The sequence below is a fragment of the Pseudomonas sp. FW305-20 genome (genome assembly GCF_058788075.1).
On the sequence record NZ_JBYTAJ010000010.1, the window covers coordinates 115,343 to 173,013 of the forward strand.

The window sequence follows — 57,671 nt, forward strand, 5'->3', positions numbered from 1 at the left end:
GCTGCTCAACGCTCCGCAGCCCGATTGCTTGCGCTTTACCCCAGCCCTGACCGTCAGCAAAGCCAACATCGACGAAATGCTCCTGCGTCTGGCCCGCGCCTTCTCCCGCGTGCGCACTGCGCAACTGCAATGCCGCAAAGGGATTGCCGTCTGATCAGACCTTTCCTACACGAATTCCCGAACCGTCTCGCGGTATAACGCATCGCCCCATGCCTGATTCTTTTGGTGTGGGGCGTTTTTTTGTCTCTGCGTTTTGCCAAATGCCATTCAGTGCTTGAGCGGTCGCGGGAACAAAGGCTTTTTAGAGCGTATCGGCAAGGAGTGTCGGTGCCAGCGAAACAATATTGTTGTGGAACTGGCTTTGAGTTCTATACCACTGGGTGGTATGTTTTGGAAGGGAAGCCGATGTCACCAAGGTTATTCAAAACGAAACGTTTTTCGATGCAAGTTGGGAAGGCCTGGATCGATGATGACGAGCTTCGTGAAGCATTCACCGAAATGCTCAACGGCCAGGGGGACAATCTCGGCGGTGGGGTCTGGAAAAAACGGTTGAATGCCAATCGTCATCGGTCGATTGTTTTGGCCAAAGGTGGCCATTACTGGATCTATCAGTTTCTGTATGCCAAGAAAGACCAGAGCAATATCAGTCCGAGGCAGTTGGCCGACTTGCGCGAGTTAGCCAAGACGTATGGAGGGCTGACCGAGATGGAAATCCAGCGCTTGCTGGATATGAAGGAGTTTGTGGAGATACCTCATGAGTAAAAAATTCAAAAGTGAAATTTCGGAATCGATACACGAGTCAGCCAGTGCCTTGTTTGCCATCGGTGCAATCAGCAAAGCAACCATGCGCAAATTCGATGAGTCATGTCTTGCAACAGTTCCAGATGCGATCCCCGCTGAGCAGATCAAAGCGTTACGCGAACGCAACAACGTAAGCCAGCCAGTATTCGCGCGTTATCTGAACACCAGTGCCTCGACGGTTAAACAATGGGAAGCGGGAGACAAGCACCCCAGCGGCATGGCGCTGAAGTTGCTGAGCATCGTGCAGAAACATGGACTTGAGATACTGGCCTGAAGAACCGCACTGAACCCTGACGAACGGCAAAGGTCGATTAGCTGTAGGCTTACGCGAGCCAACTTTAATCAGGAGCTGACCCCATGGACTTTATTCGCATCATCATCGCCATTCTGCTGCCGCCACTGGGTGTGTTTCTGCAAGTCGGTTTCGCCGGGGCGTTCTGGCTGAATATTCTGCTGACGCTGTGCGGTTACATCCCCGGGATCGTGCATGCGGTGTACATCATCGCCAAGCGCTGAGTTTCGCGGCGCCCGTTAGATCGCTTTCGCGAGCAAGCCCGCTCCCACAATGGATCTGTGGTGTACAGAAATCCCTGTGGGAGCGGCGGTGCGACGATTCGACTTGCTCGCGAAGGGGGCACCGCAATTTCCGCACTCCGTGCAATCTTCAGTCCGCCAACGCCATCACCCGCCGATAAAACAACCACTCCTGCTCCAGCGCATGGGCCTGATTGCCGGCCTTGCGAAAGCCATGGCGTTCGTCGTCGTAGTAGTGCGCTTCAACCAGAATGCCTTTGTCCTGCAACGCCGTGACCATGTCGCGGGTCTGTTGCGGCACCACCACGGCGTCCAGTTCACCCTGAAAGAAAATAACCGGAACACTGATGTTGCCCGCGTGCAGCAACGGCGTTCGAGCAGCGTAGCGTTCGGCATCCTGCACCGGGTCGCCGATCAGCCAATCCAGATAGTCGCCTTCGAACTTGTGAGTCGTCCGGCCCAGCGCCACAGGATCACTGACGCCATACAGGCTGGCGCCGGCGCGGAAGACTGTGTGAAAGGCCAGGGCACACAGCGTGGTGTAGCCGCCGGCACTGCCACCGCGAATAAATGCCTTGTTGCCGTCGATCAGCCCGCGTTCGGCAAGTTGAGTGACGACTGCGCAGGCATCCTCCACGTCCACTTCGCCCCAGCTCAAATGCAGCGCTTGTCGATAAGCCCGACCATAGCCACTGCTGCCCCGGTAGTTGAGGTCGGCCACGGCGAAGCCGCGTTGCGCCCAGTACTGAATCCGCGGATCGAGCATCGGGTAGCAGGCCGACGTCGGGCCGCCGTGGATGAACACCACCAGAGGTGGCTTCGCATCACCGGTCATCGCGGGATAGAAGAAGCCGTGGGCCTCGCCCGAACCGCTCGGGTAGCGCAGAGTTTGCGGCACGCTGATCTGCTCGGCGGGCAACGGTGCAATTCCGCCCGCCAGTGTTTTGACCTGGCGGGTCTTGAGGTCGATGGCAATGACTGCCGACGAACTGACTGGCGAAGCGGCGATGCAGTAAATGAACTGCTCATCCAGTGCGAGTGAGCGGAAGCGACTGTAGTCGCCGGTGAAATCCTCACCGGCATTACCACAAAGCCCCAGTTTGCCAAAGCCGTCCTCAGTCCAGCTCGCCAGATAGCGGCCTTCGCTTAGCGGCAACCAGGTGCAGCCACCCAACTGCCACGGCGCTGGCCCATGATCCGCAGGGGCACTCGGCAGCGGGCTCAGACCGTCTGCCGATTCCACCCAAGGCTGCCAGTAGCCGGCGCGATCAGTCAGGCAAAACAGGCGGCCGTTTGCATCGAACCTCGGTTGTTGCAGCGATTCCTCCGCGTCTTCGCCCGCCACGCAACGCGGCAGAGCAAAGCGGCCATCGTCCTGGCGTTCGGCAACCATCAGGCGAGTCGCGGTCCATGGCTGGTCCGGGCGGCTCCACTCGATCCATGCCAGTCGTTGCGCGTCGGGACTCAACGTCGGCGCGGCATAGAAATCGGCGCCTTCGGCCAGCAGATGACGTGCGCCGTCAGCCACATCGATAGCCACCAGACGATGCCGGTCGCGGTTTTCTTCAACCGCCAATACCTGCCCGTCAGCGAACTGCAGATCGCCATATCGGCACTCGCCTGAGCTCAGTAATTCGGGTGTCTCACCGGTCAGCGACTGTCGATACAGCTGTTGGTCCGCCTCGTTGACGAACACGATCCCGTCATCGGTCAGACAGAACGCGCCGCCGCCGTATTCGTACACGCGACTGCGTACACTGAAACCCGCTGGTGTCAGGCAATTCGCCTGGCCGTCACGCCAATGCCAGATCCGGCAGGCGGCGTCCTCGGGCCGGTACTCGTTCCAGAACAAGCCATGCGGGCCGACCTGCAACTCGGCGAAGTCGATGCCGGCCGCAACAGCCTTGGCAGCGCTGAAGGGCTCAGCTTTTAGCGATGAGTCGTGAATTTCGTTCATTACGAAAGGCCAGTTGTTCAATGGTCTGGGTCGCGTGCTCGGCTTCTTCGCGAGCCTTGAGGATCACGCCGTGATGGTCCGACTTGCTGCACACCGGGTCGGCGTTGCTCGCGTCCCCCGTGAGCATGAAGGCCTGGCAGCGACAGCCGCCGAAGTCTTTTTCTTTCTCGTCGCAGGAACGGCACGGCTCGGGCATCCAGTCGTAACCGCGAAAGCGATTGAAGCCGAACGAGTCGTACCAGATGTGCTGCATGCTGTGGTCGCGCACGTTAGGAAATTGCACCGGCATCTGTCGGGCGCCATGACAGGGCAAGGCGGTTCCGTCCGGTGTGACCGTCAGAAAAATACTGCCCCAGCCATTCATGCAGGCTTTCGGGCGTTCTTCGTAATAGTCAGGCGTGACGAAAATCAATTTGCACGGATGCCCTTCGGCTTCGAGTTTGGCGCGGTATTCGTTGGTGATGCGTTCGGCGCGGACCAGTTGTTCCTTGGTCGGCAACAGACCGACCCGGTTGAGCTGCGCCCAGCCGTAGAACTGGCACGTGGCGAGTTCCACAAAGTCCGCCTCAAGGGCGATGCACAGCTCGATGATCCGGTCGATCTTGTCGATGTTGTGCCGATGGGTCACGAAGTTCAGCACCATCGGATAACCGTGGGCTTTCACCGCGCGAGCCATTTCCAGCTTCTGGGCGAAGGCCTTTTTCGAGCCCGCCAGCAAGTTATTCACCTGCTCGTCGCTGGCCTGAAAGCTGATCTGAATATGGTCCAGGCCGGCCTTTTTGAAGTCGCTGATTTTCTGCTCGGTCAGGCCGATGCCGGAGGTGATCAGGTTGGTGTAGAACCCCAGCTTGCGCGCCTCGACAATCAGCTCGGCGAGGTCCTGACGCACCAGCGGTTCACCGCCGGAAAAGCCCAACTGCGCCGCGCCCATCTCCCGCGCTTCGCGGAACACCTTGATCCACTGTTCGGTGCTCAGTTCCTTGCCTTGCTCGGCGAAATCCAGCGGATTGGAACAGTACGGGCATTGCAGCGGGCAGCGATAGGTCAGCTCGGCCAACAGCCACAGCGGCAGGCCGATTTCCGGTTTGGGCGGTAACTTGTCTGACGCGGATTCAGGCAAGTTCGATCCAGTGCTGAGCACGGGCAACCTCCATGAATTGTTCGATGTCGTCACCGAGCTCGGGCACGCCGGGGAACTGCGCGTCCAGTTCGGCGATGATTGCCGCGACGTCTCGCTCGCCGTCGATCAAACCGCCGATCAGCGCGGCGCTTTCATTGAGTTTGATCATGCCTTCCGGGTAAAGCAGCACATGACCTTTCTGCGCCGGTTCGTACTGGAAGCGGTAGCCGGGACGCCAGGTCGGGGTCTTGCTGCGATCGAAACTCATAAGGTGATTCCTTTATGCCAGACCCGTTGCTCGGTCACGCTGTGATATGGCGGGCGTTTCAGTTCGTAGGCCATGCTCATGGCATCGAGCATGCTCCAAAGAATGTCCAGTTTGAACTGGAGAATTTCCAGCATGCGCTCTTGGCCGGCCCGCGTCGTGTAGTGCTGCAAAGTGATCGCCAAGCCGTGTTCCACGTCGCGGCGCGCCTGACCCAGGCGGGTGCGGAAATACTCGTAGCCAGCCGGGTCAATCCACGGGTAATGCTGCGGCCAGCTGTCCAGGCGCGACTGGTGGATTTGTGGCGCAAACAGTTCAGTCAGCGAGCTGCTGGCGGCTTCCTGCCAACTGGCCCGGCGGGCGAAGTTGACGTAGGCGTCGACGGCAAAACGTACACCGGGCAGTACCAATTCCTGCGAGCGTAGCTGATCGGGGTCGAGGCCGACGGCCTGGCCCAGGCGCAGCCAGGCTTCGATGCCGCCGTCTTCGCCGGGGGCGCCGTCATGGTCGAGCAAACGCTGAATCCACTCACGACGAATCTCGCGGTCCGGGCAGTTGGCGAGGATCGCGGCGTCCTTGAGCGGGATGTTCACTTGGTAATAGAAACGGTTGGCGACCCAGCCCTGGATCTGCTCGCGCGTTGCCCGGCCTTCGTACATCGCCACGTGGTACGGGTGATGGATGTGGTAGTAAGCGCCCTTGGCGCGCAGGGCCGCTTCGAACTCGGCGGGGGACAGTGCGGTGTCAGTCATTTCGGTTCTCCGGGGACGACCGGTGGATTCTTTGGTGTCTGGTCGGACGCCTTCGCGGGCAAGCCCGCTCCCACAGGGTGACGCGATCCACTGTGGGAGCGGGCTTGCCTGCGAAGAGGCCATCCACTACAGCACAATACTCATGCCGTCATAAGCCACTTCAACCTCACGTCGAACCAGTTCCGCCCGCTCCGGCGAATCCTCATCAAGAATGGGGTTGGTGTTGTTGATGTGGATAAGCACTTTGCGCTGGTTAGGCAGCTGTTCCAGCACTTCCAGCATGCCACCGGGGCCGTTCTGCGCCAGGTGGCCCATTTCCCGGCCGGTGCGGGTACCGACACCACGGCGCTGCATTTCGTCGTCATCCCACATCGTGCCATCCACCAGCAGGCAATCGCTGCCGGCCATGATTTCCAGCAGCGGTGCGTCGACCTTGCCCAAGCCCGGCGCGTAGAACAGTTTGCCGCCGGTGTTGAGGTCTTCAACGATCAGGCCGATGTTGTCGCCGGGGTGCGGGTCGAAGCGGTGCGGCGAGTACGGCGGCGCGGCGCTGCGCAGCGGCAACGGGGTGAAGCGCAGGCTGGGGCAGGCCGGGATGGTGAAACTGCGGTCGAGCTCGATCGGGTTCCAAGTCAGCCCGCCGTTCCAGTGGGTCAGCATGGTGAACAGTGGAAAACCGGTGCTCAGGTCTTCGTGGACCATGTCGGTGCACCAGACTTCGTGCGGGCAACCTTCGCGCAGGCTGAGCAGGCCAGTGGTGTGGTCGATCTGGCTGTCCATCAGGATGATCGCGTTGATGCCGGTATCGCGCAGGGCGCGGCCCGGTTGCATCGGGGCAAAGCTCTGGAGCTGGGCGCGGATGTCCGGCGAGGCGTTGCACAACACCCAGTTCACGCCGTTATCGGAAATGGCGATGGACGACTGGGTCCGCGCCTTGGCGTTCAGGCTGCCATCGCGAAAACCGGCGCAGTTCACGCAGTTGCAGTTCCACTGAGGGAAACCACCGCCGGCGGCGGAACCTAGAATCTGGACAAACATGGCCGCTCCATCATTTTGAAAACTGAAAATAAAAACGCCTCGGCGAGCCGAGGCGTTGCACTGCGCTACAAAAAGATTAGCGGCTTGCGAAGTACATGGTGACTTCAAAGCCGATACGCAGGTCGGTGTAAGCAGGTTTGGACCAGGACATAAAAGCGCTCCTTCGGGTGATGGGACAGTTGAGATCTATACATATAGTCCACCTCCAGCCGGAGATGTTCAGATAGTTAGGTGGCTATGTTACTCAAAATTACAGGGCGATTGGCCGCGAATCTTTGAGAAAGCTAATTGCAGCCTCGGTAATGATCATTTTGCCGCTTGCCAAGGTGCAGCCGGGCACGGCCCGCTGGACAGACAGCGCCAACCGCCTTCAGCCTGATTCAGTCGTTGTGCTGCGGCCAGTAACGTTTCGCGGTCGATCATCAGAATCGTCTGAGGTAGAAGCTCCAGATAATCCGACGAGTGGCCGGCCAGTTTGCCCTGCCAGAGCAGTTCGGCGGCCTGCGCATTGGGCAACGCTGCGCGATCGAATTGATCGGCCAGTGCCTGGCGCTGGTCGAGGAAGGTTTCGTCATCGATGGCTTCGATCATCCCCGCCAAACCGCTCAGGAAGTGTTCGATGTGTTCCAGCAGATCCAGAGGGGCAACGCTGGGTGATTGCACGCCGAACAGCAGCCCGGTCTGCCCATGGATCTGCCGCAGGGCGCTGAACACCGCATAACCGAGCTGCAGGTCTACCCGCAGGCGTTGGTAAAACGGCGTCTGGTAGACGTGAGCCAGCAAGCGCCAGGCGGCTTCGTCAGCGATGTTTGCCGTTGCGGTCGGACAGAAGAGCAGCAGCGCATGTTCGCTGGAGCCGGTATCGACCGCGCTCCACAGATGCTGCGCGTTTATCGGCAAGGGCGGCTTCAGTTGATTGTCCGCAGTGCCGGGCACACGACTCAAGGCAAAGCCCATCGCTGCCTGTGTCTGGGCGGACAACCCGGTCGCCAGGCCATCCCAGCGTGCGCTCGACCAAAGCTGCATCAAATCGTCCGAGTCAGCGCTGCGCTCAAGGCAGTGATCAGGCAGCGCTTTAAGCAACTGTCGAATCGGCATCAACGCAATGCTCGGCGGCTCTTCTTGCGAGAAACCGGCATCGGCTGTTGTCAGTTCTTTCAGCGCGTGTTCTAGGACGCTTGGCATCGGCTCCTGTAGCCCGGTCATTTTCAGCAGCCATTCATTGCCCGATGCGTTGAAGGAAAAATCGACACCTGCCTGACGAGCGTCTTCACGCAATGGCTGAAGGCGCTTTTCCAGGTTTGCCTGGAGGCTGCTGCGAGGTGCCGAGTCCAGACGCCAGCGCAGGTAAACGGCACCTTCGGCACTGTTATCCGGCAACGCCTGACTGAACTGCATGGGCGAACGTTCACGGCGACCGCGCGAGCGATCCTGGGCAAAGGTCCGCAAGCCTCGGTGTTTGCTGGTCTGGCCGCGGATCAGTCCGGCACTTGGGGCCGCAGCCTCGGCGCGTAAAAACGGATTTTGGGTTGGCAGTTGCCATTGGCCGGTGAAGTTATTCACAGCGCCGATTTGTTTCAGGACGTCCTTGAGGGCAGCAACACCCGATTCGGATAACTCGGCTTCACGCTGTTCGCTGTCCAGTCGGGCCAGTTGCAGGGCGCCGCTGACTTGCTGCTGGCGCTGCAGCAGAGCGGCGTATTCTTCGCGCAACCCGGCCCAGGGTTGCTGTGAGGCAAAGAACCCAAGCCAATCCAGCAGCTGTTCGCGGATCCCGTCGGGCGTCGCGTTGGCCGGCAATGTGAATTCGACGTGCAACACAGCCTGGCTGGCGAACTGATACAACGGTGCAGCTTTCAGGCTGTCAGCCAGCCCGTGCTCGCGCAATTGCGCTAGCAGGCCACCGGGTTTCGCGGCGTTCAGCCAATGACACAGGAACGCCAGCGCCTCGGACGATGAATCGGGCAATGCTTCGAAGGCAAACAGCAGATCCAGTCGACGCGCTCCAGCCTGTTGATAACTTTTGTCCGAAGAATCCATCAGCGATGGAGGCGCCTGTTGTGGGACCTTTTCTCCTATGGGAATCGCAGTGCTAAAGCGCTGAGCCATCGCCCTCAATTCATCGAGACTCTGTGGCCCGGTCAGGCTCAAAGTCATCTGTCCGGTCTGATAAAACCGCTGATAGAAACCCTGCAAGGCTTGCTGGAACTCAGGTTGCGGCACCGGCAGGCTGTAGCGGTTACCGGCATGAAACGCCCGCAGTGGATGCGCTGCTGAAAGACCATCGAACAGCGCGAATTGCTGCTGAGCGGTCGTATCTCGAGACCAAGCGACAAATTCAGCATGCAGCACTTCCCGTTCCCGCCGCTGATCGTCCGGATTCATACGTGGATGAGCGAGCATGTCCGACAGGCGCTCCAGCCCTCCGCTAAACGACTGCGGCGGTAACTCGAAAAAGTAGTCCGTGGTGCGTTCACTGGTCCGCGCATTCACCTGACCACCATGGCCCTGGACGTAGGCCATCAGTGCCTGGCTCGCAGGAAAGCGCTCTGTACCGAGAAACAGCAGGTGTTCGAGGAAGTGCGCCAGCCCGGGCCATGCCAGCGGCACGTCATGGCTGCCCGCCGCGACGCGCAACGCTGCTGCACTGCGCTTCAAATCGGGAGCATGACGCAGCGTCACCCGCAGACCGTTGGCCAGGGTTTCTGTGTGAGGGCGAGGGTGATTCAGCGCAGGCATGAGCACTTCCAGAACAGAGAAGTGCCAATGCTAGCGGATAACGATGGATCAGCGCTTGTTAAGCTCGCTGTAAAGCTCGGGGCGACGATCGAGGAAGTAGCGATTGGCGGCGCGGGAATCGATCATCAGCTGACGATCCAGTTCACCGACAATCAGCGCTTCATCAAGTCCGGCCTGGGCAATGCGGCTGCCATCCGGCGCGGCGATGCTGCTCTGGCCGCAATACTGGATCTCGCCTTCGTGCCCGCAGTAGTTGGCGTAGGCCACATAACACTGGTTTTCGAAGGCCCGTGCGCGGACGGTGACGTCGGCAATGAAATCGTAGGGAATCATGTTCGCCGTCGGCACCAGAATCAGCTCGGCACCGGCCAAGGCCAGACGCCGGGCGTTTTCCGGGAACTCCAGGTCGTAGCAGATCAAAAAGCCAAGCTTCCAGCCATTGAGTTCAACCAGCGGAAACTCATCCGGCCCGGGGCTGAACATCGAGTGATCGAGGTCGCCGAACAAGTGAGTCTTGCGGTAGTTGCACAACCGCTCGCCATTGGCGCCGATCAACTGCACGGCGTTGTAGATCTGCCCGTCCTCGGTGCGCTCGGGATAACCATACAAAATGGCGATCCCGGCCGTCTTGGCGATGCGCGCGATTTGCTGCGCCGACTCACCGTTGTGCACCTCTGCCAGCACGTTGACGGCATCGAGGCCGATGTTGTAACCGGTCAAAAACATCTCCGGCAGCACCAGCAAGTCTGCGCCCTTGGCCTCCAGCGCCAATTGATGCAGACGTTGCAGGTTGCCTGCGACATCCAGGGGCAGCGGTGGACATTGGTAAAGGGCTACGCGCATTTCGGATTCCTCTTACTCGGGCAGGGCGATCGGACCGATCTCGTTGAACACATCTCCTGGACCCGGGTTCTCGGCGTGAGTTTCACCGCCGAAGTGTTTCATGATGCCCCACACCGCATTAAGCGAGGTCTGTACCGCGCCTTCGACCCAGGCAGGCGTCCACGAAACGTCGTCGCCGGCGATGAAAATCCCGCGCTGCTCGGCCGGCATGTCGTCCTGCATGAAGTGCGCGTACATGCGCTGGTTGTAGCGATAGTGGCCGGGCAGGGCGCCTTTGAAAGCCCCGAGGAAATGCGGGTCGGCTTCCCAGGACACGGTGATCGGATCGCCGATGATCCGCGCGGCGATGTCTACTTTCGGGTAGATCTTTTTCAACGCATCCAGCGCCAGTTTCACGCGTTTTTCCACCGGTTGCGGGAGCATTTTCAGCGCATCGCTCATCCACGAATAGGACAGGCAAATCACCCCCGGCTTGTCGTCGCCGTTGTCGAACAGATAAGTGCCACGGGTCAGACGATCGGTGAGGGTCATGCTCATCAAGTCGCGGCCGGTTTCCGGGTCCTTGTCCTTCCAGAATGGCCGATCGACCATCACGAAGGTTTTCGACGATTGCATGTAGCGAGTGCGGTCCAGCGCCATCCACATCTTTTGCGAGAACAGGGTTTCGTCGCATTCGATCTGGGTGGTCAGCAGCCAGCTCTGGCACGTGGTCAGCACCGCTGCGTATTCGCGGGTGTCGCCCCAGTTGTCGGTGACGGCAAAGCGCCCGTCTGCCGCGTGGGCAATTTTCTTCACGCCGGTACGCGGTGCGCCGTTGTGCAGGGAGCTGAGGCTGGTGCCTTCCGGCCAGTGCATGCAATGTTCCGGCACATGACGCCAGATCCCCAATGGCACTTGTTCCACACCGCCGACCACCAAATGCTGGTGATCGTCGCAGTTGGTCATGACCACGCGGAAGATTTCCAGCATCGAATTCGGGAAGTCCGAGTCCCAGCCGCCGGTACCGAAACCGACCTGACCAAACACTTCGCGGTGATGGAACGAGAGTTTGGCGAAGGCTTTGGAAGTGGCAACGAAGTCGTAGAACGTGCGGTCGTCCCACAGCGGAACGAGAGTGTTCCACAGTTCTTTCAGGCGCGGCACATCACGGTCGCGGATCGCTTGCTGGATGTCAGAGAACTGCGAACCGGCTTCCAGCGCATCGGCCCAGGCGTCGGCGACTTCCTGGAACAGTGCAGGAAGATCCGCCAGTTTCTGTGCGTAATGGGTCTGACCTTCGAGGTCGATCACCGTGCTGCCCGAAGCAGGGGTCAGCGGGTTCGGGAAAGGTTTGGTTTCGAGGCCAAGCTTGTCGACGTAGTGATAAAACGCGGTGGACGACACCGGGAAGCGCATGCCGCCGAGCTCGGCGATGATGCCTTCGGCGCCGTTGAATGCCTGCGAGCGCAGACGGCCGCCCATTTTCGAGGCTTCGTAGACGACGGGTTTCAGGCCCAGTTTCATCAATTCGTAGGCCGCCACCAGACCGGCGATGCCGGCACCGACGATCGCAACCTCGGCGCCATGGTTGTGCACAGGGATGCTACCCAGGCCGGCCGGGTGTTCGATCCAGTCATCGAAACCGAACGGAAAGTCCGGACCGAAAATGGTGACTGGTTTTTTACCGTCTGCAGGATGGCGATTGTTCTTGTTCATGGCTGACCTTGCTGGCGACCGGACGCGGCATGCGCGTCTGAGTATAGGAAAAGATGGCAGCCATTCTAGAGAGCGTAGAACACGTTAATAAGACGCAATGTGTCGTCGTTTTGATAATTGTTTGAGCAGAATGACGACAAGCTGCTGCACATCGTCAATGTAGGAGCCGAGCTTGCTCGCGATGAGGCCCTCCCAGACATCCAAGAGCTATCGGCAAAAACTCAAACCGGCTGCCCCCGATCAATCTTGCTACTCAAGATAATCGACGTAGTCGTCTTCTCCACCCCATCCACGCTGCCTATCTGATCCAGCAACTGATCAAGTTGCTCTGGTGAGTCGGTGCGCAACCACGCCACGTAATCAAATTCGCCACTGACTGCGCACAACTGCTGCACCTGGGCCATTGCGCTGAGGCGTCGCAACACTTCCTTGCCCGAGCGCGGTTGCACCGTGATCCCGACGTACGCCTGCAAGCCGCCATCCACGACACGTTGACCCAAACGCACGCCGTAACCGGTGATTACCTTGGCTTTTTCCAGCCGGGCCAGCCGCGAAGTCACGGTGGTGCGAGCGATGCCCAATTGGCGCGCGAGCATGGCCACGCTCTCGCGGGCATTGATCTGCAAGGCTGCAATCAATTGGCGGTCGATTTCGTCAAGGACGGGCGGGCGAGTGTCAGGCAAGGGGCGTCTCCAGCGGCACAGATCAATGGGTTGGCATGTTACAGGCACATCTCGCACCGCGGATGGTTGATCTCGCCTCAGTACCGTTCAGAGCGCTTCTGCCTCTCGGGTTTTTCTTTGGCTTGAACAAGGCGTAATCGACGGTATGGACACCAACAGTCAGTCGTAGTCGAATGCGAAATCGAGGGATGCGAGGCGATGGAAATGACAAAGAAAATGCCACCCGCTGTACGGGAACGTGCGTTGCAGATTGCCAATCACGAAATGGCGCATTACGTCATGGCCCGAGCCTTGGGGTTTGAAACGGGTGGCGTGACCCTGACAGTGACCATGGACCTGCGGCATCAAGGCGGGGCGTCCATTAGCCTGGTGCGGCCAATTTCATCGATGCAAGCTATGAGGGAACATCTGGAGGCGCGAATGATGGTCCTGTTTGCGGGCGCGATGGGGCAGACGTTAGCTTCACCGCATTCGCCCGACAAACGCGTCGATAAGTCGAAAGCGACAGCCATCCTCAAAGGAGAGCTGGGGGCGGAACAGGATTACGCAAAAATAAGGGAGTTACGGCACTTGCTGCGCAATCTCGCCTACCCCGATACGGATCCGGCCTCGTCTGACCGCATAACGGCTGAACTGAAAGAGATTACTGATCGTGTGTGGCTGAGGACTCAAACGATCGTAGAAGAATTGGCCGATACGATTACCGAATTGGGACGCGTACTTGTCGACGGCATGGTCATCGTTGAACAGTGGGGCAGGGCGGCGGATACGTATGAGGTCGTGTTGACGGGTGCAATGCTTGAGCAGCTGCGATCAGTGCAGGCCATTCCAGCGTTAACGGATGCTTCTTAAGCTGAGAGTGATCTGTGCGTATGAAGATTGGAAGCCCCGAACACGTTATTCCAACAGACACGAAAAAGCCGCGCATTGCGCGGCTTTCAAGATGGTGGGCCCAGTAGGACTCGAACCTACGACCAAGGGATTATGAGTCCCCTGCTCTAACCAACTGAGCTATAGGCCCTCAGTAGGCCGCGGATTATAGCGACGGTTTCTCGGCTGTGCTATCCGAAAAGTCTGAAATGGCTATACGAAGAAACGTCGCGGCAAATTCTTCCGGTGGCAAAGGCAGGCTGACGATGTAGCCCTGGATCTGTTCACAGCCCTCGGCAGCGAGGAATTGCTGCTGTGCGAGGGTTTCGACGCCCTCGGCGATGATGGTGAATTGCATGCTTCGGCCCAGGGCGATGATGGCGCGAACGATGGCTGCGTCGTGGGGGTCATCCGGCAGGCCGCGGACGAAAGACTGGTCGATCTTGAGAATGTCCAGTGGCAGGCGTTTGAGGTAGCTCAGGGACGAGTAACCGGTGCCGAAGTCGTCGATCGCCAGTTGCACGCCCAGGTGTTTGAGTTGATGCAGCACGGCCAACGCCTCTTCAGCCTGGCTCATGATGAAGTTTTCGGTGATTTCCAGTTGCAGGAAATCGGGTTTGAGGCGGTTGTCCTTGAGCAGTTGTTCGATCCGGCCGAGCAGGTTCGGCTGACGCAATTGAGCGCCTGCGAGGTTGACCGACAGTGGGCCGACGGGTTCGTAAACCTGATTCCACTGGAACATCTGCCGGCAGGCGGTTTCGAGAACCCAATCGCCGATTTGCAGGATCATGCCGTTTTCTTCGGCCAGCGGAATGAAGTGCTCCGGCGGCACCTCGCCGAAGGTCGGGTGGCGCCAGCGAATGAGCGCTTCTGCGCCGACCAGGCGATGGTCGACCAGGCTGATCTTCGGTTGATAATGGAGGTGCAGTTCGTTGCGCTCGATAGCACGTCGCAGTTCATGTTCAAGTGCCACTCGCTCGCTGGCTTGAGCGGTGAGGTCGCGGGTATAGCTTTCGACCCGGTTGCGACCCTTGGCCTTTGAGCGGTACATCGCCGCATCGGCGTTCTTGACCAGCGTGGCGACGTCGCAGCCATCCTTGGGATACAGGCTGGTGCCGATACTGGCGCTGATAAAAAACTCATGTTCGCCAGCCTGGAACGGTGCGCCGAAGCAATTGAGCAATTTGGTCGCGATGTTGTCGGCGTCACTGGATTGCTGCAGCCCGGGCAGCAGGATGATGAATTCGTCGCCACCCAGGCGCGCCACGGTGTCGATGTCGCGCAACTGCTCCTTGAGGCGCACGGCAATGCCCTTGAGCAGCAGGTCACCGACCGGGTGACCCAGGCTGTCGTTGATGTGTTTGAAACGGTCCAGGTCCAGGAACAGCACCGCCCCCTGGCCGCCGTTTTCCTGTTGGTTGTTGAGCGCAGTCAGCAATCGGCTCTCGAACAGCGTGCGATTTGGCAGCCCGGTCAGCGGGTCGTGGTGTGCCTGGTAATCGAGCTTGGCCTGGGCGTGTTTGAGGCTGGAAATGTCCGCGAACACCGCGACAAAGTGGGTGACGAATCTGTCCCGGTTGCGCACTGCACTGATGGTCAGCCAGCTCGGATAGAGCTCGCCATTCTTGCGCCGATTGGAAATTTCGCCCTGCCAATGACCTTCGGCTGTCAGCTGATGCCACATGGCGGCATAAAACGCGCTGTCGTGCAGGCCCGAGGCGAGCAGGCGAGGGGTGTGGCCCAATGCTTCGCTCTCGCTGTAGCCGGTGATTTCGGTAAACGCACGGTTAACCGCGCTGATGTGTTGTTGAGTGTCGGTGATCAAAACACCTTCAGCGGTACTCTCGAATACCGTGGCAGCCTGTTGCAGCTTTTCCTGCATCAAGTGTCGCTCGGTGATGTCCCGGGCGATGGTCAGCATGCAATCTTCATCGCCGATCGGCAGCGGACGGCTGGACACTTCGCAGAGGCGGATCTGTCCGTCGCTGCGGCGTATATGGCAACTGAAGTCGCGGACGAAACCGTCCCGGTGCAGCAGGTCGAGCATCTGTTTGCGTTCGTTGAGATTGACCCAGATACCCAGTTCAAGGGCGGAGCGATCCACGGACATAGCGCTGTTGAAACCGGTAATGCGACTGAAACCCTCGTTGACCTCAATCAGTAAACCGTCGCTCTGCCGTGACAACAGCAGGCCGTCGGGGGAGGCATGGAAGGCCTTGGCGAACTTCTCTTCGGAGGTTTGCAGCTGTTTCTGGGTTTCCTTGAGCTGGCTGATATCCCGCACGACCACTACCAGCGCAGGGGTTGTATCGAGGTCGAACGGCTCAGCGGAGATCAGGCCGGTAAACACCTGGCCATTGTTGCGGCGAAAGGGCATCTCCAGGTTACGGATGCTGCCGGCCTGCAACCGTTGCAACAAGCCTGGCCCGACGCCGGGTACTCCCCAGATATTGAGGTCGGTGGCCGTCTGGCCGATGACGTCTTCGGCCTTGAGACCGATCTGTTCTTCGAACGCCTCGTTGACCTCCAGCAGGCAGCCGTCGCAGAGCCGCGCAATGACCAGTATGTCCGGGCATTGCTGGAACACCGAGGCGAACTTCTGTTCCGACAGGCGCAACGCCTCTTCGGTGCGCTTGGCCTCGCTGATGTCGATCATCAGCCCACGCAACACCGGTTCATGGCCGTGCTCGATCAGGCTGACGATATCGCGCACCCAAATGCAGCGGCCATCGGCGGTAATGACCCGGTAATCGAGGCTGTGATCGCGCCCGGCCAGTACTTCGTGATCACAGAAGGTCTGGGCGCGAGTCAGGTCGGCGGGGTGAATGATGTTGCGCCAGAAGCCCGGAATCAGCCAATGAGACAAGGGGTAACCGAGCAGATCCTCGGCATGGGGGGACACATAGCTGTAGGTGAAATCGCTGATCCGCGCTTCCCAGGCAATGGCCGAAAGGCTCTCCACCAGCCCGCGGTAATGGTATTCACTGCTGCGCAGTTCCTGTTCCAGGTCGACCCGGCGGGCAATTTCTGAACTCAGCCGCCGGTTGATCCGGATAACCATCGCCAGCACGATGATCAGCAGCAGCAATCCCGGTAGACCGTAAACCAGCAGATCGTTCCAGAAAGTCCGATGATCGAGGACGTTGCCGACCCACTGCTCCTGAATCTCATTGATTTCGTCCGGGGACATGTCCGCCAGGACTTTATCCAGAATGCCGACCAGTATCTTGTTGTCCCGGGGCACGCCCATCGCCAATTGATAGCGATAAGGGGTTTCGCCGCTGACGTAGAGCCCGTCGAGCTTTAACTGACGCAGGCTCCAGACGCTGGAGGCGAGATCGCCGACTACCGCATCGACTTCATCGGTAGCCAGCGCCTGCAGCGCTGAGCTGACGTTGGGCATCGCCACCAGATTGAGGTCGGGATTGTGGGTGCGCAACAGCTCATGGGGCGCATAGTTTTCCACCACGGCGACTTTCAGACCGTACAAGTCTTCGAGTTTACGGGGCTGAGGGCCTCCGACATGGGCAAGGATAACAATCGGGAAGTCCAGGTAGGGGCGAGTGAAGGAGAGGTAAGTCTGGCGCTCCGGGGTCGACATGATGCCGGGCAACAGGTCCAGCTTGGCTTGTTTGGCCTGCTCCAGGACGACGGTCCAGCTGACGGGCTCGATGGGCGTGAGCTTGATGGCCAGGCGTTGACGGATCCTGTCGATATAGTCTGCTGCAAGGCCCTGATAGCGGCCCTGATCGTCGCGAAACTCGAAGGGGGGCCATGACGCATCGACACCCAGGCGCAAGTCCGGGTGAGTCGCCAGCCAGCTACGTTCTTCGTCGGTCAGAGTCAGCGCGCCAGCCGTTGCGGTCCAGGTCAATAGCGACAGCAAAAAAAGCACGGTCGGCAGTCTGGGCATAACGGTCTCGTTATGGCTCGGGGAATGTTTCGAGTGTAGACGGGCAATTCGGAGGGGGGGAGGTGCGAGGGATTTAATCTGTATAAAAGCAAAACCCCCGGCCTGGGCCGGGGGTTTTGTATTACTCGTCGAGGAAGGAGCGCAAATGCTCGCTTCTCGTCGGGTGGCGCAGCTTGCGCAGCGCCTTGGCTTCGATCTGGCGAATCCGTTCACGGGTCACGTCGAACTGCTTACCAACCTCCTCGAGGGTGTGGTCGGTATTCATGTCGATACCGAAGCGCATGCGTAGAACCTTGGCTTCACGGGCAGTGAGGCCGGACAAGACTTCGCGAGTCGCTTCTTTAAGGCTCTCAACAGTGGCGACATCGATTGGCGACTGCATGGTCGAGTCTTCGATGAAGTCACCCAGATGGGAGTCTTCGTCATCACCGATCGGGGTTTCCATGGAGATCGGCTCTTTAGCGATCTTCAATACCTTGCGGATCTTGTCCTCAGGCATTTCCATGCGTTCGCCCAGCTCTTCCGGGGTCGGTTCGCGACCCATTTCCTGCAACATCTGGCGGGAAATACGGTTGAGCTTGTTGATCGTCTCGATCATGTGCACCGGAATACGGATGGTGCGGGCCTGGTCGGCGATCGAGCGAGTGATCGCCTGACGGATCCACCAGGTGGCATAAGTCGAGAATTTGTAGCCGCGGCGGTATTCGAATTTATCTACCGCTTTCATCAAGCCGATGTTGCCTTCCTGGATCAGATCGAGGAATTGCAGGCCACGGTTGGTGTACTTCTTGGCGATGGAGATCACCAGACGCAAGTTCGCTTCTACCATCTCTTTCTTCGCGCGGCGGGCCTTGGCCTCACCGATCGACATGCGACGGTTGATGTCCTTGATCTCGGCGATCGTCAAACCGGTTTCGGTTTGCAGCGCGGTTAGCTTCTGCTGGCAACGAATGATGTCCGGTTGCAGGCGACCAATGGCTTCAGCGTATTTGCTTTTGCCTTTGGCCAGCGCATCGGTCCAGCTTTCGTCGACTTCGTTGCCCGGGAACTGGCGCAGGAAGTCGGCACGCGGCATGCGGGCATCACGAACGCAAAGTTGCATGATCGCGCGCTCTTGCTGACGCAGACGATCCAGGGCACTGCGAACACGCTCGACCAGGCCTTCGAATTGCTTCGGAACCAGTTTGATCGGCATGAACAGCTCAGCCAGCAGCACCAGCTCGGCAATTGCCAGCTTGTTGCCACGACCGTGCTTTTTCAGCGCCTTGCGGGTGATTTCCATCTGGTCGGCAACAGCGCCAAAGCGCTGAGCTGCGATGACCGGATCCGGACCGCTTTCGGCTTCTTCTTCGTCGTCGGTGCTGGCTTCAGCTTCGTCGTCGTCGGTGTCGTCGTCCGCTTTCACGGCTTTCGGGTCGACAGGCGGCGGCACTTCTGCAGCAGGCGGCGCAATGCCGTCGTCCGGGTCGATATAACCGCTCAGGACGTCGGACAGGCGGCCACCTTCGGTGGTGACGCGAGTGTATTCGGAGAGAATATGGTCAACCGTGCCAGGGAAGTGCGCAATTGCGCCCATCACTTCGCGGATGCCCTCTTCAATACGCTTGGCGATTTCAATTTCGCCTTCACGTGTGAGGAGCTCTACCGTACCCATTTCACGCATGTACATGCGCACTGGGTCGGTGGTGCGACCAATGTCGGTCTCGACCGCTGCCAACGCTGCTGCTGCCTCTTCGGCCGCGGCTTCGTCGGTATCGGCGTCGGCCAGCATAAGGGAATCCTTATCTGGCGCAACCTCGAATACGTTGATCCCCATGTCATTGATCATGCGGATGATGTCTTCCACCTGTTCCGGATCTGAAATATCCTCCGGCAGGTGGTCGTTGACCTCCGCGTAAGTCAGGTAACCCTGCTCACGACCAAGTGTGATCAACTCTTTGATACGAGACTGCTGTTGCGCTTTTCCGGACATAACACCCTATCCACTGAAGGTCTTGGCGGGCAAAAAACAAGCCGAGGATTATACCTGAGCTATGACCTCACGCGCCAGTTGAGGTCGGGCTTGTTGCGGAAACATTGCGACTTAATAGGTCGCGCAGTTGGTTTTTCTCTTCGGCACTCAGTTCACTTTGACGTGCTTTCCTGAGAAGTTGTTCCAGGTTTCGCTCGCGTTGGCGGGCTGACAAGCTAGTAATGGTGTCGAAAAACTGTTGTTCAAGGTTATCTCCATCAATCAGCCATTCCTTTTCCGCCAGCGCCTTGAGCAAACGTCCTTGCTCCGTACCGTGCCAGCGTGCAATCAACTGAAATGAGTTTAGCTTGGGATTCTTCTGTACGGCTTCGAGCAAGGCCACCAGCAATTGCGTGTTGGTGTGATCCTCGGCAGCAAAGTGCCCGGCATCCTCGACTTTCTCGGCCAATTGCGGGTGATGCAATAGCGTGCGCAAGGCGGCCAGGGTCGGCGGCTCTACAGCGGCCGGCACCCGTGGCGCGCGGGGTTGATCGTGATCACCGCCGCGTTTGCCATTTTTGTCCCACGGTTTTTTGTCCCATTTCTTGCCGCCGGCGCCGGGTTTCTTCGGTGTCCATTCCTGCTGCGGCACATACATCTCTTGTGCCTGCGGCTGATGGTAGTCGCTGTAATCCGGCATGGCGTCGTAATCGATGCCCGGATCGTACGCCGGCGGAGCTTCCTGGGGCGCGCTTTGCACCAGCTGGCTCACGGCTTCACCGCTAAGCCCGGTAATTTCGGTCAGGCGCTGACGCATCAGGATGCGCAGGTTCGCCCCGGGGACTTTGTCGATCAGCGGCGCGGCGAGAGTGGCCATGTGGGCCTTGCCTTCGAGCGAGCGTGGGTCCGATTCCTCGGTCAGCTGTTGAAAAAAATAATCCGCTAATGGCTGGGCGTGCTGGTTGATCCGTGCGCGGAAGGCATCAGTGCCTTCGGAGCGGACCAGCGTATCCGGGTCTTCGCCTTCGGGGAGGAACAAAAAGCGTGCGCGCCGTCCGTCCTGCAGGCTCGGCAGCGTTGCCTCCAGTGCCCGCCAGGCGGCATTTCGGCCCGCCTGATCGCCGTCGAAACAGAACAGCACGTTGGGCACGACGCGAAACAGACGCTTCAAGTGCTCTTCGCTGGTGGCGGTGCCCAGGGTCGCGACAGCATTGCGCAGACCTTGCTGGGCCAGGGCGATAACATCCATGTAGCCTTCGACGACGATGATTTCGTCGAGGTTGCGGTTGTTCTTGCGTGCTTCATAAAGGCCGTAGAGTTCCTGGCCCTTATGGAATACCGGGGTTTCCGGTGAGTTCAGGTATTTCGGCTTGTCGTCGCCCAATACCCGGCCGCCGAAGGCGATGATTCGCCCGCGGCTGTCGCGGATCGGGAACATCACGCGATCGCGGAAGCGGTCATAGCGTTTGCCGGTTTCGGCGTTCTCGATCAGCAGGCCGGCATCGATCATGGCTTTCTGTTGCAGGGTGTCGCTGCTCAGGTGCTTGAACAGATTGTCCCAGCCGGGCGGGGCAAAGCCGAGGCCGAAGTCTCGGGCGATTTCGCCGGTCAGCCCGCGACCCTTCAAGTAATCCACCGCTGCTTTTCGCGATGGATGGCTTTTCAGCGCCTGGCGGTAAAAGTCGGCGGCGGCGGTGAGTAGCGGGTAGAGCGGCGAATCGGTCGGCTGCCGCGGTTTGTGCGGGCGTCCGCTTTCTTCGCGGGGGATTTCCATGCCGGCGGCTTTGGCCAGTTCCTCGACAGCCTGGACGAAATCCAGATTGTCGTGGTCCATCATGAAGCCGAGGGCGTTGCCGCCAGCGCCGCAGCCAAAGCAATAATAAAACTGCTTGTCGGGGCTGACGCTGAAGGAGGGGGTTTTCTCTTTGTGGAACGGGCAGCAGGCGGTGTAGTTCTTGCCAGCCTTTTTTATTTGCAGGCGCGAGCTGACCACGTCGACGATGTCGGTGCGGTTCAGAAGGTCGTCAATGAAGCTCTGGGGAATTAGCCCGGCCATGGCGTTCTCGTCATCTGCGCTGCAATGGATCCGAAACGAAGAGCGGCTGAGCGCGGGTCCTTGTTTGAGGCGCGCAAAATGTGCGGCTCGACCAGTGTCGTCTGCGTAATCGCTGTCGGGAAGTGTATCTGCCGAAAATCCACTGACGTTAGTACCAATCAGTATTCGACTATTTGAAAGTGTTGCGCTGAAATCCGCTGCGGCCTGTCGATGGCCTCGGATAGCTCATAAGCTGGCACGCAAGAAGGTGCCTTGGGCTGATCGTCGTGAGAGGAATCAGTGGGTGTGCTCGTCAGTAGCCTTGGAAGGCTCGTCAGAAAAGACGTGCACCGCTGGCAAAAGAGCCAGGTCTGACGCTGTGAAGCAGATTTGTCTCGGTCGCGTGTGCGGCTTTGACGGTGAAGCATCAAGCGTTTTCCGCAAATGCCATTAGCCCGGCTGAGGGCCGGGCTTGGCAGAAGCTTGCTACGAACGTCTGTGTATTAGTACAGACGAACGGCGCGGCGCTGTTCGCGCTGAACTTTCTTGGCGTGACGCTTAACAGCGGCTGCTGCTTTGCGCTTACGCTCAGAAGTAGGCTTCTCGTAGAATTCGCGGCTACGAACTTCAGCCAGTACACCGGCTTTTTCGCAGGAGCGCTTGAAACGACGCAGAGCTACGTCGAAGGGTTCGTTCTCTTTTACTTTGACGGCTGGCATCCAGAGCTACCTTCATTCATTACCGGGGTCAACATCCTCGTGGCAAAAGAGCACTTGAAGACGTCGGTTTTTAAGGGTTGCGGATGTTAACCCCTCATCGCCCGGAATGCAAAGCCTCTGATCGAAAACCGCTAGTCGGGGCATCACATGGCGACTATTATGCGCGCCTTCGAATTCAGCCTAAACAAGGCGCAAACCCATGCTAGTACTGGGATTAGAAACCTCCTGCGACGAAACCGGTGTCGCATTATATGACAGTGAACGCGGCCTGCTGGCCGACGCGCTGTTCAGCCAGATCGACCTGCACCGCGCCTATGGCGGGGTCGTGCCGGAGTTGGCCTCGCGTGATCACGTCAAACGCATGCTGCCCTTGATTCGTCAGGTGTTGGCTGAGGCTGACTGTGTGCCGACCGAGATCGATGCCATCGCCTATACCGCGGGTCCTGGCCTGGTCGGTGCCTTGCTGGTGGGCGCTTCCTGCGCTCAGGCGCTGGCCTTTGCCTGGGGTATTCCGGCGCTGGGCGTGCACCACATGGAAGGTCACCTGCTGGCGCCGATGCTGGAGTCACAGCCGCCAGAATTCCCGTTCGTCGCTTTGTTGGTGTCTGGCGGTCATACGCAGCTGGTTCAGGTCGACGGGATCGGTCAATACACGCTCCTGGGCGAGACCCTCGACGATGCCGCCGGTGAAGCTTTCGACAAGACCGCGAAGATGATGGGCCTCAATTATCCAGGTGGCCCGGAAATCGCTCGCCTGGCGGAGCAAGGGGTTGCAGGACGCTTCACTTTCCCGCGTCCGATGTGCGACCGTCCGGGCCTGGCCTTCAGTTTCAGCGGCTTGAAAACCTTCGCCCTGAACACCTGGCAGCAGAGCGTCAGCGCCGGGGACGACAGCGAGCAAGCCCGTTGCGACATCGCGCTGGCGTTCCAGCAGGCCGTGGTGGAGACTTTGACCATCAAGTGCAAGCGTGCCCTGAAACAGGCCGGCATGAAGCGCTTGGTGATCGCTGGCGGCGTCAGCGCCAACAAGGCGCTGCGTACCTCACTGGAGAAGATGCTAGGCGACATGAAGGGCGATGTTTTTTATGCTCGTCCAGAGTTCTGCACCGACAACGGCGCGATGATTGCCTTTGCCGGCTGCCAGCGTTTGCAGGCCGGTCAGCACGAAAGCCTGGCGATCAGCGTGCAGGCGCGTTGGCCGATGGAGCAATTGTCGGCGCTGTGATGAGGTGCGGGATGAACCGCGCTCATGCCCGGTATTTAAAAATGCCGTTCGCGCCCGGCAAACAGGTCGCGTAGATTGCCCCGATGTCGCCAGACGATCAGTCCCGTGAGTGCGCTCATGGGCAGCAGGGCCGCCGGTTCTTGCCAGGCCAGCAGCGGCAGTGTCAGCGGTGTGGCGATCAAGGCCGCCAGTGAGCTGGTGCGAGTCAGGTAGAACGTCAGCAACCAGGCGCAGACCGCCAGCAGTGCGGCGGGCGGGTAGAGTCCGAGTAGCATGCCGGCAGAGGTGGCGACACCTTTGCCGCCGCGGAAGCGGAAATACAACGGGAACAGGTGGCCGATAACGGCACAGACGCCGATCCAGGCCTGTTCTTGAAGCGAAAGGCCCGCAACGCCGGCGATCAGTACCGGCAGCAGGCCTTTGAAGAGGTCCCCGATCAAGGTCAGAACGGCAAGTTTTTTGCCGGCCAGGCGCAACATGTTGGTGGCGCCGGCATTGCCCGAGCCACTCATTCGCGGATCGGGGTTACCGGTCAGGCGGCTGAGCAAAATGGCGAAGGACAGAGAGCCGAGCAGGTAGGCGAGGGTCGCCAGTAACCAAAACATGCTAACTATTCCGGGCGAGGACGCCCTGATTCTAACGGCGCATTGCGCCCTTGTCGTGCAGCGGAGAAAAGTGCTTGGACAGAGTGTTTATCGAGGGCCTGGAAGTCGACACCGTGATTGGTGCCTACGACTGGGAGCGAGGCATCCGACAGTGCTTGCGTCTTGATCTGAGTTTCGCCTGGGATAATCGCCCGGCCGCGGCCGGTGATGACCTGACGCTGGCACTCGATTACGCCAGTGTGTCGTCGCGTATCCAGGCCTTTGCCGAGCAGGCGCAGTTCCAACTGGTCGAGACCTTCGCCGAGCGTCTGGCTGAAGTCCTGATGAGCGAATTCAATATCACCTGGATGCGCCTCAAGCTGACCAAGCCAGGCGCCATCCCGGCTGCCACAGGCGGTGTGGGCGTGGAGATTGAGCGCGGATGTCGCTGACTCAGGTGTTTCTCGGGCTCGGTAGCAATATCGAGCGCGAATCCCATTTGCAGGCTGGCCTGGAAGCCTTGGCCGGTTTCCTCGTGGATATACGCTGCTCGGCGGTGTTCGAAAGTCAACCGGTGGGGATCAAGAGCGGGCCTTTCTTCAATTTTGTGGTATCGGCTTTTACCGATTTGCCGCTGATGGAACTGGATCGCCGGCTGAAATTCATCGAGGCGGACAATGGCCGTTATGCGCCGGACCGCAAAGGCTTGCCGCTGGATATCGACGTGTTGCTGTTCGGTGATCTGGTGGGCAACTTCGATGGCTTGATCCTGCCGCGGGCAGAAATTCTGAAAAATGCCTTCGTGTTGTGGCCGTTGTCGCTGATTGCGCCGGATCGCGTGCATCCGGGTGTGGGCAAGAGTTTTGCGACGTTGTGGCGTGAGGCGCAGATTGATCAGGTGTTGGCGCCGGTGGCGTTTGAGTGGCGCGGCGAGCAGTTGACCCCTTCAGCATTGTTGTGATGCGGATGACGCCTTCGCGAGCAAGCCCGCTCCCACAGGGCTTGCGCTGACCTTGTGGGAGCGGGCTTGCTCGCGAAGCTTTTTCAGGCAGACGCCGCGTCTTTGTAAGCCTTCAGCGCCTTGAGCCGCTCGCGCTTGATCGCCTCGCCCAGCTCCGGTCCTTTGAATCCCTTGTCCAGCAACGGCTGAACCGCTACAGCCCGCGCAGCATTCGCTGCTCCGCGCAAATAATCAGCCTGTGGATAACTTCGCTGCTCCAGCCCTTTACGTCCTCGGGCGTCCATCTCGCACGCCGCGATAAATTCCTCGAACCGCTGCGGCCGACGGTAAATGTCAAAACTCTGCAGCAACTCCAGCAAAGTCGACGGCTTCAGTTCCAGCGCGCGATGGCCGTGGGTGTGATATTCGCCCACCAATAGAGCCAGTTCCTGACAGTCCTTCGGCGCCTTGAAGCGTTCGTTGACCGCTTTGATCAGCTTCAAGCCCTTGTGCTCATGAGCTATGTGTCGGGGCCACTCTGCCTCGGGCGTCAGTCCCTTGCCGAGGTCGTGCAGCAGGCAGGCCCAACGCACGGTAAGTGGTTGTTTGTGCCGCGCGGCCTGTTCCAGCACGCTCAAAGTGTGCACGCCGGTGTCGATTTCGGGGTGATGGGCTTCCGGTTGCGGCACGCCGAACAGGGCATCGACTTCCGGCATTAATACTTTGAGAGCGCCACATTCGCGCAGCACTTCGATGAACACCTGTGGCTGATCTTCCATCAGGGCGCGGGAAATTTCCTTCCAGCTGCGTTCGGCGGTCAAGGCTTCCAGTTCACCTGACTCGCTGAGTTGGCGCATCAGTTCCAGTGTCTCCGGCGCCACGGTGAAACCGAGCCCCGCATAACGAGCTGCGAAACGGGCAACGCGCAGAACCCTGAGCGGATCTTCGGCGAATGCGGGGGAAACGTGACGAAGCAAGCGCGCTTCGAGATCGCGCTGGCCGTGGTAAGGATCGGTCAGGTTCTGCTGATCGTCTTCGGCCATAGCGTTGATGGTCAGGTCACGACGGATCAGGTCTTCTTCGAGGGTGACTTCGGGGTTGGCGTGAAAGGTAAAGCCGCCGTAACCGCGTCCGCTTTTGCGTTCGGTGCGGGCGAGGGCGTATTCCTCGCCGCTTTTTGGGTGAAGGAACACCGGGAAGTCCGCGCCTACCGGGCGAAAGCCCTTGGCGAGCATTTCTTCAGTGGTGGCGCCAACCACAACCCAGTCGATGTCGGTGACAGGCTTGCCCAGCAGGCGATCGCGTACCGCACCGCCGACTTTATAAATCCGCATAAAAAACCTCCGTTAGCTCGACAGAATAACCTTTGCGTCGAACTTCCGGAGGCCGAAACGGGATCAAAGATGAATAACGGCCAGGTCCAGTCGCCCGTAATCGCCTTCAGCGTGCTCGCCTCTAGGCGGAACATGATGGGTTTTCATCACCTGGTCGCCTTGGAGGGTTTCCAGATGAATATCGAAGCCCCACAGGCGGTGGAGGTGCTTGAGCACTTCCTCGGTGGACTCGCCCAGCGGTTTACGGTCGTGTTGCTGGTGACGCAAGGTCAGGGAGCGATCACCACGCCGGTCGATGCTGTAAATCTGCACGTTGGGTTCGCGATTACCGAGGTTGTACTGCGCCGCCAGGGTTTCACGGATGATGCGGTAACCTCCTTCGTCGTGAATGGCCGGGACTAGCAGATCCTCCTTCTGGTCGTCATCGAGAATGCTGAACAACTTCAGGTCACGGATCACCTGGGGTGACAGGTACTGCAGGATGAAGCTTTCATCCTTGAAGCTACTCATGGCGAACTTGATGCTCGACAGCCAGTCGGTGCCGGCAATTTCAGGGAACCAGCGGTAGTCCTCTTCGGTAGGGTGTTCACACATGCGGCGGATGTCCCGGTACATGGCAAAACCCAAGGTGTAGGGGTTGATGCCGTTGTAGTAGGGGCTGTCGAAGCCGGGTTGATAGACCACGCTGGTGTGGGACGTCAAAAACTCCATCATGAAGCCGTCGGTCACCAGGCCTTCGTCATACAGGTCGTTCATCAGGGTGTAATGCCAGAACGTGGCCCAGCCCTCGTTCATCACCTGGGTCTGACGTTGCGGGTAGAAATACTGGGCGATCTTGCGCACGATCCGCACGATTTCCCGCTGCCATGGTTCCAGCAGTGGTGCGTGTTTTTCGATGAAGTAGAGGATGTTTTCCTGAGGTTCGGCGGGGAAGCGCGCGTTGTCCTTGTCGCTGTACTTGTCCGCACCTTTTGGAATGGTCCGCCACAGATCGTTGATCTGCTTCTGCAAATGCTCTTCCCGATCCTTTTGCCGGCGACGTTCTTCTTCGGCGGAAATCGGATACGGGCGTTTGTAGCGATCGACTCCATAGTTCATCAGGGCATGGCAGGAATCCAGCAAGTCCTCGACCGCGTCGATACCGTGGCGCTCTTCGCACTGCATGATGTATTGCTTGGCGAACACCAGGTAATCAATGATCGAACTGGCGTCAGTCCAGGTGCGGAACAGGTAATTGCCTTTGAAAAAGCTGTTATGCCCGTAGCAGGCATGGGCAACGACCAAAGCCTGCATGCAGATGGTGTTTTCTTCCATCAAGTAGGCGATGCAAGGGTCCGAGTTGATCACGATTTCGTACGCCAGCCCCATCTGGCCGCGACTGTAGGATTTCTCGGTGCTGAGGAAGTGTTTGCCGTAGGACCAATGGTGATAACCCAGCGGCATGCCGACGGAGGCGTAGGCGTCCATCATTTGCTCGGCGGTGATCACTTCGATCTGGTTGGGGTAAGTATCGAGCGCGTAGCGAGCCGCCAGACGACTGATTTCTTTGTCGTAGGCCTGAATCAGCTCGAACGTCCATTCGGAGCCGGTGGAAATGGGTTGGCGCTTCTGCTCTTTGGCGGTCATGTCACTAACCTGCGCTGGAAGAGTTCACGGAAGACCGGATAGATATCCCCGGCCGAGACCAGTTGTTGCTGGGCAAAAGTGTCAGAGAAGGCTTCGGCGATGCGTTCGTACTCGAACCACAGGGCCTGATGTTCGCGCGGGGTAATCTCAACGTAAGTGTAGTACTGCACGAACGGCATGATCTGGTTGATCAGAATGTCGCGGCAGATCGGCGAGTCGTCGTTCCAGTTATCGCCGTCGGAGGCCTGGGCGGCATAGATGTTCCACTCATTGCTCGGATAGCGTTCGGCCATGATCTCCTGCATCAGTTTCAAGGCGCTGGAAACGATGGTGCCGCCGGTTTCGCGAGAATAGAAAAACTCTTCTTCGTCCACTTCCCGGGCACTGGTGTGGTGGCGAATGAACACGACGTCGATCTTGTCGTAGTTACGCTTGAGAAACAGGTACAGCAGGATAAAGAAACGCTTGGCGATGTCCTTGGTCGCTTGGGTCATGGAGCCGGACACGTCCATCAGGCAGAACATTACTGCCTTGGAACTGGGGTTGGGCTGTTTGATGAGCAGGTTGTACTTGAGGTCGAAGGTATCGAGGAACGGTACGCGATGAATGCGCGCACTGAGCTTTTCGATTTCCGCCTCGATTTTCTGAATGTCGCCGAAGTTGTCTGGCTCTTCACGCTTGAGGCGCAGCAGTTCTTCCTTGGCCTCGCGTAATTTTGCCCGGCTGCTGCCAGACAGGGCGATGCGCCGAGCATGGGCCGAGCGCAAGGTGCGGATGATGTTGATCCGCGACGGATTGCCTTCGTTACTGATCCCGGCACGAACGGTCTTGAAGGTGTCGGTGCCGGTCAGGTTGCGTTTGACCAGGTTCGGCAGCTCAAGGTCCTCGAACATGAATTCGAGGAATTCCTCCTGGGTGATCTGGAAGACGAACTCGTCCATCCCTTCGCCCGTGTTGCCGGCCTTGCCCGGCCCTCTGCCACCGCCACCTCCGGGCGGGCGGGCAATGTGCTCGCCACTGGTGAACTCCTTGTTGCCCGGGTGCACGACGGTCTGCTTGCCACCGCGACCGTGGTGAAGCACCGGTTCGTCAATGTCGCGACCGGGAATGCTGATTTGTTCGCCGTGTTCCATATCGGTAATGGAGCGCCGGCTGACCGCCTCTTCGACAGCCTTTTTGATGTGATCACGGTAACGCCGCAGAAACCGCTGACGGTTCACCGTGCTCTTGTTCTTGCCATTGAGACGTCGGTCGATCACATAGCTCATGACTGCTCCTTAGAAGCTGTCCTGAAAGGGGCGAGCGGTTATGCAGCATCGACGGTGCCAAGGGATGTGCACGCTCCCCCAAGCGCTTTTGGACGCTGACTGACCTCGCTACCGACTTTCGAACACCTTCCAGAGGTCTGTGTAACAGAAAATGCGTACACAGGCCTCTGGCTGACGACAACCGGTCTGACCGGCAGCGGGTTATTGTGATTTTCTGACCCGCAGGTACCACTCGGACAGCAGTCGTACCTGTTTGTCGGTGTAGCCCCGCTCGACCATCCGTGTGACGAAGTCGTTGTGCTTCTGCTGGTCCTCTTTGCTGGCCTTGGCGTTGAAGCTGATGACTGGCAGGAGGTCCTCGGTGTTGGAGAACATTTTCTTCTCGATGACCACCCGCAGTTTTTCGTAGCTGAGCCAGGTCGGGTTCTTGCCGTTGTTATTGGCGCGGGCGCGCAGCACGAAGTTGACGATTTCATTGCGGAAATCCTTCGGATTGCTGATGCCGGCCGGTTTTTCGATTTTCTCCAGTTCTTCGTTCAGCGCTACGCGGTTGAGGATCTCGCCGGTTTCCGGGTCGCGGTATTCCTGGTCCTGGATCCAGAAGTCGGCGTACAGCACATAGCGATCGAAGATGTTCTGGCCATACTCGCTGTAAGACTCGAGGTAGGCGGTCTGGATTTCCTTGCCGATGAACTCGATATAACGCGGTGCCAGGTACTCCTTGAGGAAGCGCAGATAGCGTTCGCGGGTTTCCGCCTGGAATTGTTCCTGTTCGATCTGTTGTTCCAGCACGTAAAGCAAGTGCACCGGGTTGGCAGCGATTTCGTGCGGATCGAAGTTGAACACTTTCGACAGGATCTTGAACGCGAAGCGAGTCGACAGGCCGTTCATGCCTTCGTCGACACCCGCGTTGTCGCGGTATTCCTGGATCGACTTGGCCTTCGGATCGGTGTCCTTGAGGTTTTCACCGTCGTACACGCGCATCTTGGAGTAGATGTTGGAGTTTTCCGGCTCTTTGAGTCGCGACAGTACGGTGAACTGGGCAAGCATCTTCAGGGTGTCAGGCGCGCAGTGAGCCTTGGCCAGGGAGCTGTTGAACAAGAGCTTGTCGTAGATCTTCACTTCGTCGCTGACCCGCAGGCAGTACGGCACTTTGACGATGTAGATCCGATCGATGAAGGCTTCGTTGTTCTTGTTGTTGCGGAAGGTATGCCATTCCGATTCGTTGGAGTGGGCCAGCAGGATCCCGGTAAACGGAATGGCCCCCAGACCTTCGGTACTGTTGTAGTTGCCTTCCTGGGTGGCTGTCAGCAGTGGGTGCAGCACCTTGATCGGCGCCTTGAACATTTCGACGAATTCCATCAGGCCCTGGTTGGCCCGGCACAGTGCGCCCGAGTAGCTGTAGGCGTCGGCATCGTTCTGCGGGAATTCTTCGAGTTTGCGGATATCGACCTTGCCCACCAGTGCCGAAATGTCCTGGTTGTTTTCATCTCCCGGCTCGGTCTTGGCCACTGCGATCTGGTTGAGGATCGACGGATACAGCTTCACCACACGGAACTGGCTGATGTCACCGCCGAACTCGGCGAGGCGTTTGGTCGCCCATGGCGACATGATGGTGTTGAGGTAGCGCCGTGGAATGCCGAAGTCTTCCTCGAGGATCGCGCCATCTTCGGTGGCGTTGAACAGACCCAGAGGTGATTCGAATACCGGCGAGCCCTTGATCGCGTAGAAGGGCACTTTTTCGATCAGCTGTTTCAGCTTCTCGGCCAGGGACGATTTACCGCCACCCACAGGACCGAGCAGATAGAGAATCTGCTTCTTCTCTTCCAGGCCCTGAGCGGCATGACGGAAATACGACACGATCTGGTCAATGCATTCTTCCATCCCGTGGAAGTCTTCAAAGGCCGGATAGCGGCGGATTACCTTGTTGGAAAAGATCCGCGACAGCCTCGAGTTGGCCGAAGTGTCGAGAAGCTCCGGCTCACCGATGGCCAGTAACAGACGCTCGGCGGCGGAAGCGTAGGCGCTACGGTCGCTTTTGCACAGTTCAAGATACTCTTGCAGCGAGAGTTCTTCCTGGCGTGTGGACTCGAAGCGTTGTTGGAAGTGGCTAAAGATACTCATGACGTCACCTCGCTCGATACGTGGAGCCGACGCCGGATCATTCAGTCGATGCTGGCAGCGACCGAATATGCAGTCGCTGTTTACCCCCCAGAACTCTTTCGAAGCTGACGACCCCGAAAGCTACTCCCGATGACCCGCGCGCCGGTGTACCGGCTCTCCCCTGTTTTGGATGGCCTGCGCTTAAGGATAGTTGCTTATTCGACAGGTAAAGGCGAGATACGTAATTAGTTGTGGCAGACCGTTCGTCTGCCACCGCGCTAGCCCCCGGGGGACGGGGCTTGCGCGTTACAAAAAAATTATTCGGAAGTGCCTTGCGCCGTTTCCGAAGGATAAGTCGTACGCCACAGCTCAAAACCGCCATCCATGCTGTAGACGTCGGAGAAGCCCTGACTAATGAGGTACGCGGCGGCGCTCTGACTGGAGTTGCCGTGGTAGCAGACGACCACGGTCGGTGCGTCGAGGTCGGCAGCGCGGATGAAATCCGAGAGGGAGTGGTTATCCAGATGCTTCGAGCCGGCGATGTGCAGCGCGGCAAAAGTTGCTGGGTCGCGGACATCGACCACTACCGCGCCTTGCTCGCGCAGGGCTTGGGCCTGTTCCGGGGGGATACGTTTGAATTCGCTCATGGCGGGCTCCTGTGGCTCGGCTGAAAGCGCAGTCTAGCGCGGGGCGCTTGCTGACGATGGTTCGGGGATAGGTGCGGCGACTGGCGGCAGGGCAAGGCCATGCTCATCGCATTTGCAAGACAGGCGTTCACCGGTGTCGACATTCATCAGGGTCAAGGCGCCACCCCAGACACAACCGGTGTCGAGGGCCGAGATGCCCGGCTCATTGCATCGGCCTTCCAGAGCGGCCCAGTGGCCGAAGATGATCTTCAGGCCCTTGGTCTTGCGCTCTTTGTGTTGAAACCAGGGTTTGTAGCCCGGTGGCGCATTATCGAGGCCTTCCTTGCTTTTGAGGTCAAGCTTGCCCTCGGCGGTACAAAACCGCATGCGGGTGAAATAGTTGGTAATCACACGCAAGCGTGTCACGCCTTTGAGGTCGTTGTCCCATTTCGCCGGATCGTTGCCGTACATGCCGTCGAGGTAGGGCGGCAACAGGTTATCGTCGCGCAATGCAGCCTCGACTTCGGCGGCGTACTTCAGGGCTTTGCGCAGCGACCACTGCGGCGGAATGCCAGCATGTACCAGGGCAACATCGCGTTGTTCGTCGTAATGCATGAGTTTTTGCTGGCGCAGCCACTCCAGCAGTTCCGCGCTATCGGGCGCTCCCAGAATCTCGAGCAGGGTGTCGGACTTCTTCAGGCGTTCGATGTTTTTCCCGGCGGCCAGCAAGTGCAGGTCGTGGTTGCCGAGCACGCACACCAGCGATTCGCGGATGCTATAGAGGAAGCGCAAGGTGTCCAGCGACTGCGGGCCACGGTTGACCAGATCGCCGACCAGCCACAGACGATCCCGTGTCGGGTCGAAGGCGACTTGCTTGAGCAGGCATTGCAGTGCTTGAAGGCAGCCCTGCAGATCGCCGACGGCATACGTTGCCATCAGTGCAGGGCTCCGGGCACCGCCAGGCGGAATGGGGCGATGATGGCGTCGAAGTGTTTACCGTCGTCGGCAACCATTTCATAAGTGCCCTGCATCGTGCCGACCTTGGAGGTCATGACGGTGCCACTGCTGTAGGTGTGACTTTCGCCTACCGCGATCAACGGTTGCAGGCCGACAACGCCGGCTCCGCGAACCTCTTCGACATGCCCGTCACCGTCGGTGATCACCCAGTGCCGCGACAACAGTTTGGCCGGTAGCTCGCCATTGTTGTGCACGGTGATGGTGTAGGCGAAGGCAAAGCGGTTTTGCTCGGGTTGCGATTGTTCTGCCAGATAGCGGGTGACGACGCTGACGTCGACCTGATAACGAGGATCGGACATGCAAGAGGCCTTAAAAACGGAGCGGGACGCGGGGCGTAGCTGAATGAACTCAGTCTAGGCCAAGTATCGGGTAGTAAACCAGACATCGCGTCCGGCGTCCTACCCGATAACGCTCATTGCCTGTCAGTCGGCGGCGGGCGTCTGTAGGACTTGTTCGCTGAGCTTGTCGGCCAGGCGCACGAAGGCGGCCAGATCGAGTTGTTCAGGACGCAGGCTGCCATCGACGCCGGCGGCTTCGATTTCAGCGTTGCTCAGCAGCAGCTTGAGGGTGTTGCGCAGGGTCTTGCGGCGCTGGTTAAAGGCTTCGCGCACGACGCGCTCCAACAGCTTGTGATCCTTGGCCGGGTGCGGCAGTACTGCGTGAGGCACCAGGCGCACGATAGCTGAGTCGACTTTTGGCGGCGGATTAAACGCGCCCGGGCCAACGTTGAACAGATGTTCAACCCTGCAGTGATACTGAACCATGATCGACAAGCGGCCCCAGTCACCACCACCAGGGCCTGCTGCCAGGCGCTCGACCACTTCTTTTTGCAGCATGAAGTGCATGTCGCGAATCAGGCTGGCGTTATGCAGGAGGTGAAAAATCAGCGGCGTAGAGATGTTGTACGGCAGGTTGCCGACCACCCGCAGGCTGTTCGGCGCAGCGTTCAGGCTGGTGAAGTCGAACTTCAGAGCATCACCCTGATGCAGGCTGAAATTGCTCTTGCTGGCAAATTGCTGGTTGAGGATCGGGATCAGATCCTTGTCCAGTTCCACCACGTCCAACTGGGCGCCGCTGTTAAGCAGGCCTTGAGTCAGAGCACCCTGGCCAGGGCCGATTTCCAGCAGGCGGTCTTCGGGCTTGGCGCGGATGGCGCGCAGGATACGGTCGATAACGCCGGCATCGTGCAGGAAGTTCTGGCCAAAGCGTTTGCGCGCCTTGTGTTGGTAATGCTCGGTCATAAACGGGTCTCGGCCATCTGGTAGGCGGTTTCCAGGGCGACTTGCAGGCTGCCGGTGTCGATTTTGCCGCTACCGGCCAGGTCCAGGGCAGTGCCGTGGTCCACCGATGTGCGGATGATCGGCAAGCCGAGGGTCACGTTGACTGCCGCGCCGAAGCCTTTGTACTTCAGCACAGGCAGGCCCTGGTCGTGGTACATCGCCAGCACTGCATCGCAGTGCTCCAGATACTTGGGGGTAAACAGAGTGTCGGCGGGCAGGGGGCCACGAAGGTCCATTCCTTCGCCGCGCAGGCGCTCTAATGTAGGTTCGATGATGTCGATTTCTTCATGGCCCAGGTGTCCGCCTTCGCCGGCATGGGGGTTGAGCCCACACACGAGGATGCGTGGCCGGGCAATGCCGAATTTTTCTTGCAGATCGGCGTGCAGAATTCGCGTGACCCGTTCCAGGCGCTCCGGCGTGATCGCATCGGCAATCTCGCGAAGGGGCAGGTGAGTGGTGACCAGCGCCACGCGCAATCCGCGAGTGGCGAGCATCATCACCACTTGTGCGGTATGGGTCAGGTCGGCGAGAAATTCCGTATGCCCGGAAAAGGCGATTCCGGATTCATTGATCACGCCCTTGTGCACAGGGGCGGTGATCATGCCGGCAAAATGCCCGTCCAGGCAGCCTTGGCCCGCTCGGGTCAGGGTTTCCAGAACGAAAGCCGCGTTGGCCTTGTCCAGTTGCCCGGCAGTGACCTTGGCGTTGAGCGGTGTATCCCAGACATACAGGCTGTTGGCTGGCGCGGGTACATCCGGCCAGCGGTCCGGGGTTACCGGCAGCAAATCGACGACCACGCCCAGTTGCGCGGCCCGCTCGAGGAGCAGGTCGCGGCTGGTAATGGCAATCAGGGGATGTGGCTGGGCTTGCGAGGCAAGCAGCAGGCACAGGTCGGGACCTATGCCGGCCGGTTCGCCGGGTGTCAGCGCGAAACGTTTGGGTTTCACTGCGCTGCCTGGTCTGCACCAGGGAGTTTGATCTCTACGTACGCTTCGTCACGGATCTGACGCAGCCAGGTTTGCAGCTCTTCATCATATTTGCGGTTACGCAATACGGTCATCGCTTGCTGCTCACGGGCCTGGGTGGTGCTGTCAGTGGCACGACGGCCAAGGACTTCCAGGACGTGCCAGCCATATTGAGTCTGGAACGGCTTGGACAGCTGACCTTGTGGGGTCTTGGCCATCACTTCGCGGAACTCGGGAACCAGTGCATTCGGGTCGATCCAGTTCAGGTCGCCACCGTTGAGGGCGGAACCTGGATCTTCCGAGAAGCTTTTCGCCAGTTCGCCGAAGTCTTCGCCCGATTCGATGCGGGAGTAGAGGGACTCAGCGAGCGCTTTGGTTTTTGCTTCGTCGCGGATCGGGCTCGGTTTGACCAGGATATGACGCACGTGCACTTCGTCACGCACCTGGGTTTCGCCGCCACGCTTGTCGAGGATCTTCAAAATGATGAAGCCGCCCGGAGTACGCATGGGTTGGGTCACATCACCCACTGCCATGGTGCTGAGCAGGCGATCGAACGGAGGTGGCAGTTGAGCGGCTTTACGCCAGCCCATGTCGCCGCCTTCCAGTGCGGTTTCGCTGGCGGATTTGGCGATTGCCAACTGACCGAAGTCAGCGCCTTGCTGGAGTTGCTGGTAAACCGCGTCGGCTTGCTTGGCTGCATTCTGAATCGCGTCGGAGTTGGCGCTTTCCGGCGTAGGAATCAGGATGTTGGCCAGGCGGAACTCTTCGGACAGTTGCATCTTGCCAAGGTCGGAAGCGAGGAAGTTCTTCACTTCCTGTTCGGAAACCTGAATACGCTCGGCCACACGACGCTGACGCACACGGCTGATGATCATTTCGCGGCGAATCTGGTCACGGGCGTCGTCGTAAGACAGACCGTCGCGAGTCAGAGCGGCGCGGAATTGATCCACGGACATGTTGTTGCGCTGGGCAATGGTGCCGACAGCCTGGTTCAGTTCTTCATCGGTAATGCGGATGCCGGAACGTTCGCCGATCTGCAGTTGCAGGTTTTCGACGATCAGGCGTTCAAGTACCTGCTGATCCAGCACGTTAGCCGGCGGTACTGCAGCACCGCGCTTGGCGATGGTTTGCTGAACTTCATGAACCCGTTGGTCCAGTTGGCTCTGCATGACCACGTCGTTATCGACAATGGCCACCACTTTATCGATGGACTCCACCGCGGCGTTCGCCGCGGTACCCAGGAACAGCGCGCCCAGCATCAGCGGGCGCAGACAATCAGAAAGCTTGGTCTTCACGTTCACGATAACCTTGGATGCCTTTGTCGAGGAAGCTCTCTACTTTGGCGCCGGTGAGGCCGCCGAGTCCCTTCAGAACAATTTGTAGGAAGATGCCGTGGTCGCCTTTTTCGTTTTCCGGGGCGTTCTGACTGAACTCGTCATACGAAACCCAGTAACGGTTGATCAGGCGCAGTTTCCAGCAGCAGTTGTCGTACTCGAAACCACCGAAAGCTTCCAGGGTACGGTTACGGTTGTAGTCATACTGCCAGCGGCTGATGGCGTTCCATTGCGGCACGATCGGCCAGATCACCGAGAAATCGTGCTGTTGGATCTTGTAGTAGTCCTTCACGTAGCCAGGTTGGCCCGGAGTACCGTAGTCACCGCCGCCCACTTGCCATTTACCGGTGTTCTGGTCGTAACGGACCTGGTCATTACGATAGCGATAGCCGGCGTTGATGACCTTGTTCGGGTTGTCTTCAGGCTGGTAGTGGAACATCGCGCTGCCCGAGCGAGGGCTGCGGCTGTCCGGGTCCCAGTTGTAATCGGCCGTGGTGCGCCAATCACGGTTCCAGCGGTATTCGTATTCCAGCGCATACGGTGAAACATTGGAATGCGCGTCGTCGCGGGTTTTTGCATCGATACCCGGCAACTGGACTTCGCGATCCTTGAAGTACACGGCCTGGCCGACGCTGATGCGTTGACGTTCGAAGCCATTGTCTTCGATCCAGCGGTTGGTTACGCCCAAGGACAGTTTGTTCTCGTCGCCGACGCGGTCGGCGCCGGAGAAGCGGTTGTCACGGAATAACGACGCATAGTTGAAGGTGTATTCGCTGGTGTCGAAGACCGGAATGTCTTCCTGATCCGTTTCAGGGACGTACAGGTAGAACAGGCGCGGTTCGAGGGTCTGGCGATAATTCTTGCCGAACCATTGGGTATTGCGATCGAAGTACAGGCCGCTATCGATGCTTGCAATCGGCACGCCACGGTTCTGGTTGCTGTCGAAATGACCATTGATATTTTCAGTCCCAGCGTCAGCTGCGGCTTGATCTTGGGCAGCGATGTCGCTTTTCCCTTTACCGTCCAGGTCCAGTTGGTACTGGGTGTATTGGTACTTGAGCGATGGCTTCAGGAAGCCATAAGTCCAGTCCAGCGGCAGGCTGACACCCGGTTTGAGATTCAAACGATCGCCGTTGGCACGTGCCAGTCCCGCAACGTTGTTATCCAGGCGCGGATCAACGGTGCCATCTTCGTTTACGAAGTCACCGTCCTTCAAGTCACGGTCAAACCGTACGACTTCTGTCTCGTAGTCGAAATTCAGGCCACCAGGATGAGTCGGCAGCTGACCCACGAAAGTGATCTGTGGCAAGCGGTCATACGGTGTGATGTTCGAAATGGTCGCGAGCTGATAAGCCTGTGCGTTCACGCGAGCGGTGTAGCTGTCGCCACGATAGGTGACAGAACCCTGCTGGTTCACATAATCAGAGCTTTTAACCCCGATCTGGTCAGTCTGCAGATCCTGGAAGTAATACGGATCGCTGATCTTGGTGTAATCGACCTGGGTCAGAACGCGCGAGTCGAGACCGCCCTTGTGCTGCCAGTTATACATGTAGCGGTTTTTCTGGTAGTCGGTCTGCTTGCTGCGATCGGTGTCTTCGTCGTTGAGGTACGCGGCGCCGAACTGACCTTCGCTGGACGGGGTCAGGTAACGGAATTCGCCTTCCATCAACAGCCCATGCTTGCTCATGTAGCGTGGGTACAACGTGGCATCGTAGTTGGGTGCCAGGTTGAAGTAATACGGTGTGACCAGCAAGAAGCCGGTATCGCTGCCGGTGCCGATGGTCGGCGGCAGGAAGCCGGACTGGCGACGGTCGTCGATCGGGAAATAGATGTACGGCGTGTACAGGACCGGAATGTCCTTGACCCGCAGCGTCACGTTGGTCGCGGTACCGAAGCCGGTGGCCGGGTTCAAGGTAATGTTGTTGCCCTTGAGCTGCCAGGCGTTGCTGTCCGGTTCGCACGTGGTGTACGTACCATCCTTGAGGCGGATGATCGCGTTCTCGGCACGCTTGGCATACAGCGCACTGCCGCGGATACGGGATTTGTGCATCACGTATTCGGCGTTGTCGACCTTGGCTTCACCGGTGTCGAGCTGCACGTCGGCGTGGTCGCCAACGATCAGTGCGCCGTTGTCGCGAACACGGACGTTGCCGCTCAGTTCGCCACGGCTCTCGGCCTGGTAAAGGTTCGCTTCGTCGGCTTCGACCTGCATGCTGCCCTGGCGCATGACCACGTCACCGGCGAGGGTCGCGACTTGCTCATCCTGCTTATAGCGAGAGGCTTTGGCGCCGAGGAAGGTCGGAGCGTCACTTTTATTCGTCTTGTCATTCATGCCAGGACGAATCGGTTCGATATAGGAACCAGCGCAGTAAGGACCGGTTTCGGCCAATTGCGCTGCAGTGAGCTTCTCGCGCGGAACCCAGTCGAGGTGACTGTAGTCTTCGCTACGCGACTTCAGGCCGCGGCCCTTGGCTTCGGTCACCAGCACAGGCTTGGCGCCGGTGTCTTGACTTAAACCGCTGTCAGCCGGAGTCTCGCCGCTGGTGGTTGCCGCCGCACTGCCGTCATGGACGGGGCGCGGTGGCAGCGCAGCTGCTGGAGATTTTGGCGCACAGTTCCAGGCACCCGAAGCAGAGACTGAGCAGTCATACTGTTCCGCGGCGACCACGAACGAAGTGGCTAGAGGTTGCAGGGCCAGCAGACTGCCGGTAACCAACAACGGAAATTTTTTACGAAACGCGGGGGATTTCAATGCCATCTTATTAGTCCGGGCTTCCTGCGTGCCATCTGCCCGCGGTGTGGGCCGCACGCCTCTCGATGGTCTGAAAAAGATGCTGGATAATAAAGCATGACCCGCTTGACGGCTAGCGCCGTCGGAGACCCTTGCAATGCCTGATCAAGATGTACGTTTGCAACACCTGAAAGTTTGGCTCGATGAGCAATTGGCTGTCCTTTTTGCAGAGCAGGGTTGGGGTGCCGTACCCCCGGCCACGTTGACCGCGGCCAGTAGCGATGCGAGTTTTCGACGGTATTTTCGTTGGGAAGGCGAGGGCCGAAGCTTCGTCGTGATGGACGCGCCACCGCCCCAGGAAAACTGTAAACCCTTCGTGGATATCGCTTTTTTACTGGGGAAATCCGGAATAAATGTTCCGAAAATTTATGCTGAAGACCTCGAACGTGGTTTTCTTTTGCTCAATGACCTGGGCAACAAGACCTACCTCGACGTGATCGACAGCGAAAATGCCGATGATTTGTTCAAGGATGCCCTACAAGCGCTGCTGGCTTTTCAGCAGTTGCCGATGGTTGCACCGCTGCCAAGTTATGACGTGGCGCTGCTGCGCCGAGAGCTGGAATTGTTCCCTGAGTGGTACGTGAAGCGCGAGTTGGGCATCGAGTTCGACTCGGCGCAGCAAGTGCTCTGGCAGAACGTGACCGAGCTATTGATCGACAGCGCACTGGCCCAGCCCAAAGTGCTGGTGCACCGCGATTACATGCCGCGCAACCTGATGCTTAGCGAGCCCAACCCTGGCGTGCTGGATTTCCAGGACGCCGTCTATGGTCCGGTGACCTACGACGTGACCTGCCTGTTCAAGGATGCATTCCTCAGCTGGCCCGAGGAGCGCGTGCGCGGCTGGCTGGAAGCTTACTGGCAGCAAGCGGGCGATCTCGGAATCCCGGTTCAGCCCGACTTCGAAGATTTCCTGCGGGCCAGTGACCTGATGGGCGTGCAGCGGCACCTGAAAGTGATCGGCATCTTTGCCCGCATCTGCCACCGTGACGGCAAGCCACGTTATCTCGGCGATGTGCCACGCTTCTTTGCATATATAGACGCCGTGATCGCCCGCCGTCCTGAACTGGCCGAGCTGGATGTGTTGCTGCTGAGTCTGCGTGCTGGAGTGAATGCATGAAGGCAATGATTCTGGCTGCCGGCAAAGGCGAGCGCATGCGCCCGCTGACCCTGACCACGCCGAAACCGCTGGTTCGCGCTGGCGGCATACCGTTGATCGAGTATCACTTGAAAGCCTTGGCGGTGGCGGGGTTTACCGAGGTGGTGATCAACCATGCCTGGCTCGGCCAGTTGATCGAAAACTACCTGGGCGATGGCTCGCAATATGGCGTACGCATTCAGTATTCGGCGGAAGGTGAGCCGCTGGAAACCGGAGGCGGGATTTTCCGCGCGCTGCCGTTGCTGGGTGACGAGGCCTTTCTGGTGGTCAACGGTGACATCTGGACCGATTACGACTTCAGCACGTTGCACCAACCCATCACCGGGCTGGCGCATCTGGTGTTGGCGGACAACCCGGCCCATCATCCAACCGGCGATTTCAGCCTGATCGACGGGCAAGTCCGCGACGCTCAACCGGGCACTGCAACCCTGACCTACAGCGGCATCGCGGTCCTGCATCCGCAGCTGTTCGACGGTTGCTCCGCCGGTGCCTTCAAGCTTGCACCGCTGCTGCGCAAGGCCATGGCCAATGGTCAGGTCACCGGCGAGCACTTGAAGGGACATTGGGTGGATGTTGGCACTCACGAGCGTCTGGCAGAAGTCGAAGCCCTGTTAGAAGCGAGACGCTGACATGTTGTGGCCAGGGACTCTGATTGGAGCCGGAGCGGGCTTTTACATCGCCAGCATTCCGGGGGCCATGCTTGGCGCCTTGTTGGGGCAGGTGCTGGACCGGCACTTGCACATACAGAGTTGGGCGCACTTGCGGGAAAAACTCGGTGGCCGCCCGGTGCTGCGCAACGATGAATTGCTGTTTGTGTTGTTGGGACGCCTGGCCAAGAGCGATGGCAGGGTGGTCGAGGGCCACATCCAGCAGGCCCGTCAGGAAATGCGTTCTCTGGACATGACCGAGTCGGCCCAGCGCCGGGCCATTGCCGCGTTCAATCGCGGCAAGTCGGGAAATGACCGGTTGCGCGGTTATTTGCGCCGCTTGAGCACTCAGCCTCATGCGGCCGAAGGCGTCTTGCGCGCCTGTTGGCGGATGATCTGGGCGGATGGCCGCGCCGGCAGTGCTGAGCGAGAGCTGATCAGGCAGTGGGGTAAATGGCTGGGCTGGACGTCACAGCAGGTGCAGGCTCTGGCGGCTGATTACGAGCAGCACAAGTTTGTAAAGACCAGCAGTGCGCTGACCTATCAGGATGCATTGCGGCTTCTGGGCGTTTCGGCGACCACCGAGCCGGCGCAGATCAAGCGTGCTTATCGACGCCTGCTGAGTCGCCATCACCCGGACAAGATCGCCGGCAGCGGTGCGACGGCGCTGCAGGTGCGCGAAGCCACTGACAAGACCCGCGAACTGCATAGCGCCTATACATTGATTCGTGAGCGGCGGGATTTTCGTTAGGGCGACAGATTTGTAGTGTTTGTACGCCCCCTTCGCGAGCAAGCCCGCTCCCACATTTGTCCTGTGTACACCGGTCAAATGTGGGAGCGGGCTTGCTCGCGAAGGGGGGCGACGCGGTCTATCAGTTGACCGCGTTCTGTGGATTCAACCAACCGCGCACCCGACGGAACAGTTGCTCTTGCTCAGCCTTGGAATTGCCCGGCAACGCCTTGAGCGAAACCTGACTGAACCCCACAGTCTTCAAGCGTTTGCTGGCTTGCAAGCGTTCAAGCGCCAGGTTGCGATCCAGCGGCTTGTCCATATAGAAAATGTCTGCGGTGGGCAGCTTCAGGTTTGGTGTCAGTTCGACCAGCTCTGGTTTGGCTTTGGCCGGCATCTGAGCGGCGACCATCACAAATTTCTCCACTTGCGAGGGCTGCTTCTCGCTCAGGTATCGCGCGGCCCAGTAGGCGCCAGTGCCATGCCCCAGCACGACAATGCTGCGAGCGCTTTGCTGTTCGGCGTAGGCAATCGCAGCGTCGATGCGGGCGAAGATTCGTTCGGCGTCGGCTTTGGCCTGTTCCTCGGTGGTTTCGGCGATTGCCTTGTCCGCCACCTCCGCTTCACCGCCCGCCGCTTGCTCGATGGGTGCTGCAGTGGTCGAGTCTTTGCTGCCGGTGTCAGCGGCTTTTGGTGGGGGCGCCACTTCGACGATTCGCGGCGCGATGGCATCGCTTTGCAGGTCCGGCAAGGTGATACTCAGGCTGCTCCACTCGGCGTCCGGCAATTTACGGCGCAATGGACCGATTGCTTGCGGCCAGTCAACGGTTTCGCCGGCCCCCGGGATGATAATCACCGCGCCTTTGGGTTCGGCGGTATTGGCCGGTTTCCACAAGGCCAGAAACGTGTCGCCACCTGCTTGCAGTTGCTGCTGTTCCTGAGCCGGGATCTGTCGCTCAAGTGCAGACGCCTCTTCCTGACTACGCTCAAGCAGCGGCTGGCGCTCGAGCGGTTTTTCTTCGCCGGGTGTTTGCGTTGCGGCAGGTGCCGGGTCGGCGGCCTCGACAGAAAAGGCGCATGGCAGGATCAGCGACAGGCACAATGCTGGCAGTGCCAGGCGGTAGACAGGGGGCATCGGATATTCCAGGCCAGAAGTTATTCCGGCAGCCTAATGGGTTGGTCAGTATTTGTCAGTGTGTGAGATTTCGATGATGCGTTTTCGCTGCCTGTGGGTTATCGGCTGTTTGTGGTTTCCCTTGATGGGCTGGGCGGCTCCCGCGCCCCCGGTGCACGTCGCGCAATTGTCCGCGGGCCAGCAGCAATGGCTGGCGCAGCATGGCGAATTGCGCGTGGGGCTGGTGTTGCAGGTGCCCTACGCCCAATACGATCGCCGCTTGCAGCGTTTGTCGGGGGTCAATGTCGAGCTGATGAAGTGGCTGGCCAAGGCGCTCAAGGTCGAGCTGAGCTGGCGCAACTTTCCCGACCTGGCGCAACTGGAAGCCGCCGCGCGCGAGGGTGAAATCGACATCGCTCCGGGGCTGACCCAAACCCCCGGTGGCTTGCGGCTCTGGCAGTTTTCCGACCCGTATATGCGGGTGCCGCAACTGGTGGTCAGCGACCAGAAAAGCACCGGCGTGGTCGAGCTGGAAAAACTCGACAGCCAGACCCGCGTCGCCGTGCGCATGCCCGGCGCCACCGCCGATTACCTGCGCAGCAATTACCCGCACCTGAACCTTCAAGGCGTACCGATCGAACGCCAGGCACTGCAACTGTTATTGAGTCAGCAGGCCAGTTACGCCGTGGTCGACGAAGCGCAGTTGGGGCGTTTGTCTGCCGAACCTGAGTTCGCCGGGCTGGTGGTGGTCGGTGATATCGGCTTGCCGCAATTGTTGCGGGTGGCCACGCGCCGGGATTGGCCAGAACTGGCCGGCATCGTCGAAAGCGCGCTGCGGGCGATCCCCGCCAAGGACCTGGAGCAGCTGCACAACCAATGGCTGCAACCCAAATACCCGCGCCTGACCGAGTCCCCCGGTTTCTGGCAAAACCTCTGTCTGTTGTTGGCGGTGCTGATGCTGAGCAGCATGGCCATCGTGTTCTGGCAGCGTCGGCAGCAGCACAGTCTTGAGCATCGTTTGCGGGCCGCGCGTGAAGACATTGCCTTGCGTGCCGCCAGCGAAGAAGCCTTGCGCCTCACCCAGTTTTCCATCGACCAGAGCACTGTCGGCATCCTTTGGGTCAACTGGGACAGCCATGTGCGCTACGCCAATCGCGCGGCCGAAACCATGCTGGGTTATCCGGCGGGCGGGATCATTGATCGGCCGCTGATCGACTTCGAGCCCGGCTTGCACATGGACCGCTGGCTGAACCTGTGGAAGCGCGCCCGGGCCAGCGAGGACGGCCCGCAAAGTTTCGAAACCAACTGCATACGGGCGGATGGCAGCAACCTGCCGGTGGATGTTTCGCTGAGCTTTTTGCGGTTTCGCGACAGCGAATACCTGGTGGTTTACCTCAATGACGTCACCGAGCGCCGTCGTGCATTGGCTGCGCTGCAGGAAAGCGAGGCGCGTCTGCAAGGGATCGCCGCCAACGTTCCGGGGCTGGTCTTTCGTCTGGAGCGGGCGCCGGTGACGGGACAGATCGATTTTGCCTACATCAGTGAAGGCAGCGAGAGCCTGGTCGGTTACGCGCCGGCCACCCTGGCCCATCGCGACAAAGGCTTGCGCAGTCTGGTGCACCCGGACGACAAGGCCAGTTATCACCAAACCCAGGACCATGCGCTGGATACCGACAGTGACTGGTCATGGCAGGGACGGATTCTCACCCGTTCCGGCGAACAGCGCTGGGCCGAGATCAAGGCCATCACCCGCCGACTCGAAGACGGCGCCTATGTCTGGGACGGGATCGTCTGGGACATCAGCGAGAGCAAGCGCATCGAATTGGAACTGGCCAGCTCTCGCGAACAGTTGCGTGAATTGTCCGCGCACCTGGAGAGTGTGCGAGAAGAAGAAAAAGCCCGCATCGCCCGGGAAGTTCACGATGAACTGGGTCAGATGCTCACCGTGTTGAAGCTGGAAACCTCCATGTGCGAATTGGCCTACGCCCAGCTCGACCCTGGTCTGAACGAGCGCTTGAACAGCATGAAGCGACTGATCGCGCAGCTGTTCCAATTGGTACGCGACGTGGCCACGGCGCTGCGGCCGCCGATTCTCGACGCCGGGATCGCCTCGGCTATCGAATGGCAGGCCCGCCGATTCGAGGCGCGCACGCAGATTCCGTGTCTGGTGCAGGTGCCGGAGAACCTGCCGCTGCTCAGTGATGCCAAGGCGATTGGTCTGTTTAGGATCCTTCAGGAAGCGCTGACCAATGTCATGCGCCATGCCCAGGCGCATACTGTTGAACTGACGCTGGTGCTTGAAGGTGACGAGTTGTGTCTGACCGTCAGCGATGATGGCGTAGGATTTGTCCCTGCCACCGGTAGGTCAACCTCCTTCGGGGTGGTCGGCATGCGCGAGCGAGTGTTGATCATGGGCGGGCAGTTGTCGCTTGAGAGTGAACCGGGTGAAGGCACGACCCTGAGCGTGCGAGTGCCGCTGGATGAGGAGAAGTAAGTGATCCGTGTACTGGTAGCCGAAGACCACACCATCGTCCGCGAAGGCATCAAGCAATTGATCGGCCTGGCCAAGGATTTGCTGGTGGTAGGGGAGGCGAGCAATGGTGAGCAGTTGCTCGAGACCTTGCGTCATGTTCCCTGTGAAGTGGTCTTGCTGGACATCTCCATGCCCGGGGTTAACGGGCTGGAGGCGATTCCGCGGATTCGCGCCTTGAACAATCCGCCGGCGATTCTGGTGTTGTCGATGCACGACGAAGCGCAAATGGCCGCTCGAGCGTTGAAGGTCGGCGCCGCGGGTTATGCGACCAAGGACAGCGATCCGGCACTGCTGCTGACGGCAATCCGCAAGGTCGCGGCGGGCGGGCGCTACATCGACCCGGACCTGGCCGACCGCATGGTCTTCGAAGTCGGCCTGACCGATTCGCGGCCGTTGCACTCGTTGTTGTCCGAGCGTGAATTCTCGGTGTTCGAACGCCTGGCCCAGGGCGCCAACGTCAACGACATCGCCCAGCAACTGGCCCTGAGCAGCAAAACCATCAGCACCCACAAGGCGCGGCTGATGCAAAAACTCAACATCACCTCCCTGGCGGAACTGGTGAAGTACGCCATGGAGCACAAACTTCTCTAAGAACGCCGCTGTCCCCTGTGGGAGCGAGCCTGCTCGCGATAGCGGACTATCAGTCGACATTAATGTTGAATGTCAGACCGCAATCGCGAGCAGGCTCGCTCCCACAGGGATAGTGGTCGCATGCCCATTTACGACATCCTGCAAAGCTGCTTTTACCCGTTCTTGCGGCTTGCAGCTTGAAGCTTGCCGCTGCTCCTATCCATCCCCGCCATCCTTGTAGGGCAATCCCTACCCCCAACCTTCCATCCTGCTGAGGCCATTCTCTCCTGCGCCCCGATTTGCGTGGTCGGCAGCGTCCACTAGGCTTAGTCCACAGCAGTCATCACAATAAAGGTGTGGGTATGAGCCAGGTCGATTCAAACGCAGGGGCCAGCGATATTCTGGTCAGCTTTCGTGGAGTGCAAAAAAGCTACGACGGCGAGAACCTGATCGTCAAAGACCTCAACCTGGAGATTCGCAAAGGCGAATTCCTCACCCTGCTCGGGCCGTCCGGCTCCGGCAAGACCACCAGCCTGATGATGCTCGCCGGTTTCGAAACACCGACCGCAGGCGAAATCCTGCTGGCCGGGCGTTCCATCAACAACGTGCCGCCGCACAAACGCGACATCGGCATGGTGTTCCAGAACTATGCATTGTTCCCGCACATGACCGTTGCCGAGAACCTGGCGTTCCCGTTGACCGTGCGCGGCTTGAACAAGAGCGACGTCAGCGACAAGGTCAAAAAAGTCCTGAGCATGGTCCAGCTCGACACCTTCGCCCAGCGTTATCCGGCGCAACTGTCCGGCGGTCAGCAGCAGCGTGTGGCTTTGGCCCGCGCGTTGGTGTTTGAACCGCAACTGGTGCTGATGGACGAACCCCTCGGCGCACTCGACAAACAACTGCGTGAACACATGCAGATGGAAATCAAGCACCTGCACCAGCGCCTCGGCGTGACCGTGGTCTACGTGACCCACGACCAGGGCGAAGCCCTGACCATGTCCGACCGTGTAGCCGTGTTCCATCAGGGCGAAATCCAGCAGATCGCGCCGCCGCGCACCCTCTACGAAGAGCCGAAAAACACCTTCGTCGCCAACTTCATCGGCGAGAACAACCGCCTCAATGGCCGCTTGCACAGCCACACCGGCGACCGCTGCGTGGTTGAGTTGGGGCGCGGTGAAAAAGTTGAAGCCCTGGCGGTCAACGTCGGCAAGACCGGCGAACCCGTCACGCTGTCGATTCGCCCCGAGCGCATCAGCCTCAACGGCGCAAGCGACCAATGCGTCAACCGCTTCTCAGGGCGGGTGGAGGAATTCATCTATCTGGGCGACCACGTCCGGGTTCGCCTGGAAGTCTGCGGCAAGAGCGATTTCTTTGTGAAACAACCGATTGCCGAGCTCGATCCCGCGCTGGCTGTTGGGGATGTGGTACCGCTTGGCTGGCAGGTCGAACACGTTCGCGCGCTCGACCCACTTTTAGAGGCGCATTGATCGCCCCCTGCTTCAACAACACCAACCCTGCACGTGGAGAGAACAATAAATGTTGAGATCCCTGAAATTCACCGCTTTGGTCATGGGCATGATCGGTGCGGCACACGCAATGGCGGCGGGCCCGGACCTGACCGTGGTGTCCTTTGGCGGGGCGAACAAGGCGGCGCAGGTCAAGGCCTTCTATGCACCGTGGGAAGCGGCAGGCAACGGCAAGATCGTGGCAGGCGAGTACAACGGTGAAATGGCCAAGGTCAAAGCCATGGTCGACACCAAGAGCGTGTCCTGGGACCTGGTAGAAGTCGAATCGCCAGAACTGTCCCGTGGTTGCGACGAAGACATGTTCGAGCAACTCGATCCTGCGCTGTTCGGCAAGACCGAAGACTACGTCAAAGGCGCCATCCAGCCATGCGGCGTGGGCTTCTTCGTGTGGTCGACCGTGCTGGCCTACAACGCCGACAAGCTGAAAACCGCGCCAACCAGTTGGGTCGATTTCTGGGACACCAAGACATTCCCGGGCAAACGTGGCCTGCGCAAAGGCGCCAAGTACACCCTGGAATTCGCTCTGATGGCCGACGGCGTTGCGCCGAAAGACGTCTACAAAGTATTGGCCGGCAAGGATGGTCAGGACCGCGCGTTCAAGAAGCTCGATGAGCTCAAACCAAGCATCCAGTGGTGGGAAGCCGGCGCGCAACCGCCGCAATACCTCGCTTCCGGTGACGTGGTCATGAGCTCGGCCTACAACGGCCGGATCGCTGCCGTGCAAAAAGAAAGCAACCTGAAAGTCGTGTGGAACGGCGGTATCTACGACTTCGACGCATGGGCCATCCCTAAAGGTCTGGACCCTAAGCGCGCCGAAGCGGCGAAGAAATTCATCGCGTTCTCCGTGGCGCCGCCGCAGCAGAAGACCTACTCGGAAAACATCGCTTACGGCCCGGCCAACATTCAAGCCGTACCGTTGCTGGCCAAGGATGTCCTGAAAGACATGCCGACCACCCCGGAAAACATCGCCAACCAGGTGCAGATCGACGTCAGCTTCTGGGCTGACAACGGTGAGCAACTGGAACAGCGCTTCAATTCCTGGGCTGCGAAGTAAGCAAGTCACACGGGACGACGGTTCACCGGATGATCGTTCCCACGCTCTGCGTGGGAATGCCGCCCGGGACGCTCCGCGTCCCTGTGACGCAGAGCGTCACTGGATGCGTTCCCACGCAGAGCGTGGGAACGATCAGTACCAAAAGTTCGAGGCGGCGTTTGTCGCCTCTGTAACGATCAAAGATTTCCGGAGTACGCCATGGCCACCGCCATTCCCCTGAACGCGGGCACCGACCCCACCTTGAAGCAGCGGCTCAAGCACGCCGAGCGGATCAACCGCTGGAAAGCACAAGCCTTGATCGCGCCGCTGGTGCTGTTTCTGTTGCTGGTGTTCCTGGTGCCCATCGTGGCGCTGCTCTACAAAAGTGTCGGTAACCCTGAAGTGGTCGGCGGCATGCCGCGCACCGTGGCGGCTATCGCCAGTTGGGATGGCCGAGGCCTGCCCGCTGAACCGGTTTACAAGGCCGCCAGCGAAGACCTGGCTGAAGCCCGCAAGAATCAGACATTGGGCGACCTGTCCAAACGCTTGAACATGGAATTGGCCGGCTACCGCAGCCTGCTGACCAAAACCGCACGTGCCTTACCGTTCGCCACCGAACCGGCCTCCTATAAAGAAGCGCTGGAAGCTCTCGACGAGCGCTGGGGCGACCCGGCCTACTGGCAAGCCGTGCGCCGCAACACCAGCAACATCACGCCTTATTATTTGCTGGCGGCAGTCGATCACCGTATCGACGACCTCGGCGAAATCGCCCCGGCCACGCCCGATCAGGCGATCTACCTCGACATTTTTGCCCGGACGTTCTGGATGGGCCTGATCATCACCGCCATTTGCCTGGTGCTGGCGTATCCGTTGGCCTACCTGCTGGCGAACCTGCCGTCACGGCAAAGCAACCTGCTAATGATCCTGGTGCTGTTGCCGTTCTGGACTTCGATCCTGGTGCGAGTCGCCGCGTGGATCGTGTTGCTGCAATCGGGTGGCTTGATCAACAGCGGCCTGATGGCGATGGGCATCATCGATAAACCGCTGGAACTGGTGTTCAACCGCACCGGGGTTTACATCTCCATGGTGCACATCCTGCTGCCGTTCATGATTCTGCCGATCTACAGCGTGATGAAAGGCATTTCGCCGACCTACATGCGCGCCGCGATTTCCCTCGGCTGCCACCCGTTCGCCAGTTTCTGGCGGGTGTACTTCCCGCAGACCTATGCCGGTGTCGGCGCCGGTTGCCTGTTGGTGTTCATCCTCGCCATCGGCTACTACATCACCCCGGCCTTGCTGGGCAGCCCGAACGATCAGATGGTCAGTTACTTCGTCGCTTTCTACACCAACACCAGCATCAACTGGGGCATGGCGACCGCTCTCGGTGGGCTGCTGCTGTTGGCGACCGTGGTGCTTTATCTGATTTACAGCTGGCTGGTGGGCGCCAGTCGCCTGCGCCTGAGCTAAGGGGAGAACGAAATGCTGAGTCCTTATATGTCGCCCATTGAACGGGTGTGGTTCTACAGCTTGCGGATTCTCTGCGGCTTGATTCTGTTGTTCCTGATTCTGCCGGTGCTGGTGATCATTCCGCTGTCGTTCAACTCCGGGAGTTTCCTGGTGTACCCGCTGCAAGGCTTTTCGCTGCAGTGGTACCAGGACTTTTTCGCCTCGGCGGAATGGATGCGGGCGTTGAAGAACAGCATCATCGTCGCTCCGGCGGCTACGGTGCTGGCGATGATCTTCGGTACGCTGGCGGCCATCGGCCTGACCCGTGGCGACTTTCCCGGCAAGCCGCTGGTGATGGCGCTGGTGATTTCGCCGATGGTGGTGCCGGTGGTGATCATCGGTGTGGCGAGCTATCTGTTCTTTGCGCCACTGGGTCTGGGTAACAGCTTCTTCTCTCTGATCGTGGTGCATGCGGTGTTGGGCGTGCCGTTTGTGATCATCACGGTGTCGGCGACCTTGCAGGGGTTTAACCAAAACCTGGTGCGCGCCGCTGCGAGCCTGGGTGCTTCGCCGCTGACGGCGTTCCGTCGGGTGACCTTGCCGCTGATTGCGCCTGGTGTGATCTCCGGTGCCCTGTTTGCCTTCGCCACTTCGTTCGATGAAGTAGTGGTGACGCTGTTCCTCGCCGGTCCTGAGCAAGCGACATTGCCAAGGCAGATGTTCAGCGGCATCCGCGAAAACCTCAGCCCGACCATCGCGGCGGCGGCGACGTTGCTGATTGCCTTCTCGGTGATCCTGCTGCTGACTCTCGAATGGCTGCGCGGCCGTAGCGAAAAACTGCGCACCGCCCAGGTATAAAGCTACACCCCGATCAAACTGTGGGAATGAGCCTGCTCGCTCCCACAGGTGTTTTGTGTGGTTTTCGGGATCGGCGGTTATTCATGACCTGAATAGCAGACAAACCCCAATCCCCAGCTACTCTTGTGCCCAGCTCCCCTATCTATAAGAGGCTGCGCACATGAGTCTTTCCTCTTTCAAAATCGCTCACAAACTGATCACCGGCGCAGCTGCCATCGAGCAACTGGCGGCTGAACTGACACGCCTGGACATCGATAACCCACTGATCGTCACCGATGCCGCACTGGTCAAGTCCGGCACGGTCGAGCTGGCGCTGGCGCAGTTGGGCGACCGAAGCTACGAAATTTTCGACCGCGTGCTGCCAGATCCGGAAATCGCCATCGTCGAAGATTGCATGCGGGTCTACCGCGAGGGCGGGCATGACGGACTGATCGGCCTCGGTGGCGGCAGTGCCATCGACATCGCTAAAAGTGTCGCGGCCTACGCCGGTTATCACGGGGCGCTGGAGGATCTGTTCGGCCTCGATCAGGTGCCGCGCAAAGGTCCGCCGCTGATCGCCATTCCGACCACCGCCGGCACCGGCTCGGAAGTCACCAACGTAGCGATTCTCTCCGACAAGGTCGCGCAGCTGAAGAAAGGCATCGTCAGCGACTATCTGTTACCGGACGTGGCGCTGGTCAGCCCGCAAATGACCCTGACCTGTCCGCGCAGTGTCACGGCTGCCAGTGGCGTCGATGCACTGGTACATGCCATCGAGTCCTATCTGTCGCTCAACGCCTCACCGATTACCGACGCGCTGGCCATCGGCGCCATCAAGCTCATCGCCAAGGCGCTGCCGAAGGCCTACGCCAATCCATCCAATCTCCAGGCCCGCGAGGACATGGCCACCGCCAGCCTGATGGCCGGCATGGCGTTCGGCAATGCCGGGGTCGGCGCGGTGCACGCGCTGGCGTATCCGCTGGGCGGTCGTTTCAACATCGCCCATGGCGTCAGCAACGCCTTGCTGCTGCCGTATGTCATGACCTGGAACAAAATGGCCTGCGTGGAGCGCATGCAGGACATCGCCGAGGCCATGGGGGTGAAGACCGCTCATCTGAGCGCCAACGACGCGGCGGACAAGGCCGTAGAGGCGATGACCGAATTGTGCGCCGCGGTGGAAATCCCGCCGGGCCTGCGCAGCTTCGGCGTTCCAGAAGATGCCATCCCGGCCATGGCGGTGGAAGCGGCGGGAATCGAGCGCCTGATGCGCAACAATCCGCGCAAATTGAGTGCGGTCGATATCGAGAAGATCTACCGAGCGGCCTACTAGGGCCTGCCATCCATTATTTTCTGTGCCGCGCCGGGTCTGCTGTTGCGCAGGGCAAGGCGCGAGGAGCGTGGTTTGGTCATTCCAAATAAGCTCCGAGCAACGCAGCCCTGCGCAACAGCAGGCCCGGCCCTTCGGGTTGTGTCTGAAAGCGGGCCAGGCTGCGTTGCAGTCCTTGGCAAGGGAACAACCATTACCGGCGGCCTGCGCCTTGCCTGGCCCGCTTTCAGACGACAACGCGGCACAGAAAATAATGGATGGCAGGCCCAATCATCGCGGCCACGGTGCGCGGGTCAAAGCATGAGGTATACAATGCGCGCCATCGTGATTCTGCTCAAAAAAGGTGCGTCATGCAGCCCTTCGTAATTGCTCCGTCGATTCTCTCCGCCGACTTCGCCCGCCTGGGTGAAGAAGTGGACAACGTCCTGGCCGCTGGCGCCGACTTCGTGCACTTCGATGTCATGGACAACCACTATGTGCCGAACCTGACCATCGGCCCGATGGTGTGTGCCGCGCTGCGCAAGTACGGCGTGACCGCGCCGATCGACGCGCACCTGATGGTTAGCCCGGTGGACCGCATCGTCGGTGACTTCATCGAAGCCGGCGCGACCTACATCACTTTTCACCCGGAAGCCTCGCAGCACGTCGACCGCTCCCTGCAACTGATCCGCGAAGGCGGCTGCAAGTCGGGCCTGGTGTTCAACCCGGCGACGCCGCTGGACGTGCTCAAGTACGTGATGGACAAGGTCGACATGATCCTGTTGATGAGCGTCAACCCGGGCTTCGGCGGGCAGAAGTTCATCCCCGGCACCCTCGACAAACTGCGTGAAGCGCGGGCGCTGATCGATGCTTCCGGCCGTGACATCCGCCTGGAAATCGACGGCGGCGTGAACGTGAACAACATTCGTGAAATCGCCGCTGCTGGCGCCGACACCTTCGTCGCCGGCTCGGCGATCTTCAATGCGCCGAACTACCAAGAGGTGATTGAAAAGATGCGTTCCGAACTGGCGCTGGCCCGCCCATGAGTGGCTTTGAGCAGTTGTTTCCGGGGTCTCTGCCACGGCTGGTGATGTTCGATCTGGATGGCACGCTGATCGATTCGGTCCCCGACCTCGCAGCGGCTGTGGATAACATGCTGCTCAAACTCGGGCGAAAACCTGCCGGCATCGAATCGGTGCGTGAGTGGGTGGGCAACGGCGCTCCGGTGCTGGTTCGTCGCGCGTTGGCCGGTGGCATCGACCATTCGGCGGTAGATGACGGCGAGGCCGAAGGAGCGCTGGAAATTTTCATGGAGGCCTACGCCCAAAGCCATGAGCTGACGGTGGTCTACCCCGGCGTACGCGATACCTTGAAATGGCTGCACAAACAGGGTGTCGAGATGGCGCTGATCACCAACAAGCCGGAGCGTTTCGTCGCGCCGCTGCTGGATCAGATGAAAATCGGCCGTTATTTCCGCTTGATCATCGGTGGCGACACCCTGCCACAGAAAAAACCAGACCCGGCCGCGCTGTTTTTCGTGATGAAAATGACCAACATCCCGGCGTCGCAATCCTTGTTCGTCGGCGATTCGCGCAGCGATGTGCTGGCGGCGAAAGCGGCGGGGGTCAAATGCGTGGCGCTCAGTTACGGCTACAACCATGGTCGACCGATTGCCGAAGAGTCGCCGGCGCTGGTGATTGACGATCTGCGCAAGTTAATTCGCGGTTGCCTGGATCCAGCCGCTGAGATAACGTTGCCCGACGCTGTTCAACCCCCTTCTGGAAACGCCATCGTGGTGGTCACTCGCAAACTCTGGATGAAAGTCATCAAGGCCCTGGCCCGCTGGCGTTGGCGCGCCTGACTTGTTCCTGGCCGGCATACCGGCGCGTTTGCATACCTGACTGTCAGACCCTCAAGCCACGAGGCTACCCCATGATCCGCGAAGAATTCCTGCGTTTGGCCGCTGCCGGCTACAACCGCATCCCGCTTGCCTGCGAAACCCTGGCCGACTTCGACACGCCGCTGTCGATCTACCTGAAACTGGCCGACGAGCCAAACTCCTACCTGCTGGAATCGGTGCAGGGCGGGGAGAAGTGGGGCCGTTACTCGATCATCGGCCTGCCGTGCCGCACCGTGCTGCGGGTTCACGATCATCACGTCAGCGTGACCCACGACGGCATCGAGATCGAAAGCCACGAAGTCGAAGATCCGCTGGCCTTCGTCGAAGCATTCAAAGCGCGCTACAACGTGCCGACCATCCCTGGCCTGCCGCGCTTCAATGGCGGTCTGGTGGGCTACTTCGGATACGACTGCGTGCGCTATGTGGAGAAGCGTCTGGGCAAGTGCCCAAACCCGGATCCGCTGGGGGTGCCGGACATTCTGCTGATGGTTTCCGACGCGGTGGTGGTGTTCGACAACCTCGCTGGCAAGATGCACGCGATTGTCCTGGCCGATCCTTCGCAGGACGATGCTTTCGAGCAAGGTCAGGCGCGCCTGGAAGAGCTGCTGGAAAAACTCCGTCAGCCGATCACCCCGCGCCGCGGCCTGGATTTCAGCAAGCAACAGTCGGCTGATCCGGTGTTTCGTTCGAGCTTCACCCAGGACGATTACGAAAAAGCCGTCGACACCATCAAGGAATACATCCTGGCCGGTGACTGCATGCAGGTCGTGCCGTCCCAGCGCATGTCGATCGACTTCAAGGCGGCACCCATCGACTTGTACCGGGCGCTACGCTGCTTCAACCCGACGCCTTATATGTACTTCTTCAACTTCGGCGACTTCCACGTCGTCGGCAGTTCGCCGGAAGTGCTGGTGCGGGTCGAAGACAACCTGATCACCGTGCGTCCGATCGCCGGCACTCGCCCACGCGGGGCCAACGAAGAGGCTGACGTGGCGCTGGAAAAAGACCTGCTGTCCGACGACAAGGAAATTGCCGAGCACTTGATGCTGATCGACCTGGGCCGTAACGACACCGGTCGGGTCTCGGAAATCGGTTCGGTGAAGCTCACCGAAAAAATGGTCATCGAGCGTTATTCCAACGTGATGCACATCGTGTCCAACGTCACCGGTCAATTGAAGGCCGGCCTGACGGCGATGGACGCACTGCGGGCGATTCTGCCGGCGGGCACCTTGTCTGGCGCACCGAAGATTCGCGCGATGGAAATAATCGACGAACTGGAACCGGTCAAGCGTGGCGTCTACGGCGGTGCCGTCGGCTACTTCGCCTGGAACGGCAACATGGACACCGCGATCGCGATTCGCACCGCGGTGATCAAGAACGGCGAACTGCACGTGCAGGCCGGTGGCGGCATCGTTGCCGACTCGGTGCCGGCGCTGGAATGGGAAGAAACCCTGAACAAGCGCCGTGCGATGTTCCGTGCCGTGGCCCTGGCCGAGCAAACCCCGGCAAGCTGAGTTTCCACAAAACCTGTGGGAGCGAGCTTGTTCCGGGCGGCGTTCCGACGATGACGGACTGACATTCAACATCTTTGTTGCCTGACCCACCGCTTTCGCGAGCAGGCTCGCTCCCACAAGGGCTTCCCAGCATAAAAAAACGCGGCACCCGTGAGGGCGCCGCGTTTTTTGTGCCAGCTGTTTACCGGATCAGAAGTCCAGTGCAACCCCGACGGTAAGCCCTTGCTGGGTAAAGTCATCATCCTTGCGGAACGTGTATCCGCCACGCAACGCCAGATCGGCCGTCAACTTGTGACTGACCCCCAGGCTCACGCGATTCAAGTGGCTTTGCGGTGTATAGCCGTCCAGCTTGAAGTCCAGGGACGGCAAGCTGTTGAGCGCGATGTTTACTTTCTGAGTGTCATCCTCGTATTCATGCTCATACGCGTATTCACCAAACACTTGAGTCTGCGGGGTGATCTGATACTTACCCTGCAGACCGGCGCCCAGACGTTTTGAATCGCGAGTCTGATCATCAAAGGTCAGTGCTGTAGAGCGAGTGCTGTTTTCCGAATAGCCGTCGACTTCCACTTTTGCGTAATCAGCGCTGATGAACGGCGACAGGTGCCACTCGCTGCCCGGTTGCGCAATGTCGTAGCCAAGGCGAGTGCTGAAGGCCCGCAGATCGCCATCGGTATCGCCTTTCTCCGCTCCTTCGCCGCCGCCCAGATCAAATTTGCGTTTGAGGTTGTCGTAATCCAGCTTGCCGCCGGTCAACGCGGCATCGGCCCACCAGCGATTCTGCTGGAACTGGGCGAAGGCGGTGGCCAGGTAGCTGTTGAGTTTGTAGTCCGAATCGTTATTGCCTGCTTCCAGGTTCTGACGATAGAAACCCGCCGCCACACCGACGCGCCAGGCATCATTGAGACGATAGCTGCCGCCGATGTTCAGGTTGTAACCGTCGCCATCAGCGCTGGCGCCGCTGCTCTGGCTATCGACATCCAGATGCTGTCCGCCTCCGGCGACAATCGCGCGCCATTGGCCGACCGCCTGCCAGTTCCCCCAGTCCGATTGCCATTGGCTGCGCAGCTCATCCTGATGCGCACGCAAGGTGGCGTGGGCCATTTCCGGCAACAACGTCAGCTCCCACGGCGCCGCCAGCAATGAATAGGCGTAGTCGGAAATCAGTTTTTGCCCGGCTTCGGTCGGATGAACCCCATCGTTATAAATCAGCTTGCCGGGGTCCGGCGTGGCACTGTTGATGCCATACGCAGGGTTTTCGGTGCAGCTGTTACCGCTGAAGCAGGTCGCTGTCAGGTTCTGGCCAGCAGCAAAACCGAATCGAGCCGGATCGGCGAAGGTTTCCTGCAACAGCAGCGGAATGTTCAACGGGATGATTTCGGCATCGATCCCTGCGAGGCGAGTGACCAATTGCCGATTGAAAGCAGCGCTCAGTAGTGAAGTAGGCGTCTGCTGGGGTGTGCCGTTGATGGCGGGCGTCAAACCGAGGTCGGGCAGCAGCCATACCATGATGTATCGGGCGCCGGCGGTTTGCAGGACCTGGACGCTGTTGGCCAGTCGATCCGCAGCGGCATTCGCTTGGGCGCCACTTTGTACGCGTCCCTGAAGAAAATCGTTCCCGCCCCCGGAGATGTAATACAGCGCATTCGGATCGGCGCTGAAGTTGTTTGTCGGCAGATAGCCCGCGCGCGCGCGTTCACCCGTGGCGGACACACTGGTGATCGAGGTGAGGATCTGGTCCGTGCGGTAACCGCCTACGGCCCAGTTGTTCCCGTCCGGCAGGCCCTGGTTCGCACGCGCCGCCGAGGTCGAAGCGGCGGTCTGGTCCGGTGAAAAGCCGAGCCTTTCACCCAGCAGTTGGGTCGAGTTGGCGGAGTAGACTTCGCCGCTGCCGTTCCGGTAAGTCGGGCCGGTTCGGTTGGTGAAGCGCACGGTCGAGCCGGGAGGGCCGCCCGTGTCGGTAAACTGCCCGGCATCGTTGAGGCTATCGCCGAAGACAATGAAATTCGAATAAGGGTTGGGCGCTGCGATCGCCTGGGTGCAGGCCATCGCGAGCAAGCAGCTGGCAAGCGGTACAGCCAATGTCTGTCTGATCATGAGCAAGTCCGTTTGTTATTGTTGTAGTGAGCAAAACGATAGTGCCAAAAACTATAGAGCCTGTTGCCGTTCGGCGCGAACCCGTCAATTGTTTCAAGAGCTTCGATCGCCTCATATTGCACGCTCTGCCCAGCTAAGTTACTGTGCCGAGACGTATAAATGAGACCTTCCCCGTGTTGATCGTCAGCAAACTTCTGGATCAAGTCATCAAGGCACACGCCCGTTGGCGTTGGCGCGCCTGAATCCTTCTGCCG

At 59.4% G+C, this 57,671-nt stretch carries 49 protein-coding genes and 1 tRNA gene (1 of these 50 cut by a window edge); 21 read left to right on the forward strand and 29 right to left on the reverse strand.

The window, feature by feature from the left end:
* The 4 genes from AC3WP4_RS11425 to AC3WP4_RS11440 all read left to right on the forward strand — a co-directional run.
* Positions 1–154, forward strand: partial view of an aspartate aminotransferase family protein gene (locus AC3WP4_RS11425; RefSeq protein WP_102614878.1) — the final stretch only. Its footprint begins 1,130 nt before the window's first position; 154 of the gene's 1,284 nt are visible here — the last part of the coding sequence; the start codon falls outside the window, past its left edge; the stop codon is at positions 152–154.
* Between the two features lie 251 nt (positions 155–405).
* Entirely contained in the window at positions 406–762 is a 357-nt protein-coding gene (locus AC3WP4_RS11430; protein ID WP_102614877.1) for a type II toxin-antitoxin system RelE/ParE family toxin, read from the forward strand.
* The gene (locus tag AC3WP4_RS11435) at positions 755–1,075 is read left to right on the forward strand and encodes a helix-turn-helix domain-containing protein (protein ID WP_102614876.1); all 321 of its coding nucleotides are present in this window, start codon (positions 755–757) and stop codon (positions 1,073–1,075) included. Before AC3WP4_RS11430 ends, AC3WP4_RS11435 begins: the two co-directional genes overlap by 8 nt.
* An 83-nt stretch (positions 1,076–1,158) precedes the next feature.
* Complete coding sequence (locus AC3WP4_RS11440; protein ID WP_007904205.1) at positions 1,159–1,317, forward strand: YqaE/Pmp3 family membrane protein; 159 nt, start codon at positions 1,159–1,161, stop codon at positions 1,315–1,317.
* Positions 1,318–1,465: 148 nt separating this feature from the next.
* On the opposite strand, the gene AC3WP4_RS11445 is transcribed toward AC3WP4_RS11440, so the two are convergent.
* From AC3WP4_RS11445 to AC3WP4_RS11490, 10 genes are all read right to left on the reverse strand, one after another.
* Positions 1,466–3,292 (reverse strand): S9 family peptidase, encoded by a 1,827-nt coding sequence (locus AC3WP4_RS11445; protein WP_102614875.1) that lies wholly within the window; start codon positions 3,290–3,292, stop codon positions 1,466–1,468.
* Positions 3,258–4,433 (reverse strand): pyrroloquinoline quinone biosynthesis protein PqqE, encoded by a 1,176-nt coding sequence (gene pqqE / locus AC3WP4_RS11450; protein WP_076029523.1) that lies wholly within the window; start codon positions 4,431–4,433, stop codon positions 3,258–3,260. The genes AC3WP4_RS11445 and pqqE overlap by 35 nt, the downstream gene beginning before the upstream one ends.
* Positions 4,405–4,680 carry a pyrroloquinoline quinone biosynthesis peptide chaperone PqqD gene (gene pqqD / locus AC3WP4_RS11455; protein WP_008024193.1) on the reverse strand — a complete coding sequence of 92 codons (276 nt, stop codon included), beginning with the start codon at positions 4,678–4,680 and terminating at the stop codon, positions 4,405–4,407. Before pqqD ends, pqqE begins: the two co-directional genes overlap by 29 nt.
* Positions 4,677–5,429: a pyrroloquinoline-quinone synthase PqqC gene (pqqC, locus tag AC3WP4_RS11460; protein ID WP_074871423.1), complete on the reverse strand. Its 753-nt coding sequence runs from the start codon at positions 5,427–5,429 to the stop codon at positions 4,677–4,679. Before pqqC ends, pqqD begins: the two co-directional genes overlap by 4 nt.
* A 126-nt stretch (positions 5,430–5,555) precedes the next feature.
* The gene (gene pqqB / locus AC3WP4_RS11465; RefSeq protein WP_102614874.1) at positions 5,556–6,467 is read right to left on the reverse strand and encodes a pyrroloquinoline quinone biosynthesis protein PqqB; all 912 of its coding nucleotides are present in this window, start codon (positions 6,465–6,467) and stop codon (positions 5,556–5,558) included.
* 76 nt (positions 6,468–6,543) lie between these two features.
* Positions 6,544–6,618 (reverse strand): pyrroloquinoline quinone precursor peptide PqqA, encoded by a 75-nt coding sequence (gene pqqA / locus AC3WP4_RS11470; protein WP_009045898.1) that lies wholly within the window; start codon positions 6,616–6,618, stop codon positions 6,544–6,546.
* A 155-nt stretch (positions 6,619–6,773) separates the two neighbouring features.
* A complete protein-coding gene (gene pqqF, locus AC3WP4_RS11475) occupies positions 6,774–9,206 on the reverse strand; it encodes a pyrroloquinoline quinone biosynthesis protein PqqF (protein WP_102614873.1) in 2,433 nt (810 codons plus the stop codon).
* Between the two features lie 48 nt (positions 9,207–9,254).
* Positions 9,255–10,049 (reverse strand): carbon-nitrogen hydrolase family protein, encoded by a 795-nt coding sequence (locus AC3WP4_RS11480; protein WP_102614872.1) that lies wholly within the window; start codon positions 10,047–10,049, stop codon positions 9,255–9,257.
* Between the two features lie 12 nt (positions 10,050–10,061).
* The gene (locus AC3WP4_RS11485) at positions 10,062–11,744 is read right to left on the reverse strand and encodes a flavin monoamine oxidase family protein (protein WP_102614871.1); all 1,683 of its coding nucleotides are present in this window, start codon (positions 11,742–11,744) and stop codon (positions 10,062–10,064) included.
* A 221-nt stretch (positions 11,745–11,965) separates the two neighbouring features.
* A complete protein-coding gene (locus AC3WP4_RS11490) occupies positions 11,966–12,427 on the reverse strand; it encodes an Lrp/AsnC family transcriptional regulator (RefSeq protein WP_007980298.1) in 462 nt (153 codons plus the stop codon).
* 204 nt (positions 12,428–12,631) lie between these two features.
* On the opposite strand from AC3WP4_RS11490, the gene AC3WP4_RS11495 reads away from it, so the two are divergent.
* The gene (locus AC3WP4_RS11495) at positions 12,632–13,279 is read left to right on the forward strand and encodes a peptidase M41 (protein ID WP_102614920.1); all 648 of its coding nucleotides are present in this window, start codon (positions 12,632–12,634) and stop codon (positions 13,277–13,279) included.
* A gap of 92 nt (positions 13,280–13,371) precedes the next feature.
* Here the strand turns inward: AC3WP4_RS11495 and AC3WP4_RS11500 are convergent.
* From AC3WP4_RS11500 to rpsU, 5 genes are all read right to left on the reverse strand, one after another.
* Positions 13,372–13,448: transfer RNA gene (locus AC3WP4_RS11500), tRNA-Ile, on the reverse strand.
* A 15-nt stretch (positions 13,449–13,463) separates the two neighbouring features.
* Positions 13,464–17,210, reverse strand: a complete 3,747-nt coding sequence (locus AC3WP4_RS11505; RefSeq protein ID WP_102614870.1) for a bifunctional diguanylate cyclase/phosphodiesterase — start codon at positions 17,208–17,210, stop codon at positions 13,464–13,466.
* A gap of 121 nt (positions 17,211–17,331) precedes the next feature.
* On the reverse strand, positions 17,332–19,182 hold the full coding sequence (rpoD, locus tag AC3WP4_RS11510) for an RNA polymerase sigma factor RpoD (RefSeq protein WP_074871412.1): 1,851 nt from the start codon (positions 19,180–19,182) through the stop codon (positions 17,332–17,334).
* 67 nt (positions 19,183–19,249) lie between these two features.
* Complete coding sequence (gene dnaG / locus AC3WP4_RS11515; protein WP_076029528.1) at positions 19,250–21,217, reverse strand: DNA primase; 1,968 nt, start codon at positions 21,215–21,217, stop codon at positions 19,250–19,252.
* A 482-nt stretch (positions 21,218–21,699) separates the two neighbouring features.
* Positions 21,700–21,915 carry a 30S ribosomal protein S21 gene (gene rpsU / locus AC3WP4_RS11520; RefSeq protein WP_002551877.1) on the reverse strand — a complete coding sequence of 72 codons (216 nt, stop codon included), beginning with the start codon at positions 21,913–21,915 and terminating at the stop codon, positions 21,700–21,702.
* A 199-nt stretch (positions 21,916–22,114) separates the two neighbouring features.
* On the opposite strand from rpsU, the gene tsaD reads away from it, so the two are divergent.
* Entirely contained in the window at positions 22,115–23,140 is a 1,026-nt protein-coding gene (tsaD, locus tag AC3WP4_RS11525; RefSeq protein ID WP_102614869.1) for a tRNA (adenosine(37)-N6)-threonylcarbamoyltransferase complex transferase subunit TsaD, read from the forward strand.
* A gap of 35 nt (positions 23,141–23,175) precedes the next feature.
* On the opposite strand, the gene plsY is transcribed toward tsaD, so the two are convergent.
* A complete protein-coding gene (plsY, locus tag AC3WP4_RS11530; protein ID WP_008147193.1) occupies positions 23,176–23,745 on the reverse strand; it encodes a glycerol-3-phosphate 1-O-acyltransferase PlsY in 570 nt (189 codons plus the stop codon).
* A 74-nt stretch (positions 23,746–23,819) separates the two neighbouring features.
* Between plsY and folB the strand changes: the two genes are divergently transcribed.
* Both folB and folK read left to right on the forward strand, forming a co-directional pair.
* The gene (gene folB / locus AC3WP4_RS11535; protein WP_008008297.1) at positions 23,820–24,176 is read left to right on the forward strand and encodes a dihydroneopterin aldolase; all 357 of its coding nucleotides are present in this window, start codon (positions 23,820–23,822) and stop codon (positions 24,174–24,176) included.
* Complete coding sequence (gene folK, locus AC3WP4_RS11540) at positions 24,167–24,685, forward strand: 2-amino-4-hydroxy-6-hydroxymethyldihydropteridine diphosphokinase (RefSeq protein ID WP_074871408.1); 519 nt, start codon at positions 24,167–24,169, stop codon at positions 24,683–24,685. The genes folB and folK overlap by 10 nt, the downstream gene beginning before the upstream one ends.
* Positions 24,686–24,768: 83 nt before the next feature.
* Here folK and AC3WP4_RS11545 read toward each other — a convergent pair whose 3' ends face one another.
* The 11 genes from AC3WP4_RS11545 to AC3WP4_RS11595 form a co-directional block, all read right to left on the reverse strand.
* Complete coding sequence (locus tag AC3WP4_RS11545) at positions 24,769–25,998, reverse strand: multifunctional CCA addition/repair protein (RefSeq protein WP_102614868.1); 1,230 nt, start codon at positions 25,996–25,998, stop codon at positions 24,769–24,771.
* 63 nt (positions 25,999–26,061) lie between these two features.
* Positions 26,062–27,624, reverse strand: a complete 1,563-nt coding sequence (locus AC3WP4_RS11550; RefSeq protein WP_074871405.1) for a SpoVR family protein — start codon at positions 27,622–27,624, stop codon at positions 26,062–26,064.
* Complete coding sequence (locus AC3WP4_RS11555; RefSeq protein ID WP_076029532.1) at positions 27,621–28,892, reverse strand: YeaH/YhbH family protein; 1,272 nt, start codon at positions 28,890–28,892, stop codon at positions 27,621–27,623. Before AC3WP4_RS11555 ends, AC3WP4_RS11550 begins: the two co-directional genes overlap by 4 nt.
* A gap of 201 nt (positions 28,893–29,093) precedes the next feature.
* Entirely contained in the window at positions 29,094–31,016 is a 1,923-nt protein-coding gene (locus tag AC3WP4_RS11560; protein ID WP_033056218.1) for a PrkA family serine protein kinase, read from the reverse strand.
* A gap of 296 nt (positions 31,017–31,312) precedes the next feature.
* A complete protein-coding gene (gene glpE / locus AC3WP4_RS11565; RefSeq protein WP_074871401.1) occupies positions 31,313–31,642 on the reverse strand; it encodes a thiosulfate sulfurtransferase GlpE in 330 nt (109 codons plus the stop codon).
* A 33-nt stretch (positions 31,643–31,675) separates the two neighbouring features.
* Positions 31,676–32,557 carry a symmetrical bis(5'-nucleosyl)-tetraphosphatase gene (locus AC3WP4_RS11570; protein ID WP_074871399.1) on the reverse strand — a complete coding sequence of 294 codons (882 nt, stop codon included), beginning with the start codon at positions 32,555–32,557 and terminating at the stop codon, positions 31,676–31,678.
* On the reverse strand, positions 32,557–32,937 hold the full coding sequence (gene apaG / locus AC3WP4_RS11575) for a Co2+/Mg2+ efflux protein ApaG (protein ID WP_074871397.1): 381 nt from the start codon (positions 32,935–32,937) through the stop codon (positions 32,557–32,559). Before apaG ends, AC3WP4_RS11570 begins: the two co-directional genes overlap by 1 nt.
* A gap of 123 nt (positions 32,938–33,060) precedes the next feature.
* Positions 33,061–33,879 (reverse strand): 16S rRNA (adenine(1518)-N(6)/adenine(1519)-N(6))-dimethyltransferase RsmA, encoded by an 819-nt coding sequence (rsmA, locus tag AC3WP4_RS11580; RefSeq protein ID WP_008147203.1) that lies wholly within the window; start codon positions 33,877–33,879, stop codon positions 33,061–33,063.
* Positions 33,876–34,865 carry a 4-hydroxythreonine-4-phosphate dehydrogenase PdxA gene (gene pdxA, locus AC3WP4_RS11585; RefSeq protein WP_074871395.1) on the reverse strand — a complete coding sequence of 330 codons (990 nt, stop codon included), beginning with the start codon at positions 34,863–34,865 and terminating at the stop codon, positions 33,876–33,878. Before pdxA ends, rsmA begins: the two co-directional genes overlap by 4 nt.
* Entirely contained in the window at positions 34,862–36,178 is a 1,317-nt protein-coding gene (gene surA, locus AC3WP4_RS11590; RefSeq protein WP_139273350.1) for a peptidylprolyl isomerase SurA, read from the reverse strand. Before surA ends, pdxA begins: the two co-directional genes overlap by 4 nt.
* Entirely contained in the window at positions 36,159–38,975 is a 2,817-nt protein-coding gene (locus tag AC3WP4_RS11595) for an LPS-assembly protein LptD (protein ID WP_102614867.1), read from the reverse strand. Before AC3WP4_RS11595 ends, surA begins: the two co-directional genes overlap by 20 nt.
* Positions 38,976–39,105: 130 nt before the next feature.
* Here AC3WP4_RS11595 and AC3WP4_RS11600 point away from each other — a divergent pair, with 130 nt between their 5' ends.
* The 3 genes from AC3WP4_RS11600 to AC3WP4_RS11610 are packed head-to-tail and all read left to right on the forward strand — an operon-like array spanning position 39,106 to position 41,562.
* A complete protein-coding gene (locus AC3WP4_RS11600; RefSeq protein ID WP_102614866.1) occupies positions 39,106–40,125 on the forward strand; it encodes an aminoglycoside phosphotransferase family protein in 1,020 nt (339 codons plus the stop codon).
* Positions 40,122–40,793, forward strand: a complete 672-nt coding sequence (murU, locus tag AC3WP4_RS11605) for an N-acetylmuramate alpha-1-phosphate uridylyltransferase MurU (RefSeq protein ID WP_074871390.1) — start codon at positions 40,122–40,124, stop codon at positions 40,791–40,793. The genes AC3WP4_RS11600 and murU overlap by 4 nt, the downstream gene beginning before the upstream one ends.
* Position 40,794: 1 nt before the next feature.
* A complete protein-coding gene (locus AC3WP4_RS11610; protein ID WP_074871388.1) occupies positions 40,795–41,562 on the forward strand; it encodes a TerB family tellurite resistance protein in 768 nt (255 codons plus the stop codon).
* A 121-nt stretch (positions 41,563–41,683) separates the two neighbouring features.
* Here AC3WP4_RS11610 and AC3WP4_RS11615 read toward each other — a convergent pair whose 3' ends face one another.
* Positions 41,684–42,676, reverse strand: coding sequence for an alpha/beta hydrolase family protein (locus AC3WP4_RS11615; protein ID WP_102614865.1), 993 nt, complete (start codon positions 42,674–42,676; stop codon positions 41,684–41,686).
* A gap of 73 nt (positions 42,677–42,749) precedes the next feature.
* On the opposite strand from AC3WP4_RS11615, the gene AC3WP4_RS11620 reads away from it, so the two are divergent.
* From AC3WP4_RS11620 to trpE, 10 genes are all read left to right on the forward strand, one after another.
* Positions 42,750–45,149, forward strand: coding sequence for a PAS domain-containing sensor histidine kinase (locus tag AC3WP4_RS11620; protein WP_074871384.1), 2,400 nt, complete (start codon positions 42,750–42,752; stop codon positions 45,147–45,149).
* Positions 45,150–45,779, forward strand: a complete 630-nt coding sequence (locus tag AC3WP4_RS11625) for a response regulator (RefSeq protein ID WP_003210977.1) — start codon at positions 45,150–45,152, stop codon at positions 45,777–45,779.
* A 341-nt stretch (positions 45,780–46,120) separates the two neighbouring features.
* Positions 46,121–47,245, forward strand: coding sequence for an ABC transporter ATP-binding protein (locus AC3WP4_RS11630; protein WP_074871381.1), 1,125 nt, complete (start codon positions 46,121–46,123; stop codon positions 47,243–47,245).
* A 49-nt stretch (positions 47,246–47,294) separates the two neighbouring features.
* Positions 47,295–48,338 (forward strand): ABC transporter substrate-binding protein, encoded by a 1,044-nt coding sequence (locus AC3WP4_RS11635; protein ID WP_102614864.1) that lies wholly within the window; start codon positions 47,295–47,297, stop codon positions 48,336–48,338.
* Between the two features lie 198 nt (positions 48,339–48,536).
* On the forward strand, positions 48,537–49,784 hold the full coding sequence (locus AC3WP4_RS11640; RefSeq protein ID WP_074871377.1) for an ABC transporter permease: 1,248 nt from the start codon (positions 48,537–48,539) through the stop codon (positions 49,782–49,784).
* 12 nt (positions 49,785–49,796) lie between these two features.
* A complete protein-coding gene (locus AC3WP4_RS11645; RefSeq protein WP_074871376.1) occupies positions 49,797–50,621 on the forward strand; it encodes an ABC transporter permease in 825 nt (274 codons plus the stop codon).
* Between the two features lie 160 nt (positions 50,622–50,781).
* The gene (locus tag AC3WP4_RS11650; protein ID WP_102614863.1) at positions 50,782–51,930 is read left to right on the forward strand and encodes an iron-containing alcohol dehydrogenase; all 1,149 of its coding nucleotides are present in this window, start codon (positions 50,782–50,784) and stop codon (positions 51,928–51,930) included.
* A gap of 347 nt (positions 51,931–52,277) precedes the next feature.
* Positions 52,278–52,952, forward strand: a complete 675-nt coding sequence (gene rpe, locus AC3WP4_RS11655) for a ribulose-phosphate 3-epimerase (RefSeq protein ID WP_008027088.1) — start codon at positions 52,278–52,280, stop codon at positions 52,950–52,952.
* Positions 52,949–53,767, forward strand: a complete 819-nt coding sequence (locus AC3WP4_RS11660) for a phosphoglycolate phosphatase (RefSeq protein WP_074871372.1) — start codon at positions 52,949–52,951, stop codon at positions 53,765–53,767. The genes rpe and AC3WP4_RS11660 overlap by 4 nt, the downstream gene beginning before the upstream one ends.
* 71 nt (positions 53,768–53,838) lie before the next feature.
* Positions 53,839–55,320 carry an anthranilate synthase component I gene (gene trpE, locus AC3WP4_RS11665; protein ID WP_074871370.1) on the forward strand — a complete coding sequence of 494 codons (1,482 nt, stop codon included), beginning with the start codon at positions 53,839–53,841 and terminating at the stop codon, positions 55,318–55,320.
* Positions 55,321–55,509: 189 nt separating this feature from the next.
* On the opposite strand, the gene estP is transcribed toward trpE, so the two are convergent.
* A complete protein-coding gene (gene estP / locus AC3WP4_RS11670; protein ID WP_102614862.1) occupies positions 55,510–57,417 on the reverse strand; it encodes an esterase EstP in 1,908 nt (635 codons plus the stop codon).
* Between the last annotated feature and the right edge of the window lie 254 nt (positions 57,418–57,671).

Excerpts from the sequence above, each read along its gene's own strand:
- AC3WP4_RS11430 (WP_102614877.1), top strand. The coding sequence starts at position 406 with ATGTCACCAAGGTTATTCAAAACGAAACGTTTTTCGATGCAAGTTGGG.
- AC3WP4_RS11435 (WP_102614876.1), top strand. The coding sequence starts at position 755 with ATGAGTAAAAAATTCAAAAGTGAAATTTCGGAATCGATACACGAGTCA.
- AC3WP4_RS11440 (WP_007904205.1), top strand. The coding sequence starts at position 1,159 with ATGGACTTTATTCGCATCATCATCGCCATTCTGCTGCCGCCACTGGGT.
- AC3WP4_RS11445 (WP_102614875.1), bottom strand. The coding sequence starts at position 3,292 with ATGAACGAAATTCACGACTCATCGCTAAAAGCTGAGCCCTTCAGCGCT.
- pqqD (WP_008024193.1), bottom strand. The coding sequence starts at position 4,680 with ATGAGTTTCGATCGCAGCAAGACCCCGACCTGGCGTCCCGGCTACCGC.
- pqqC (WP_074871423.1), bottom strand. The coding sequence starts at position 5,429 with ATGACTGACACCGCACTGTCCCCCGCCGAGTTCGAAGCGGCCCTGCGC.
- pqqB (WP_102614874.1), bottom strand. The coding sequence starts at position 6,467 with ATGTTTGTCCAGATTCTAGGTTCCGCCGCCGGCGGTGGTTTCCCTCAG.
- pqqF (WP_102614873.1), bottom strand. The coding sequence starts at position 9,206 with ATGCCTGCGCTGAATCACCCTCGCCCTCACACAGAAACCCTGGCCAAC.
- AC3WP4_RS11480 (WP_102614872.1), bottom strand. The coding sequence starts at position 10,049 with ATGCGCGTAGCCCTTTACCAATGTCCACCGCTGCCCCTGGATGTCGCA.
- AC3WP4_RS11485 (WP_102614871.1), bottom strand. The coding sequence starts at position 11,744 with ATGAACAAGAACAATCGCCATCCTGCAGACGGTAAAAAACCAGTCACC.
- AC3WP4_RS11495 (WP_102614920.1), top strand. The coding sequence starts at position 12,632 with ATGACAAAGAAAATGCCACCCGCTGTACGGGAACGTGCGTTGCAGATT.
- AC3WP4_RS11505 (WP_102614870.1), bottom strand. The coding sequence starts at position 17,210 with ATGCCCAGACTGCCGACCGTGCTTTTTTTGCTGTCGCTATTGACCTGG.
- rpoD (WP_074871412.1), bottom strand. The coding sequence starts at position 19,182 with ATGTCCGGAAAAGCGCAACAGCAGTCTCGTATCAAAGAGTTGATCACA.
- dnaG (WP_076029528.1), bottom strand. The coding sequence starts at position 21,217 with ATGGCCGGGCTAATTCCCCAGAGCTTCATTGACGACCTTCTGAACCGC.
- rpsU (WP_002551877.1), bottom strand. The coding sequence starts at position 21,915 with ATGCCAGCCGTCAAAGTAAAAGAGAACGAACCCTTCGACGTAGCTCTG.
- tsaD (WP_102614869.1), top strand. The coding sequence starts at position 22,115 with ATGCTAGTACTGGGATTAGAAACCTCCTGCGACGAAACCGGTGTCGCA.
- plsY (WP_008147193.1), bottom strand. The coding sequence starts at position 23,745 with ATGTTTTGGTTACTGGCGACCCTCGCCTACCTGCTCGGCTCTCTGTCC.
- folK (WP_074871408.1), top strand. The coding sequence starts at position 24,167 with ATGTCGCTGACTCAGGTGTTTCTCGGGCTCGGTAGCAATATCGAGCGC.
- AC3WP4_RS11545 (WP_102614868.1), bottom strand. The coding sequence starts at position 25,998 with ATGCGGATTTATAAAGTCGGCGGTGCGGTACGCGATCGCCTGCTGGGC.
- AC3WP4_RS11550 (WP_074871405.1), bottom strand. The coding sequence starts at position 27,624 with ATGACCGCCAAAGAGCAGAAGCGCCAACCCATTTCCACCGGCTCCGAA.
- AC3WP4_RS11555 (WP_076029532.1), bottom strand. The coding sequence starts at position 28,892 with ATGAGCTATGTGATCGACCGACGTCTCAATGGCAAGAACAAGAGCACG.
- AC3WP4_RS11560 (WP_033056218.1), bottom strand. The coding sequence starts at position 31,016 with ATGAGTATCTTTAGCCACTTCCAACAACGCTTCGAGTCCACACGCCAG.
- glpE (WP_074871401.1), bottom strand. The coding sequence starts at position 31,642 with ATGAGCGAATTCAAACGTATCCCCCCGGAACAGGCCCAAGCCCTGCGC.
- AC3WP4_RS11570 (WP_074871399.1), bottom strand. The coding sequence starts at position 32,557 with ATGGCAACGTATGCCGTCGGCGATCTGCAGGGCTGCCTTCAAGCACTG.
- apaG (WP_074871397.1), bottom strand. The coding sequence starts at position 32,937 with ATGTCCGATCCTCGTTATCAGGTCGACGTCAGCGTCGTCACCCGCTAT.
- rsmA (WP_008147203.1), bottom strand. The coding sequence starts at position 33,879 with ATGACCGAGCATTACCAACACAAGGCGCGCAAACGCTTTGGCCAGAAC.
- AC3WP4_RS11595 (WP_102614867.1), bottom strand. The coding sequence starts at position 38,975 with ATGGCATTGAAATCCCCCGCGTTTCGTAAAAAATTTCCGTTGTTGGTT.
- AC3WP4_RS11600 (WP_102614866.1), top strand. The coding sequence starts at position 39,106 with ATGCCTGATCAAGATGTACGTTTGCAACACCTGAAAGTTTGGCTCGAT.
- murU (WP_074871390.1), top strand. The coding sequence starts at position 40,122 with ATGAAGGCAATGATTCTGGCTGCCGGCAAAGGCGAGCGCATGCGCCCG.
- AC3WP4_RS11610 (WP_074871388.1), top strand. The coding sequence starts at position 40,795 with ATGTTGTGGCCAGGGACTCTGATTGGAGCCGGAGCGGGCTTTTACATC.
- AC3WP4_RS11615 (WP_102614865.1), bottom strand. The coding sequence starts at position 42,676 with ATGCCCCCTGTCTACCGCCTGGCACTGCCAGCATTGTGCCTGTCGCTG.
- AC3WP4_RS11620 (WP_074871384.1), top strand. The coding sequence starts at position 42,750 with ATGATGCGTTTTCGCTGCCTGTGGGTTATCGGCTGTTTGTGGTTTCCC.
- AC3WP4_RS11630 (WP_074871381.1), top strand. The coding sequence starts at position 46,121 with ATGAGCCAGGTCGATTCAAACGCAGGGGCCAGCGATATTCTGGTCAGC.
- AC3WP4_RS11635 (WP_102614864.1), top strand. The coding sequence starts at position 47,295 with ATGTTGAGATCCCTGAAATTCACCGCTTTGGTCATGGGCATGATCGGT.
- AC3WP4_RS11640 (WP_074871377.1), top strand. The coding sequence starts at position 48,537 with ATGGCCACCGCCATTCCCCTGAACGCGGGCACCGACCCCACCTTGAAG.
- AC3WP4_RS11645 (WP_074871376.1), top strand. The coding sequence starts at position 49,797 with ATGCTGAGTCCTTATATGTCGCCCATTGAACGGGTGTGGTTCTACAGC.
- AC3WP4_RS11650 (WP_102614863.1), top strand. The coding sequence starts at position 50,782 with ATGAGTCTTTCCTCTTTCAAAATCGCTCACAAACTGATCACCGGCGCA.
- rpe (WP_008027088.1), top strand. The coding sequence starts at position 52,278 with ATGCAGCCCTTCGTAATTGCTCCGTCGATTCTCTCCGCCGACTTCGCC.
- AC3WP4_RS11660 (WP_074871372.1), top strand. The coding sequence starts at position 52,949 with ATGAGTGGCTTTGAGCAGTTGTTTCCGGGGTCTCTGCCACGGCTGGTG.
- trpE (WP_074871370.1), top strand. The coding sequence starts at position 53,839 with ATGATCCGCGAAGAATTCCTGCGTTTGGCCGCTGCCGGCTACAACCGC.
- estP (WP_102614862.1), bottom strand. The coding sequence starts at position 57,417 with ATGATCAGACAGACATTGGCTGTACCGCTTGCCAGCTGCTTGCTCGCG.